Raw genomic sequence first — 57671 nt, forward strand, 5'->3', positions numbered from 1 at the left:
CCAAGGTGTGAGGTCCCCAGTCGCCGAACGCACCGTTTCCATAGTCATACCAGCCTCGCCAATTGCCAGGATCGTATTTGCCGTTGTACGGGTGCTTGGGCGCCGTCCCGGCCCAGACATCCCAGTTCATACCTTGGGGCATTTTCTCCGCGGCTGGAAAGGACTGGATGTCACCCCACGGATGCCAGCGTCGTCCTTTGTTCATGCACGCATCGACACGGCGAACATTCTTGATGATCCCCGCGTCCACCCAGGACTGGAACTGCAATCTTTGATTGCTGGAGTGTCCCTGGTTGCCCATCTGGCACTTGACGTTGTACTTCTGCTCGGCCGCCATCAGCAGTTCGCATTCTTCGAATGTGTGAGCCAGAGGTTTCTCGACATAGACGTTGATTCCCAGGGACATCGCAAGCATCGCGATGGGAAAGTGCGCGTGATCAGGAACGCCGATGGTGCAGACATCGATCTTGCCGGCCATCTTGGTGAACATCTCGCGAAAATCGTCGAAGACAACCGCATCGTCACACTGCCCCTTCATCTTCGCCTTCAGCCCCTCGGCCCGTGAAGGAACGACGTCACACAGGGCGACGCAGTGTGTCAAGCTATTCTTGATCGCTTGTGACCCAATCGCTCCCCCTTGATTCGTGCATCCGATCACCGCCAAGTTCAGTTTCTCAGCAGGAGAGTCCTGTCCGGAGCCGGACCGGGGAAGTACAGCTGCTGCAGAGACGGCTACGGCTGAGGATTGGGCCAAAAACTGGCGACGTTTGATGTTTTTCATTTGGGGGAGTCCAAAAAGGAACTGACTCGATCGATGCCAACGCGTCACGGTCTACTCAATCAACAAGCCGTGATCATAGTCGACCGCCACCCCGTTTTCCACGCTGCAACCGCCCACCTTCGTTTAACGCCAAGCCGCAGGCGACAACGATACCCACGCTCCACGACGTAGAAGCGTCTCTCCGAGACGCTCATCCGAGCGAGCAAAGCGAGCCGTCAAATGAGCAAGCATGCGTGTACGGTCACCAAGGTCTGTTACCTCTCCCGGCGCAGGAGACTGCTGATTTAGTGAGCCGCGAGGCGCTAGCCCGGATTATTCATCAGCCGGTGCGCGATATCGTCCGGTTCCCGTGTATAGGTGTAAGAACCGGACGCTATCGCGTGGCGGCTGATATGCGCAGATTGGACTGCTCAAGGTTTGGTGTTGACATAGTCTTTTCAGTCCATGCATCGCAATCAAAGTGAGCCTCAGGCGCTAGCCGTGGGTTGGCACCACAATCCGCCTCAGGCCCACGGCTAGCGCCTGAGGCTCACTGGGGCCACGAGCTGCGCCGGCAGTAGGGACATAAACTTGCGCAAACCCCAAAAGACACAACATCAATTTTCGTTCCATGCATCGCAATCAAAGTGAGCCTCAGGCGCTAGCCGTGGGTTGGCACCACAATCCGCCTCAGGCCCACGGCTAGCGCCTGAGGCTCACTGGGGCCACGAGCTGCGCCGGCAGTAGGGACATAAACTTGTGCAAACCCCAAAAGACACAACATCAATTTTCGTTCCATGCATCGCAATCAAAGTGAGCCTCAGGCGCTAGCCGTGGGTTGGCACCACAATCCGCCTCAGGCCCACGGCTAGCGCCTGAGGCTCACTGGGGCCACGAGCTGCGCCGGCAGTAGGGACATAAACTTGTGCAAACCCCAAAAGACACAACATCAATTTTCGTTCCATGCATCGCAATCAAAGTGAGCCTCAGGCGCTAGCCGTGGGTTGGCACCACAATCCGCCTCAGGCCCACGGCTAGCGCCTGAGGCTCACTGGGGCCACGAGCTGCGCCGGCAGTAGGGACATAAACTTGTGCAAACCCCAAAAGACACAACATCAATTTTCGTTCCATGCATCGCAATCAAAGTGAGCCTCAGACGCTAGCCGTGGGTTGGCACCACAATCCGCCTCAGGCCCACGGCTAGCGCCTGAGGCTCACTGGGGCCACGAGCTGCGCCGGCAGTAGGGACATAAACTTGCGCAAACCCCAAAAGACACAACATCAATTTTCGTTCCATGCATCGCAATCAAAGTGAGCCTCAGGCGCTAGCCGTGGGTTGGCACCACAATCCGCCTCAGGCCCACGGCTAGCGCCTGAGGCTCACTGGGGCCACGAGCTGCGCCGGCAGTAGGGACATAAACTTGCGCAAACCCCAAAAGACACAACACCAAACTTTGATCAGCCCAGAACCTCGGGTGCAGGTCAAACCGCGTGTTGCGGTTACTCGGCGCTGTCCCAGACTTTGACGTCGTCGACCCATGCGGACTTGTTCACGGCCAGACGGAGGCGGCTTTTGGTCTCGTGGCCGATGCCCGGGGATTGGAACTCGCCGACCGGTTCGCCGTCGACGGACACTCGCATCGTGTCGTCTTTGATTTGCACCTGCAAGTCGTGCCATTGATCGGGCGTCAGGTTCAGCTTGACGTTTTTGGTTTTCGATTTGATCAACGCTTTTTGTGCGGCGGTCAACGAGTTGTTCAAGCGGGCTTCGCGATTCTGGAGATTCATGGGACCGGTTTTCAAGTCCGTCATCTCGAGGCCCGTCAAGCGAACACGCGCTACGCAGATGTGTCCGGCGTGAACCGATTTTTCGTTCATGTCGGCGATATTGATCCCCAAGTCGTCTTTCTCGCCGAGCTTGAATCGCAACTGAATGGTTGCATCGCGGAACGAGACCTCGTGCGTGACCGATACGCCGTGGTCGGCGACCGGGTGTCGCGTGATGTGCATCGCGCCGTCCACCAAGTCGACTTGTTTGTTGCCCTTGGCTCGGGACTTGCTGTTGGTGCCCCAGTCGTTGCCGATTTGCTCCATCGCCGGATCGGCTTCCTCGCGATCAAACGAATCCGACAACAACAGCTTGCCGCCAGAGGGCGGGGCAGCATCAGCGGCGTTGATGGTTGCAGATGGGAGAGCAAACAGGCAGGTTGCCAGCACGCCGACACACGCTGTGCGGTTCCACGATTTCATTGATTTCATGGTGGGGATTTCAACATCAGGGGAGCAGCGGAGGAGAAGATTCAGCCTTCGCCGGAGGACGGTGGTTTGTAGGCGATCTCTTGCCACTTGATGCCTTTGTCCATCGGCTCGATTTGCATCTTGAGAAATCCGTTCTGGTACAGACGCACGGTGCCGGTGGATTGGCTGACGACCACCGCAATGGCTTTCGTTCGGCGGGTGATCGCGGCGGCGGCCCAGTGACGCGAACCGAGGCCCTTGGACATGTTGAGGTCCTCGTGCAGAACCTCCAGCATCTGTCGGCTGCGTTCGATCGTTCCGTCGCTGGCGATGACGAACGCGCCGTCCAGTTGCGAGATTTCTTTGGCGTCTTCGCGGACCCGGGCGTCCATCAGATTACGTTCTTGACGCTTGTATCCGCGAAAGGGATCGACGCCGCTGTTGCTGGCGTGTTTGAGCACGTTGCGTGTGTCGCCGATGACGAACAGGGCACCGACCGGTTTGCCCTCGCGTCCTTCGACGCCAATTTGGACGGCCAAGTCGACGACGGACTTGATGGTTTTCAGCGGCACGCTGCTTTCCAGCGTCTGCAGGTCCCGGCTGGAGAGTCGCCTCATCCGCTCGTCGAGTTTCAGATGGCTGATGGAATCCAGGCGTCCTTGTTGAAATCCGCCGTAGAGCGCGACGACTTCATCGTTGATCTTGATCAATTCATCCGCAGCGGCCTCCAGCAGGGCGTGCTGCAATCGCTCCAACAGGGGCGCTTTTTCTTTGTTGAGAGCCAGCGGTTTCAGCCCGGCTTCCGCGGCACCGTCCAGGTCGTCGGGCGAATCGACGGCGACGACCACGGTCTCCGTGATCTGTTCTTCCTTCGCCATTTCGGCGATCCGCTGCCAATCGGTCGACCCCTCTAACAGAATCAGCAACGCGTCTGCGTCAAGGCTTTTGACCAGCGAAAGCGATGCACGAAGCATCTGTGCGTTGTGTTTGGTCAGTCGCTGGGTTGCCATGCGTGGCGAGGGTCATTCGAGGAGGGACTGCTGAGGAGTTCCTCCTTATCTTATCGGACTTTGGCGAAGTTGGGCAGAGTGGACCGCCCAATTTTCGCTCTCGCCCGGCTTTTTTGGTACGACCGTTTATCGATAGCGATTGGTCGATTGAGGATGCGTGTTGGCTTGTTGGGTGGATCGCCGTGCCGGTTGCGACGTGGGCTGGACCCAGGGTGTTCCCGCCCGGTACAGACGCTGGTGGTACATCGCCAAGGAACGCAACGCATGGCCTTTGGGGCCGATGCTCCAGTCGTGATCCAGGTCCCGATACATGGCGTTGTGCAGGTATCGAACGGAGCGAAGGAGCCGGGGGTCCTGAAGCTCCGAGTCGGGAGTCACGGTGAGCAACCATTCGACGATGTGGCCCGTCGTCTGGATTTTGCGATCCGTTTCACCGTTGTCTGCACGGCCTTCGAACCAATCGGTACTCATCGAACCGTCTCGGTTTTGCAGCGAGTACGCGTACCGGACGAAGTCTTGGGTGAACTTCTCCGCCCGCAACCAATGGCCGGTGATCGGCTTGCCCTCGGCGCGTCGTTTTCTCAGAGCGTGACCAAAACCCATCAAACGGTGTGTGCCACCGCAAGCGGCACCGACGATCGGCTGGCCGAGTTCTTCGTCGATCAATCGCTCGATGCTCCACATCTGGCCATCGGCGGCACGCCAAGTGGCGTCGGTGTCCAGGTAGTGCGAAAGAGAAATCAGCGTGAAGGTGAGTTCCTCTCCGGACTTGCAAGCCTTCTTTTCGGCTTCGACCAAGTCGTTCACGGTGTAGCGACGCTCGCCAGCGTAGAGCGTGTAAGAGCTGGGAACGTTGCACAGGGACATGACCGCCAGGAATTGCCCCTGGTGGCCTTGCAGTCCGACGCCACTTTTGGCTTTGACCCCCGTGTGGTCATTCGTCAACAAACGTTGCCCGCGGCACAGGTTGTTGCCCGCGATCCAAGCGATCGCGTTGTACTTGGTCCGCCCCACTCTGACTTGTGTTTGAGCACCGAACACCATGATCGAGTGCATCATGCCCCAATTGCTGCGTTCAGGAGCGACTTCGGGACGATCGTAAAAGTATTTCAGGATGCGTTCGATGCCGGGCTTGAGTTGGGCGGATTCTTTGGTCAGGCGCAGCTCGGGCATGGGAAACCCGGTGTAATCCAAAGGCGAATGGGAGACGTCTTCGGCGGTGTCCTCCAAACTGAGATCCCCCACGCGAGCTTCAGCGGTACCGCTGGTGTCCATCTCGTTTTCATCCGAGGGGACAAATTCGTTTTCTCTCGGTTCGTTGTCACCAGAGTCAATGTCGTCTCGCTCGCTAGCGTTGGGTTTGCTACGCGAGACCACGTTGTTCTGGATTTCTTTGGCATCCGTGAACGCTGGCAGCGGAGTCGGGTCCAGCTTGCGAGGATCGATCGGTTTGCGTTTTTCAATGCCGGTGCTGGCACGCTCGTTCGGGGCGAGTGGGGCAGCGGTTTCCTTGCGAGGCAGTCGCGCGATCCGATCTGCTTCGTCGTCGAGATCACTCAAAGGTCGCGTGGCTTCGATCGTCGGCAGACGCTTGGGCAACTCCGGTGCTGCTTGATCGAGCAACCGCCGCGCGATCGCTTCGGCTTGCGCGTCCTCCGGCTGGTTTTTGGACGGTTTTGTTGACGGCGTTTCTTGCGTCGGAGCCTTCATGCTCGGCTTCGCGGACCCCAGTTCCAGCGACGGCGGAGGCTGCAATGCGGGAGTATCCAACACCGGTTCCAGTGGTTCCAGCTCGCTCATCGATTCGTCGTCGTCGCTGTGGATGGCAGAGGACTCGGATGGCGTCGGCTCATTGAGATCGAACGAAGGAACGGGGTTCGATCCTGGTAGCTCGGGCAGTTCGTCGGCCAGTTCGGACTCACTCGATGCATCGATATCGGCGTCAGTGCCAGCGTTGGCATCGACCGGCGTCGCAGGACTCGGTTCGATTGCATCGATGGCGCCAGATCGGAAGCTGTTTGATTGGTTTCGGTTCAGCCAGCCGTCAACAGCGGCGGGTTGTTTTGAGGCGGCCGATGGTGTGGTTGATGATTCGGTCGTTGGGGTCAGAGAGGGCGTCGCGGGCGTCGCGGCATTTGGAGATGAATTTGGAACAGCATCTGGCGTGATGTCCCCAACGGTCGCGCCCCCAACGGTCCCGTCGCCGACTTTCGATGGTGCGACAGTTGATGGTGCGACCGGTGTTGTCGCCGGATCGGTCAGTGGTGCGACACGATTGATGGCATCTCTGGCCACCCAGCCGTCACCGACCACGGGGGCGCGAAAACTTGGCAACGGCTGGAGCGTTTCCTTGTTCGCCAGCGGCTGTTTCTCGGTCGGCTTGGGAGCGAAGGGATCGCGACCGGCGAAGCGATTGTTGATGGGAGATGCGGAGCCTGTCTTGGGCAGCTTTGGCAGTTGAGCCGCGGACTCCGCCGAATCATCCAATACGGATGACTTGCGTGGCGTTGCCGGCGCCGACACCGGGCGTGCTTGCCAAGTGCGCTCGGCCGGACGGACGGTGAGAGTCGAATTCAACGGAGCTTGCAATTGCAAGTCGCTCGGTTTGCCGTCGTCCGCAGTCACTGGATTGGCAGTGGTGGCGATCAGCGACCCGACAAGACAGCAACGCAGTAGGTTGCGTTGAAAACGGGCGCGGCGATGTTGAGTGGTACGTTCGGCAAGATGGGTCAGCACGGCGGTCTCTGGTACGACGTCGAGAACGGGAACAAAGTGGGCTCGCTCTGACAGCTATCGGATGCCAGAGCAACTAAGTTCACCGATAAAACGCGCCGAATCCGTACATGCGAACTGCCGTAGACTGGATAAAAGATGACGGCAGCGATTTCAGAACTCGCCTTGAAATGCCAAGAATCGCTCAAGTGGACGGGCGGGGTCTTGGGGGCCGTGAAACATGCCGGTGCAGCATGTTTTTCGGATTGAAATGTGCGGCGCCGGAAGTCTTGGCACCAGAGTCATGGCACCAGAGTCATGGCACCAGAGTCATGGCACCAGAGTCATTGGGCATCCGGGAACATTGCAGGGTAGGTCAGCCTAGTGCATCATCCGGTCTTGATTTTGGGGTTAGCCGTTTTGGCGTTAGCCACGGTTGTGTCTTGATTTTGGGGTTAGCCGTTTTGGCGTTAGCCACGGTTGTGTCTTGATTTTGGGGTTAGCCGTTTTGGCGTTAGCCACGGTTGTGTCACGAAAACCGTGGCTAACGCCAAAACGGCTCATCTACCGAACCCAAGTTCTGAGACTGGACGATGCACTAGAAAGGCTGACGTACGCGGGGACTCAATAGAAGTGCTCGGGGCCGAGGGTGAACGTTTCGCCGAGACATTCGATCACGTCGCCCAACGCCAGTTGCTTTCGCCGACGAGTTTCGACCTCGCCGTTCAGACGCACGTCTCCGGCTTGGATCCAGTACTTGGCCTGCCCCCCGGTTCCCGCCATGCCGCATCGTTTGAGGAAATCATCCAGACGCATGACGGGCAATGGCTGATCAGTGTGTTCACTGTGATTACTCTGCTGGGTTGGCGCAGCTGACTCAGCGAGTAAGCCGTCCGAATCGCTGTCTGGATTACTGTTCAGGTCGCTGGCAGTGTTGTTGTCGTTTGCGGTCATCGGACGTTGAACTTTGCGATCACGGGATAGTGGTCACTCAGGTCGCGGTCGCTGTCGGGTTGCCCCCAATAGTCGTCCCAATGCTGTGATGGAGTATCACGAGCACCACGGATGACCAAGTCTTGGCGAACCGTAATCGAATCGAACACCAAGTCCGGCTTGCCCGGCGTGTCGGTCAACAGCGAAGGGCTGACCAGGATCCTGTCAAAGGATTTGCTCAGCAAGTGCGTGTCGCGTGCCGGCGAACGGATTCGGGAGTGGAGATCGACCAAATCGTCACTCGTTTGCGGCGTGTGAAGACCGCATGCGACACCGAGATCGCTGTCCGGACGCGTCACGTCACCTGTTTCTTCGGTGTTGAAATCACCCAAGACGATGACGTTTTCGCCCGCGGCGACGGCTGAAGCGACCCAGTAGTGAATCAGCTTTGCTTGACGAATCCGCAACGCTTCCGCTTCCGCCTTGGCTCGCAAGTGAACATTCAGCACGATCACCGTTTCGGTTTGCCCGCCAGATGTTTGGTTTCCCAGCGGGACTTCAAAGACGCCGACCAAGTGTTTGGAAAGATTGAAGTACTGCTCGGACGCTTTCATTTGACGTGTCTGCATCCGTTGCGAGATCGATAACACATCCAGCGGCGAGCGGAAGAGGAAACCGACATCCTGTTCGGTGAAGTGGTCGGTGCTCTCGATATTCAGTTCGGTGTATTTCTGTTTGTGCTCGCGATCCAGGGCTCGAGAGAGATACCACAGCACGCGACGGTTCTCGACTTCTTGCAAAGCCACCACGCTGGGGCTGGCCGTCGCGATGCTTTGGGCGATCGCATCACGACGCCAATCCCATTGAGCACGACTGGGCGTCGTCATTTCTTTGGCGAGGTCGCTGAAGTTGTCGCCGTTGAAGTCGTCGTAGAACCATTCCAGGTTCCACGTCATGATCGAGAACGGTTCGGCGTCAGCGGCGGAGGCGACGTTGGCGGGCAGTATCAGAGCGGGCAGTATCAGAGCGGGCAGTATCAGAGCGGGCAGTATCAGAGCGGGCAGTATCAGAGCGGGCAGTACCAGCGTGGGCAATACATAGCCGGGCAGCAGGAAGCAAACGGACGCGGCCAGTCGGCGCAAGTTGAGTGATCGCAAGGCAGGTGATCGCAAGGTGGGGGATCCTGGACGGGATGTCCTGGGCGGGTGTCAAAAACGCGACGCAGGAGTTCGGTTCCCTTGATCGCTGCCCTCAGGGTACCTCGACCGGCTCGATTTGTAGAGTGTCGATCTTGGGGGATGGTGTGAAGGGATTGTTAAAAAACGCGACCCCTATTCCGATCATCCAGTCGTCGGAGTCCCGCCCCTCGGTCGAGACCATGTAGCGTCCAAACCCAGTCAGCCGGACTCCGGGTGTCCACCAAAAATGGGTGCCAACTTCTGGATAAAGGGCGGCAAAGGCACCGGAGAAAACCTCGTCCTGTTCGCGGTATTCATCGATCCGTCCGTCGTCGTCGTTGTCTTTGCCGTCGTCGTCCGCCAAGACTTCCTCGCTGGCAAACCCCGCGTACGCCCCTAGGCCCACGAACGGCGCCAGCCTCGTCGGCGTTTGCAGACGCAGGCCTGTGTCGACCCCGGTGAACCAATCGTCCGAGTTCGCCATGCCCATCAAGGAGGCACGACCGGTCAAATAGCTGGACAGATAGTGTTCGCCGCCGATGTCCAATGCCAGCATGCCTTCGTCATTGTTGGTACGCTGAGTCACACCGCCGGAGACAAACATGCCGCTGGCGTCGGCCATGAACCTTGCGTCCGCGGCTTGTTTCAGTTTCCCCAGCACATCAGACTTTTTCGCACCCTTGGCGTATTTCTCCGCATACTCAGGGTCATCCATGGCCCAGCGAGAGCGGAGGATTCCGGTCGGCAACGCGCAACCGGTCGACAGACACAGCAGCACGACCGACAGCAGCACGACAAACACGGCGTCGCCCACGTGTTTGAAAGCAACAACGAGCCGATTCGCCATGTTGCGTTCTCTCCACGCGTTGAAATGCTGGGGGCACGCCGGTCGAGCGTGGTAAACGATTGCTTGCTAGGCATTAACAAAAAACTCACCGCTGGATCAAGTTCACACGTTCCCATCAAGTTCAGCCCAAAAACGTTCTCGTGGAAAACCGCTTCGCAAACCTCCCCGTCCATTCCGCTCAATATGCGGTGCAAGCGATCGATGCCGTCTTGGCCGATGCGATCACCTCCAAAGCGAGCGATATCCATTTGCAGCCGCGTGCCGATGGCTGGGAAGTGCTGTATCGAATCGATGGCGTGCTGGCTCCGGTCGGCGCGCTTGCCCGGCACAGTGATTGCGATCCCGTCACGCGGTTGATGGTCCTGGCGGGGCTGCCGACTTATCGCGACACCCAGCCGATGGAAGGCCGGTTGAACTGGACATCGTCGACGGTCGCGACCGAAAACGATGGCGATGTGTCGATGCGACTGGGGGTCTTTCCCAGCGTCCACGGACCGCGAGCCGTTGTCCGGCTGTTGCGTCGCAACGACCAGTTCGACTCCATCGAGTCACTGGGATTGCCCGACCGTGTTCGCGAGCAACTGATCACGATGAGCGAGCGAACAAGTGGCGCGGTGCTGTTGGCGGGGCCGGCCGGTAGCGGCAAGACGACGACGATGTACGCGATGTTGCGTCGTATTGCAGGCATGCGTCCTCGACGCAGTGTGGTCACGATCGAAGATCCGGTGGAATCGCTGATCGATTCGATCAGTCAAAGCGAGATCAATCGCGGCGGCGGGATGACGCTGGCAAGCGCATTGCGAAGCGCCGTCAGGCAAGACAGTGAAGTGTTGCTGGTCAGCGAAATCCGCGATCCGGAAACCGCCCAAGCCGTGATGCAAGCGTCCTTGACCGGTCACTTGATTTTTTCATCCATCCACGCGGGCGACATCCCTGCGGCGCTGCGACGTCTGGTGCAGTTCGGTGTTCCCCCGCATGCGATCCGTAGCGGGATCGGCGCGGTCGTCTGTCAACGCTTGCTGAGACGTCTGTGTTCGTCGTGTCACGGCAACGGTTGCGATGCATGCTCGGACACCGGCTATCATGGCCGATTGCCGATCGCCGGCGCGCTGACGCTCGACGGCATCGACCCGATCGGCGACGCGTTGGCCGACAGCTTGGAGCGAGGTGACTCACTGGGTGCGATGCGTCAGTGCATGGTCGATGCGGCCGCCAGCAGCGGGATGGATGATCTGCGATCCTGTGCGGAGTCGTATGTCCAGCAAGGCTGGACGGACGAGAAAGAGGTCTACCGCGTGCTGGGTGGTTAGCCGAGCTAGTGCATCGTCCGGTCTTGATTTTGGGGTTAGCCGTTTTGGCGTTAGCCACGGTTGTGTCACGAAAACCGTGGCTAACGCTAAAACGGCTCATCTACCGAACCCACGTTCTAAGACTGGACGATGCACTAGTGAGCCGACGGGCTAGCGGGCTGTTGATTTAGTGAGCCGCGACGCGTAAGCGGCCGGGCCTACCGCATTGCCCGGTGCCTTACGGACCACGGCTCACCCTTGCGTTCCCAATTTCGATTAAATCAACGGCCCGCTAGCCCGGATGTTTCCTAACCCGACGCGTAAGCGAGGGATTGTGCTGTGTGTCTCTTGCTTATCCCTCGCTTACGCGTCGGGTTGTGAAAAACAATCTGTATTTCCCTCGCATTCGCCTAAACGGCTAGGCCGGATATTGCATCAGCCGCTGCGCGATAGCGTCCGGTTCCCGTGTTTTGTCGTGTGATTCGACTGAAACATGACCCGCTACGACGTGGCGACGGCTTGCTTTTGCTCTTCGGCTTGAATCATCTGGGTCAGGATGTCATGGAGCGAGACGCGGATGTCCCAGTCGGGATAGTCGCGACGAAGTTTTGCGAGGTTGCTGATGTAGCAAATGTGATCGCCTTTGCGATTGTCATCGCCGAGCGCGTAGTTGATTTTGTGTCCGCCGATTTCTTCGATCATCGAGATGCATTCCAGCACGCTGGCTGCGTTGTCGCGTCCGCCGCCGATGTTGTACACCTCGCCCGGTCGTGGATTCTTTGAGAACGCTTCAAAGGCTTTGACCACATCGCTGCATTCGATCTGATCGCGAACCTGTTTTCCTTTGTAGCCAAAGATCGTGTAGGGCTTGCCGGTCACGGCGACGTGAACGAGATAGCTGAGGAATCCGTGAAGTTCGACGCCGCTGTGGCTGGCACCGGTCAAACAGCCGCCGCGGAACACACCGGTCTTGAGTCCAAAGTAGCGACCGTATTCTTGAGCCAACACGTCGGCGGCGGTCTTGCTGGCACCGAACAAAGAGTGCATGGTCTGGTCGATGCGGCACGACTCATCGATCCCGTCATAGTCTTCGTCGCGAGCGTACTCCCATCGCGTGTCGAGTTCTTTCAGCGGCAGTTCGTTGGGCGCGTCACCGTAAACCTTGTTGGTGCTCATGTGACAGAACACGGCGTCAGGTGCGAATTGCCGGGTGGCTTCCAACAAGTTCAGCGTTCCGTTCGCGTTGACTTCGAAGTCCAGGAACGGGATCGCGGCAGCTTTGTCGTGCGACGGTTGCGCCGCGCAGTGAATGATCAGATCGGGTGTTTCGTTCTTGAACAAGTCCAAGATCTTGTCTTTGTCGCGAATGTCGATTGACACGGTGCGAAAATTCTTTGTCTCGGACTCAAGCCGACTTTGATTCCACTTGGTGCTGCCTGCGGCGCCAAAGAAGGTGGCTCGCATGTCGTTGTCGATCCCGATGACTTCGTCGCCCGCGGCATCCCAATGACGCACCGCTGCCGAACCGATCAAACCGCTGGATCCCGTCACAATCACTCGCATGGAACTTCACTTCACCGAATCGAGAGTCAAAAAATATCACCGAACCCCGCGCAACAGACGTTTGGTTGAACGGGCTGCCTGGGACCGCCGCAGGAACGCATCCTTAACAAATGGCGTCGTGGATTTCGCCAGAAATCCTGTGCGAGAGGAATTCTGGCGAATGCCACTACCAAGTGCATCAACGGCCGATCCAGGATCGCCGTCATTGTAATTGAGCAGATTTGCAAAGCGGGATCAGGTGAGGGAAAAGCAGGCAGTGCGATTTCGCGTGCCGTCAAAATCGGCATAAAGCCCAGCGACCGCCCCTTACGCCTCGAGCCACGTGGGAACCTGCCCGAACAGTCGTTACATTGACCACCCCATCATTCACCAACAGGACACGGATCCATTGTCACATTCATCTGAACCTGACGTGACTTCACCCGAAGTCATCATCATCGGCGGCGGTCTCGCCGGGCTGACTTGTGCCAACGCGTTGACTCAAGCCGGCAAGTCGGTGGCGGTTTTGGAAGCGACCGATCGTGTGGGGGGACGCGTCCGCAGCGATGTCGTCGACGGGTTTGTTTTGGACCATGGTTTCCAGGTTTTACTCACCGCTTACCCCGCTTGTCGCCAGTGGTTGGACTATGACGCTTTGAAACTGCGGTCGTTCCAACCGGGGGCGTTGGTGCGTGTCGCCGGTCGATTCGCGACACTTGCCGACCCATGGCGTCGCCCCGCTGCCGCGATCCAGACGGCGCTGAGTCCTGTCGGCAGCCTTGGGGACAAGCTCCGCATTGCAAAACTGCGTCGTGAGAGTCGCCGAGGCGATCTGGAAACGATCTATCAGCGTCCGGGCGTCTCGACGTTGCAGCGATTGCAAGCTGGCGGTTTCTCGGAAACGATGATCGATCGATTCTTTCGCCCGTTCCTCGGTGGAGTATTCTTGGACGAATCGCTGGAAACTTCGTCGCGAATGTTGGAGTTCGTGTTTCGCATGTTCGCCGAAGGAGACGTTGCGGTTCCGGCCGAAGGAATGGGAGCGATCCCAAGACAACTTGCTGAGAAATTGCCCAGGGGTAGCGTGCGATTGCGAACCACTGTGGCGGCTATCCGGGACGGTCAAGTTCACTTGACCGACGAATCGGTGATGAATGCGTCGCACATCGTCGTTGCAACGGAAAGCAACGCAGCGGCGCGGTTGCTCGGCCTGGAGTCGTTGACGACGCCTTGGGCCAGTGCCAGCACGTTTTACTACGCGGCAGATTTGATGCAGGAAAAACGTCCTGTGTTGATGTTGCGTGGGGATGAAAGCGGCCCGGTGCAGACGGCCGTTGTCATGAGTGACGTTGCACCCGAGTATGCACCGACGGGCAAGTCGTTGATTTCGGTGAACGTCGGCGATGAATTCAATTTGGATGATCCGGCCGATTTGGACGTCCAGATACGTCGGCAATTGAACGCTTGGTTTGGCGGCACGACGGAGCGATGGAGATTGCTGTGTCGCTACGACGTGCCGTTCGGATTACCCAAGACATCGCTTGACCCGGTGCTGGCATCGGTGAGTGCAGCGGATTTCGGAGGTCCGTCCAACGTGTACCTGTGCGGCGACCATCGTGAGACGCCCAGTATTCAAGGGGCGATGAACAGCGGGATGCGCGCGGCGAATGCGATCCTGACGCGATAGAGCACTCGGCGAAGCACGTTGCGCTATCAAACGCTCGGTGGTGTCATACGCCCTGAGTTCATGTTTTCGTTCCATGCATCGCAATCAGAGTGAGCCTCAGGCGCTAGCCGTGGGCCGGCACCACAATTCGCCACAGGCCCACGGCTAGCGCCTGAGGCTCACTGTCCTTGTCGCTCGAAACCTATTCGTTTCCACTCAAGCGTTGTCGATCGCCGAGCGCAGCTCGCGTACAAACTGGGCGACTCTTTGGGGGGCTGTCGTTCCGTGTTCTTCGGCGGCGATGCGACGTACGACGGCCGAGCCGACGATCAGTCCGTCGGCCACCGGGGCCAGCTTGGCTGCCGTTTCGGGGCCGCTGATCCCAAAGCCGATGCAGATCGGCAAGTCGGTTTCGCCACGCAGCCAAGTCACGCTGTCGGTCAACTCCGGCGGCAGCTCGGTTCGTTCGCCCGTGATGCCGGTGACCGAAACGTAATACAAGAACCCGGAGGACGAATTGGCGATCCGCACCTGACGCTCACGTGGCGTCGTGGGTGTGACCAATTGGATCAGGCTAAAGTCTTCGCCACGGCAAACCGCGGACAACTCATCTGCTTCCTCGACCAGCAAGTCCGGAACGATCGCGCCGCAGTACCCTGCCGCCTTGGCCTTGGACACGTACTGGGTCAAGCCGACGCGATGGATGATGGCGTAACTGACCATGGTGACCAAAGGCATCGTGATGTCCTTGGTGACTTGATGGCCTAGGTCGATCGCGTGTTGCAGTTTGAAGCCGTTGTCCAGCGCTCGCTGATAGGACGCTTGGATCACCGGTCCGTCGGCGATCGGATCGCTGTAGGGGATGCCGATTTCGCAAAGGTTGGCGCCTGCATCGGGCAGTTCACGCAAGATCGCTGCGGTGGTTTCGACATCGGGATCACCCGCGGTCAAAAAGGGCATCAGCGCTTTCGTGCCAGACGATTTGAGTTGTTTGAAAAGTTTGTCGACGGAGGACATGGAGTCGGGGGGATGGAAGTGGGCGTTGGTTTTCTAAAAGGCAATCAATGCACGAACATATCAGGCTCTGCCGAGGTTTCGGTTCATGTTCTTTTTGTACTGTTCCACACCGGGTTGGCCGTAGGGGTTGATGCCCAGCAAACGGCCTTCGATCACCGTAGCGATCATCAGCATTTGGAACAGTTGCCCCATCACATGCGTGTCGATTCCAGGCAGCACGATGTCGGTGGTCGGTCGACCGTCCGCATGCAACGCGTCGTTGGTTCCTTTGATCGCTGCGGCCATGATGTCGGGCAGCGTCTTGTCGGCGATGTCGTTCAATCCGTCTTGATTGCGATCCGAGTGCCCGACGGGGATCGCGTCGCTGCGGTACGAGTCCACGATCACGTTATTGAATACTTTGTCGTTCGCACCTTGTTGGTGCTGTTGATGTCGGCTGTGCAAATCACGTGTGTTGACCGTGGTCAGCGGGGTGACGCCCAAGCCGTCTTTGCCGTTGGACTCGGCGAGCAGTTGGTCGTACCACATGCCGAGTGACTCGAGAGCTTTGGTCCAAACACTCATCACGCGGATGGTCTTGCCGCGATGCTGGGACAGCAGATGATTGACGGCGACGTATTGCAGCACCACGTTGTCGGCGTACTTGGCGGTTTTGAAGTGATCGTTCATCTCGACCGCACCGGCGAGCAATTTCATGCAATCGAGACCCAACATGGCAGCGGGCATCAATCCGACCGGTGACAGAACGCTGAAGCGTCCGCCGACGCCGTCGGGAACGCTGAAGATTTCTCCGCATCCGATCTCGGTCGCCAGGTCGTGCAGTTTGCCGCTTTCGCCGGTGACCGGAATGACAAGTCGCGACAACCACTGCGGGGCTTCGTCGCCAAGCGAAGATTCCAAGGTTCGCAAGAACTGGCGGAATGCAGCAGCCGTTTCCAGTGTGCCGCCGCTCTTGCTGATCACGACGATCGCCCAGCGTTCTTCGGCCGGGGAGTCACCGTAACCGCCGGCGATCAAGCGGTTCATCAACGCGGCGCTGGCATCGTTGTCGACATTGTTGCCTTCGAAATACATTCGAGGTTTGCTGCCACGAGCGGCGCGGGACAGTTCGTTGTGATAGGGATCGCAACAAGCGTCCATCATGGCGCGGGCGCCCATGTACGATCCGCCGATCCCCAAGACTGCGGCGGCGTCGAGATGATCGTGCAATCCATTGGCGACTTTGAAAATCCGGCCCAGTTCGCTCGATTCGCGGTCGGCCTCGTAGGCCGCCAGTTGTTCTTCGGGCAGCCAGAAAAAACGTGCGTCCAACGGTTGCTTTTCCGCAGGAATATCGCCGCTGTCGTACTGCTCGCGATCCGTCGTCACCATTTCGTCACGCAGTTCACCGAGCCGACCGGCCAAATCATTGATCTGCTGTTGGGTGATCCCGTACTCGGGATGAATGCTGCCGGACGGGTCGAATTGGATCAGGGGCATGGCGGATCTTCTCCAGCGGTTGGACGTCATTGACACAAGCCCCAAGCGTAATGCATCGGAGGCCGGTCATGCAGGTGTGGCAAACAGAACCAAGTCAGCCCAGAGATGACTGCTGCCCGCCTACCGCTGGCCGTCAGTCAAGATGACCGTCAAGGTGACCTTATCGCCCCCAATTTGCCGTGTACTGGCTCGCAAAAGCTGTGACCCTTTTCGTTCGTGCCGTTTCTCGACTAGGATTTCGAGCAAATGAACCCAGTGGACGTCGTCCTGACCTCTCCGTTTCCCTCCCTCCCATCTGAGAATCGATCCTGTGACCGAAGTTCGCCGAAAACCCGTGGTTTTGATTGTTCGAGACGGCTGGGGCGAAAACCCGTTCCCACAATGGGATCACGCCAACGCGATCGTCCAGGCGTCAACCCCCGTCGCCGATGCCCTGACGCAGCAATATCCCCACACCCTGATCCACACGTCCGGCGAGGATGTCGGGTTGCCCGATGGAGTGATGGGCAACAGCGAAGTCGGTCACCAAAACATCGGTGCCGGTCGCATTGTGGACCAGGAGGTCATGCGGATCACGCGAGCGATTCGCGACGGATCGTTCTTTGAAAAGCCGAGTCTGCTGGGGGCGATCAAGCACATTGAGCAGACCGGCGGCAAGCTGCACCTGTTGGGATTGATGTCCGACGGTCGTGTCCACAGCGATTTGGCCCACGCGTTTGCCATGATCGATTTTGCCAAGCAACACGGACTGGGCAAAGATCGGTTTGCGATCCACGTCATTACCGATGGTCGCGACACGACGCCTCAAAGTGGACTCGGGTTTGTTCGACAGTTGGAGCAGCACATCGACAAACAACAGACCGGTCGCATCGCCAGCGTGATCGGACGCTATTACGCGATGGACCGTGATTTCCGATGGGACCGTGTCGAGGAAGCTTACACGTTGCTGACCCAAGGCAGTGACACACGCGCCGAGTCCGCCAGTTCGGCCATTCAAGCCTACTACGACAATCCGACAGAGGCCGGGCGATCGGGTGACGAGTTCGTTCGCGCGACGACGGTCGACGATGGCAGCGGTCCGGTGACGGTGCAACCCGGCGATGCGGTCGTCTTCATGAACTATCGCGGCGACCGACCACGAGAGTTGACCAAAGCATTCGTGTACGACGATGCGGCTTGGGCCGGAATCGAAGGCGGCGGTTTTGATCGCGGCAACAAGATCGACAATCTTTTCTTTGCCACCATGGCTGGCTACGAAACCGGATTGCCGGTGAACGTGATCTTTGACAAACCGGCCAAGATGCCCAATATCCTCGGCGAGTATGTCGAGGGCCTCGGCTTGAATCAGTTCCGCTGTGCCGAGACCGAAAAGTATCCCCACGTCACGTTTTTCTTCAATGACTACCGTGACGAACCGTTCGGGCACGAACACCGGCAAATGGCGCAATCGCCCCGAGACGTCTCGACCTACGACCAAAAGCCTGAGATGTCTGCCGGCGAAGTCGCCGATGCGGTGCTGGCCGACATCGAATCCGGCGAAAGCGAACTGATCATCGTCAACTTTGCCAACGGTGACATGGTCGGACACACCGGGGTCCTGGCAGCGGCCGTCAAAGCGGTTGAGACCGTGGACGCGTGCGTCGGAAAGTTGGTCGAAGCGACGTTGGCCAAGGGTGGCTCACTGGTCGTCACGGCAGACCACGGCAACTGCGAACAAATGATTGACCCCGAAACCGGCGGACCGCACACCGCGCACACCACCTACGACGTTCCCTTGATCGTGGTGGAAGCAGGCGTCGAAGGCAAAACGCTTCGAGCAGGAGGTCGCTTGGCCGACATCGCTCCCACGGTGCTGGCACTGCTCGGTTTGCCCAAACCGGCAGAGATGACCGGCGAAAGTTTGATCGATCTTTCTTGATCGATCGTGGGTGCTTTTGTGTCCTATCACGTCCAGCTAAACTACCGCCATGAATGACCTTTTTCGATTAGACAATGACGTTGCCGTGGTGATCGGCGGAACCGGCGAACTGGGCGGCTTGATGGCCGAGGCACTGGGTGCCTACGGTGCCAAAGTCGCCGTCGTCGGGCGAAACCCTGAACGGGGCAACGCCCGCGCGGCCAAGATCGCCGAGGCCGGTGGCGAAGCCAAGTTTTTTGCCGCAGACGGACTCAGCGGCGATTCGCTCAACGAAGCCCGTGAGGCGATCAAGCAGTGGGCGGGTGCTCCTGCATCGGTGCTGGTTAGCGCCGCGGGCGGCAATCGTCCCGAAGCGACCATCGGACCGGGCGGCGATGTCTGCAAGTTGCCCCTGGACGCTTGGCGCGACGTGTTCGATCTGAACCTTGTCGGCGGTGCGTTGTTGCCCGCGCAAGTCTTCGCGCCCGACATGATCGATGCCGGCGTCGGTAGCATCATCAACATCGCATCGATGAGCGGAATCATTCCGCTCTCCCGCGTCGTCGCTTATTCCGCCGCGAAGGCCGCCGTGATCAACTTGACGCTGTGGCTCTCACGCGAGTGGGCAACCACCGGCGTGCGTGTCAACGCGATCAGCCCCGGTTTCTTTCCGGCTGAACAAAATCGCAAGTTGTTGTTCAACGAAGACGGCAGCTACACCGAGCGTGGCGGCCAAATCATCGGTCACACCCCGATGGGTCGATTCGGCAAACCGGACGAGTTAGCCGGCGCCACCGTATGGCTAGCCAGTCGACAAGCTTCCTCGTTCGTCACCGGTCAAAACATCGCCATCGACGGCGGATTTGCATCGGTCACGATCTGACCTTCCCTTTCCAAACGATCACCCATTCCCCCATACCCAAACAGAAATCTAATGAGCGGATTGAACATTCAAAGCGGCGATACAGAACTCGATTTCCTGGCACTGGGTGCCCTCGTTCACCGCTTGGATCCAGGCGTGATCCCTTTCCGCACTGCAACGTCGTTTGACGTCCACGTCTCAGGCGGCGAGTACAACTGCGCCGCCAATCTTGCGTCCTGTTTCGGTTTGAAAACCGGTGTTGCCACCGCAATGGTCGACAACGGAATCGGTGAATTGATTCAACGCCAAGTCCGTGCGATGGGCGTTCGTCCTTACTACAAAAATTTCAAGCACGACGGCGTGCGTGGCCCAAACATGGCGACCGTTTACAGCGATCGTGGTCAAGGCGTTCGCGCTCCCGTTGTTTTCTACAATCGCGCCAACGAAGCCGGCGCGATGCTCAAACCCGGTGACTTTGACTGGAAAGCGATCTTCGCCGGCGGTTGCAAATGGGTTCACAGCGGAGGCATCTTTGCCGCACTGTCCAGCACCACCGCCGATGTCGTGATCGAAATGTTCAAGGCCGCAGGGGAAGCCGGCGCGGTTCGCTCATTCGACTTGAACTATCGTGCCAAGCTGTGGGACACGATCGGCGGCTTGGCCAAGGGCCAAGAGATGATCGCCAAGATCGTCGAGCATGTGGACGTTTTGATCGGCAACGAAGAAGACCTTCAGAAGGGACTCGGCGTCAAAGGCCCTGATGTCGAAGAAAAATCCGACAGCAAGCTCGATCCACAAAGCTTCTTTGGAATGATCGGAAACGTCACCGAAAAATTCCCGCATGTCAAAGCCGTGGCAACGACGCTGCGTGAAGTCCACTCCACGAACCGACACTCGTGGAGTGCCGTGTTATGGTACGACGGAAAGAACCACGTCGCTCCCACTGCGGAACTTGATGTGATCGATCGCATCGGCGGTGGGGATGGATTCGCAAGCGGTTTGATCTACAGCTTGATTGATGGACGACCGGCTGAGGAAGCTCTCAAGATCGGTTGGGCACACGGTGCACTGCTGACGACATTCCCTGGCGATGTCACCCGTGCCACCCTTGCCGAAGTGGAAGCGTTTGCCGAAGGCGGCAGCGCCCGTGTTCAACGCTAACGACTGACTCGGATCATTCACGCGACTCACTACAGTCTACGCAACACGCTTGCGCGAAACGGCTTGCGTGGATCGGCACGAAAACAGTCTGCGCACATCAGCCGCCACGCGATAGCGCCCGGTTCTCAATCCAATACTTCGGGAACCGGATGCTATCGCGCTGCGGCTGATGAATAATCCGGGCTAGCGCCTAGCGGCTCACTAAATAGGCAAGCTGCAGGCTCGACGGACGGAGCTTCGCAGAACAATACCTGAGAAGCCGAATTCCGAGTCAACACGAACCTTTGAATAGCCCTGGCGTTGAACCGGCAGCGACTCTCGCCAGCATCTTTGGTCTCACTCAAGTGATCTGTTTTGACCGCTATTCTGCCGGGCTTTGCGGCAAAACACCGGGCGTTGCGGTAGCATAAAAGGGCTGCCGTCGTCGTGTTATGGATTAGCAATTCGCAGAAAAAAGACGGCAATACCTAAAAAAAAGCGGTACGAAATTCTGCCGAATTTTTCCCGGACATCGCTGGACAAAGGGGACAAATCAGATTCCCAATCGGCTACCCTTACAGTAATCACGACACTGTCGTGGGCCTATGTCCCTCAGTATGCTGCTATCGCCTGCAGCGGCTGACTATTCAATCCTCGCTTCTATTTCAATGAGGTTCTCATGGCGTTTGTACGTTTCGGCCTTTGGGCGTTGCTTCCACTTTGTCTTTTTGTTGGTTGTGGCGATTCTGGCCCAACTGCCCCCAGTCAGGATGAGTTGACTACTTATGTCAACGAGAATCCTGGTGAACCAGAAGTAGACGGCGGCGACGTGGGCAATGGCGACACCGCGGGCAACTGAGCCGAGTGTCGAGTTCTTTTTCTTTCTTTTTCTAAGAGGTTTTTTATGCGCAAAACGATGAAGAGCGCTGGTTTCACGTTGGTCGAATTGTTGGTGGTCATTGCGATCATCGGCATTCTCGTCGGCCTGCTGTTGCCAGCCGTCCAAGCGGCTCGCGAAGCAGCACGGCGGATGAGCTGTAGCAACAATTTCAAACAGCTCGGATTGGCAATGCAGAATTACCATTCCAATTACAAGAACTTGCCCGCTCACTCGGCAGGCACGACTTACGCCGCCAACTCAGGCACGCCCGATCCACGACTACCGGTGGCCGGTGGTGGTGGTCACAACCGCAACGAACTGAGCTACCTGCCCGGCCTGCTGCCTTTCATGGAGCAACAAGGGTTGTGGGAGCAGATCAGCAACCCGATGGACTACAACGGAGACGGAACGGTTGACTATCAAGCCATGGGACCAGATCCTCGCATGACGCTTGCGCATCACGGAACTGCTCCGTATACGCCGTGGCTGACCGACATTCCGACGCTGCGTTGTCCCAGCGATCCCGGTGTGGGCTTGCCCGCTCAGGGACGTACGAATTATGCGGCATGCCTTGGTGATTCGCCTCACCACATGCACGTCGGTAACGAGCAAGACAACGGGCTTACTCCCAATGCCAACTGGGCTCTTGCAGAAAAGGCTGCTTGCCGCGGTGTGTTTGTGGCCAGCAACGAAACCAAGTTCCGCGATATCCTGGACGGGCTGTCGAATACCATTGCCGCTGGCGAAATTGCGACGAGCCTTGGTGACCGAGATAAGCGAACCCATCCGCCCCAGGCTCCGACGAGCATCATGGCAACCTCCGGAAACCCTCAGGGCCCGGACAATGCGTTGGCATGCCGGGGCATGTTGGATCCCATTCGCCCTCGTTTCTGGGTCGCCGGTGCGCCCTTTGTCCAATCTCCGATTGCCGTTGGTGGGTCTGTTCAAGAATGGACCCGGGGCATGAAGTGGGCGTACGGTCGCCCACTTCAATCAGGCATGAACACGATCTTGCCACCCAACTCGGAGATCTGCATGCAAGGCAACGTTCACAATGAAGGTATCTTGCCGCCCAGCAGTCGCCACCAAGGTGGTGCACACATCTTGATGGCCGACGGTGCGGTCGTCTTCATGAGCGATTCGGTCGAAGCGGGCAACTCAAGTGCTCCGCCCGTTCGCTGGGACTCATGGGCCATCAATCCCGCAGGCTCTCCAAGCCCTTACGGTCTTTGGGGTGCCCTCGGTACACGTGCTTCTTCCGAAGTGGTCGAAGAATCACTGAATCAGTAGTGGCAGCAACGCTGTCATGATCAACACGATGCTTCTCCCGTGGCTCACGGGAGAAGCATTTTTTTGGCGTTGGTGTCGCCGACCCGCTATCGGGTGTTGAATTAGTCGTAGCTTGGCCACTCTTGGCCGACATTCAATACTCAGACGGGCAAGAGTGCCCATCCTACAGTCTTTCAATTCCAAAAACGGACTACATCAACGAACCGCTATCACGCTGCGGCTAACGAAGAATCCGGATTCGAAATCCGTTCGCACCCCGTTACTTCAACTCTCGCTCCCAAAGCTCATCCTGCCCCTGCGTCGCCAGGTATCGCTTGTTCACGGTCACGTTGCTCCAAACCTGAACCTCCCCAGTAGGCCATGTGACCTCAATGCTCTGCAGCATTGCTCCGACGCCCAACCCGAGATCCAGTATCGGTTGGTCCGTCACAAAGTAGCCATCGCCGGCTGTCATCCAAGTCGACAGGCTGCCACGGTTCGTGGTGACCAGCACCTTCGCACCAATCGCGTCGCGTTCACATTGAGTGCCGATCAGTTCCAGTTGAATCCACTGGCCATCGGAACGCGTCTGGTTTCTCAGTAGTGCAACCGGTCGGTCCAGATGGTTGATCACCAGGTCAATGGCCCCGTTGTTGTCAAAGTCAAACTGGGCCATCGCACGCCCAAGCACCGGTTCCGCCCAATAGCCAGACTCATCTTGGATATCTGCCGGTTCGAATCGGTCGTTCCTGCCGTAGAGAAACTGCTAGGACATACGAAACGGCTGTCCTTTGTGGGTCAAATCAAATATATGCCCATTGGTAACGAACAGGTCCTGCCAGCCGTTATGGTCGACATCGATGGCTTTGCACCCGAAACCGACCATGTTCTTGCTCGGCGAGTCCAGCTCGTATCGAATCGCCTGGTCAGAAAAAAATCCATTGTCTACCTGAAGATATAGATTGGCCGGTTCGTTGTAAAAGTTGGTGACGTGCAGGTCCACTCGACCATCGTGATTGAAGTCGCCTGTCGCGATTCCCATGCAGCCATACGACGCGCCACTGAAGGCGTTGGCCACTCCAGCGGAGTCGGCAATGTTTGCCAGCTTGCCGTTGCCGGTATGCTTCAGCAGATGGTTGGGGCGGACATCATTGGCGACGAACACTTCGTTTCGTCCGTCTCCATCGAAATCCGACACCATCACACCGAGAGACGTCGCGGGCTTGGCAGCTTCACGATCGATCACGTGTTCAATGAACGCGCCGTTGGTCTGATTTGCAAACCAACGGTCTGGGCTCGCATAGTGAGTCAGCGGCGATGGTGTCATGACGCCTCCTTCATCATCCAGCGCCGGTGCTGCATACGCGCCTTCGGTCTCGATATAATTGGACTCAAAAAGGTCTGGCAAACGATCGCCGTCTATGTCGGCGATCGCGACGGATGCCGTCACCATGTCGTTGCTGTTCATTCCAACAAGCTCAGTCGCGTCGCGAAACGTGCCGTCCCCATTGTTGATCATCAACCGGTTGGGACCTTGGTTTCCCAGCCACAGATCGGGCCAGCCATCCTGATTGACGTCGCCCGCGGCAATTCCGGCGGAGTAATGATGGTCATCGGTGCCAGCTTGGTGTCCCACGTCGGCAAACGAGTTGCCAACGTTGCGGAATAATTGGTTCGAAAGAGTGGCGGTCTCGTCGGGTGGCTGGCATCCACCTTGGGCAAAGTAAACGTCTGGCGATCCGTCCAAGTCGATATCGATCACGGCGATGCCGCCGCCAAGTGACTCATGCAACGCAATGGAGCTGAGGTCAATCTCGGTGTCCTTGTACCATTGAAAACTCAGTTTCATGTCTGAGGCGACATCCGAGAACACTGGCACCGCCAATGGCTGATCCGAAAACGGGTCTTGGTTATCCGTGGGATCACGCATTCGTTCCAGTTGCTCGAGCGAACCGGCGATTTCGAATGTTTCGGGCTTCAAGCCCAACAAAGCAGCATCCCACGGCATTCTCAAGGCATCGGGATTTGCACGTAGGTCGGCACGACGTTGTGCGATGACCGTTCGAGCGGGCGTCGCGCTTGGCTCCAACGCCAGCAGTGTCCAATGCAACGCTTCAAAGGGACGTTGTAATTGCAGCATGTACTGGGCCATCAATTGTTTCAGCGCCGGATCGCTTGGGTTATCCAGGATGTCGGCCAAGAGTTCCTCGGATTTCGCCAATTGAATTGCACGGTACCGAAATTGCTCCGCCGAATCACGTTGATTTAACGCATCCAACACTTTGGCCAAACGTTGGCAAGACGATCGATCGGTTGGATTGCGACGAACCGCTTCGAGCAACGCTCGGGCACATGCTTCATAGGATTGTTGATCGAAAAGAAAAATTCCCAATGCCGCCCAGTAGTCGCTCAGCTCTTTCGCAGGCTCTGTTGCGTCAGCGAGCCATTGCCGCACTGCCTGATCGTCCTGTAACTCCGCCAAGAGGCGGCCTCGCAACGCGAATGGGGCAGCGTGGAATGCATCAATATCATTCGCTACCGTTTCGTGCTGCTGCAGTATCGCCAGTGCATGACTGAACTCGCCGCGACTGAAGAACCAGCGGGCGGTCTTGGGGGCGTCTTCCTTGGGGGCATCCATCACAGGTGCGGATTCATTGCGACGAATCAGCGAGCAGGTTTCCTCGAACGTGGCGACGCCGGTTTGCACCAACGCATCGACTTGCCGGGCGGCCTCTTCGCAGCGCCCCTGCTGGTTCAGCAGAAACGACAGCCTGCGGCGCAGCTCAATGACTTGTGAGAACCGGCCGCTCGCTTCGGGCACGTTTCGCAATCGTGTCATCGCCTCGGAGAGGCACTCAATGGCTTCGGCGTTTTGATTCGATTGCAGTAAGGATTCCGCGAGTTGTTCAAGAGCATCCAAGCCCCGTTCCGTATCCAAGTCGATCGATTCGCATAATTCGATTGCGGCGGCGTGGTCACCGGATGCAACTGCAACCCGAACTGCGAGCCAGCGAACTTTCTCTGAGCTTGGGTTCAGGACCAAAGCATCCTGAGAAAACTTTGCCGCTGCCTCCAGATCATTGGCGTCCAAAGCGAGTTCCCCTCGCGACAAGAGGCTTCGCAACCGAGACGCGTTTTCGTCACGCGATTTCGTGCCGTCCGTGGCAGCCGACTCCACACCGCCAGCGAACGAACCTGAAGACTGCCCCTGCTTCGATTCGTCCCCATTGCACCCCACGAGTATTCCGACCAAACAAAGCATGGAAATTTGTTTTCGGAACGGCCAACTGTTGTGTGTCAACGAATTTTCCGATCGCTTCGATAAAAACACATTCACTCTGGGGACTTTGATGTATTGGAAAAATTAGCGAGACTCGATCTTTCTTGAACTTCGCGATTCCTTCCATACGACGAATTGCACGGCTGCTGCGAAAAAAGGTAAAATTTGAGAAAGTCGAGTGCCTCTCATTGCGTTGCCTATATTAATGCTGACTTCTATCCAACGTTTTTGCTTTTTGAATTGCGCCGTTTGGATTTTGATCGTAACGGGATGCACTCGTGACCTTAAGCAACAAAAGGAGTGTGACCGGCAACCCGCCGGTTAACATGCCATGGTAAGCGGAGTGTAGTGGCAGACCATGTTACGGTTTGGATGGGTGCTCTCGCTCAACTCCGTGACTCGCTGTTTGCAGAATTTATCCCAGTAGTCACTCTGAAATACCGCCCGCACGTTGAGCATGCTCCGTGCAGCTTCCAGCGTCCAACGCATCCCGCTTCGTTCCATGCGGTCCTTTACCAAGTGCCCGCACGCGCCTTCGATCACACCCGAGGCAATCGGGTAGCCTGCAGCAAGATATTCGTCGTAACGCATCCGATCCTTGTGTTTCTCGAAGTAACCACAGATGCGTCGAAGGTCTTTGAGTTTATCGCCCTTGAGTTTCCCAAGCGAACCCATTCGACGTAGCCCTCGGATCACCCCGTTGACCTCACCACGCAGGATTTTCAGCAATCGCTCCCGCGTAAACGCTGCTCGCTTTTCGCTGGATTTCTCGAACAATGACGAAGCCTCCCACACGTAAGTCGCTACGTGAATGATGTCCAAGATTGGCACCACTAATGGATCGTCGCCTAAGTGTAACTGCGCGACTTCCCAGAGGCTCTGCTGACCGTCCATTAACAGAATGATCACTTGGAGTTTCTTTCGGCGGACACTGACTTGATCTGCGAGCCATGCGATCCCCTCGTGGATACCGCTGATGGGAACCTCCGTATCGTCGTCCACGAAGGTCGCGGGAAAGTGAGCCGATGTATGCTTGTGCTTTGGCCGCGGTCGTTTCTTTTTGCTCTTGCGTGATTGCGTGCCGGGTTCTTTGTCATCACGGAACAAGGCAGCGACAATTTGCTCGGCTGTGCGAACATAGGGATCGACGGTGTAAGCACTCGTGACCGTTGCCATGCGACGGTTTCCGGGCCGTTTCTTTGCTGTCTCAAAAGCAGCCACTTTGGCGGCATCGTCTTTGATCAAGGGAACGCCCTTGCAGTCGGCCGAAGCGACGAGAAGCTCGGCTTCATCCTTCTTTTTGGGCGTCGGCAAGTCGTCCAGAAAGGCATCGGCCTGGACCCCCATTCTCTGGCTGGTCTGTTCGAGCGTGTCGATCGAGAATTTCGCTCCGAAAACGAGTTCGAGATTATCAGCGGCCTGGTTGAATGCGGATTCGACGCAGAACATTTGGGAGAACTCTTGGAGCAGGTACGACCAGCGGTGCTCCGGCAGTTGCATGCGGGCGCTGATCGGATGCAGTTCGATTCTCTTGTTCTTTCCCGGGCTGTAGGTGTACTGTTGAAAGGCGTGTTCACCGAAAATCGACCGAACCACCGTGTCGGTCGGTTTCTCGCTGCGTCGCAGTGTTTTGCCTGATTCGCTGACCGCTTGATCACCAAGGTCCCCCTTGCCTTGGAGTTTGGTGAAGAGCTCCATCGCCAGAAAGCCGGTTTTCAAGACAAGATTCCACACGGCACGCTCGGTTTCATCGAAAGACTGGCCGCATTTAGAAGCATTGACGACGTGTTCTCGGATGGTGTCGCCGCACTGCTGCAGTTTCTCGGCGATTTGCTCGGGCGACTGCGGAAAAGAAGACGAAGTGGGGTTGTCAATATCGCTTGAATGTTCGACGCTCATTTCAGCGGCCTCCTGCCTTTGATACCTGGAAGTTAGAACCCAAATCATGGCAGGTTGGCCGCTTTTTGTTTACCCAGATTCCGCAATGCTCCGCAGAAGCCCCGCGGGTTGCCGGTCACACTCCAACAAAAGGTGGAGCCTGGGAACGACGAATATACGACGAAGCTGGATCAAGCGGAGCGGCTATTGATCGCCGGACAGCTTCAGGAAGTCGAGCCGATTGTAGCAGAGCTGTTGTTGCAGGACGAGAGAAACCCAAGAGCCAACCTGATCGCTGGAATTTTCTTTAAGCTTCAGGGGCGATCTGCCGACGCGAAGTCAATCTTGCGGCCGTTGTCAGAAAGGGATTCGAGCGTGGGTGCCATCGCAAAGTTGCATCTATGTGAAATCCTTTTACGTGGTGGTGAGGTGGGACTTGCTATCGAGACGTTTGAAGCGTTGAAGAATTCCAAATGGACGTCGAACCAGGACCGACATGCTGCGGCGCGGGTGTTGAATGAGCTAGGGTACCGGCATGATGCAAACGAGCAGATAAGAGCTTTGCTAAGGTTCGGGGAAGCGACGCTGGAAGAGTTGAGGTGTTTGGCTGCTCCCGAACGAGCTTATTTCCCTTTTGCGACAAAGCCTGGGGTTGAGTCGATTCCAAAGTTTGGATTGTTGAACGTCGCTAGGTGCCTGCACTCGGAGGGTGACATCCGTGATGCGGTCGAGATCATTCGCGAAAGCGAAGAACTCGCAGATGGGAATCCGGTTGTTGTTGCTTACTGGGGGCAACTTCTACTCGAATCACAGCAGTTTGACTTGCTCGACGAGTGGGTTGCCAGCACGGAAAGTAAATTGCAGCGTTATCCATCGTACTGGCTCGCCGTCGGAGGTTGGGCGATGAGGCGCAAGGATTTCACGAGTGCAGTGCGCTGTTTTGCGGAGGCGATTTGTCGTGAGCCAGCAAGCGTTTCGGCACACGATCAGTTGGCATTGGCGTTCGCGGGACTTGGGGATCTGCAGAACGAGACCCGTTTTCGCAGTCGAGCCACGGAAGTCGAGTCAGCTCTGTTGCAAACTCGAAAGGTCATTGAGAGCCCTGTTGCGAACTGGAGTGATGTTGTTGATCTGACCGTAATGCTTCGTGGTTTGGATCGACCGTTCGAAGCTATCTGTTGGGCAAAACTTGGAGCCCAGCGTTTCGGTCTGTCCGCAGATCATCTGACAAAAATCGAAACAGCACGGCAGAATGAATTGCGAACTGAATCATCAACAAGCTCACTGAAATCTAGACTGTGTGGAATCGAGATCGACCGATACGCATTGAAGATCGACGACGTGATTGCTGCCGAACTTGGAAGCAAGAAATCGAAAGGGGGGATTGAATCGGCGAAGCTTGAAATGAAGTGTTTGCCACCGAAATTCGTCAATGTGGCGGAGCAGACCGGAATTCACTTTCTGTATCGAAACTCTGCTCCTCCGATCCAACGAGCTTTTCGCATTTACGAGGCGTATGGCGCGGGTATCGCCGCAATCGATTATGACCAAGACGGCGCGGTTGACTTTTACCTAGGACAGGGAGCTGCCGATTTGCCTGATGGCCCAGCCTCTGACGCTAATGAGCTTTTTCGCAATCTTAGAGGCAGATTTCAATCGGTCGGTGCGGAAACTGGCAGTAACGATTTTGGGTACACGTTTGGGGTAACATCGGGAGACATTAATCAAGACGGCTTTCCTGATATTGTCGTCGGGAACATGGGCGAAAATACCATTTTGATCAATCAAGGGGATGGGACATTTGTTTCTCATGCCCCTGGGACGGACTCCTGGAGAGAATCTTATTTCACGGCATCCGTTGCGATCGCGGATGTTTCAGGTGACAACGTTCCTGATGTCATCGAAGTCAATTACTTGGACGACAAATCGATCTACGAGAAAGTAAACATCGCCCCCAATGGGGTGATTGCGAACGGGCCCAGGCCATTGCAGTTCATTCCTGCAGTCGACAGAGTATTTGTCTCAGACCGCCAAGGTGATTTCATCTCGCAGAAGCTTGGTGACGGCGGAAGTTCCGACGCTGCGACAGGACTTGGATTAGTCGTCACAGACATTGATGACGACGGCAAGATCGATCTTTATATCGCGAACGACTTGATGCCGAACTTCTACTGGAAACCTACTTTTGAAAAAGACTCGGCAGTAAATTCACTCAAGTTCATCGATCAAGCAGTCGCAAAAGGTGTCGCTATTGGAAACCAGGGAATGCCTCTTGGGTCCATGGGCATTGCCTCCGCTGATTTTGATGGCAACGGCTTGCTCGATCTGCACGTGACAAACTTCTACAACCAATGGTCCAATCACTACATCCAAAGATCAGACAGTGGTTTTAATGACCAAGCCCTGCCGTCACAATTGGATACTGCAACCTACCCCATGGTTGGTTTCGGTGTCGAAGCACTTGACTACGACAACAACTCCACCATCGACCTGGTCATCGGAAATGGACACATCGAGGACATCGGTGATGGAAGTGAGTTTCGTATGCCGACGCAGATTTTTTCTGGGAATGGGACAACCTTCGAGCAAATGAATGTCGATGGCGATCCCTATTGGAATAGGCCGCATCTTGCACGTAGCCTGATCACTTGTGATTGGAATCGCGACGGACGTATCGACGTTGCGGTCTCAGATCTATTAGAGCCGTTTGTTCTCCTGGAGAATCGCACCCAGAGCCAACGCAACAAATGGATTCAACTTCGGCTCGTCGGGACGGAGACTGAACGGGATGCGATTGGCACTCGTGTTCAGGTCTCCTACACCTTGGCAGGTTCCTCTCGTATGTTTACTCAATTTGTAACGACTGGAGACGGCTACATGTGTCGCAATGAGCCGATCCTGTCATTTGGTGGCGAGACGATGCCCGCTGGAGTTGACATTAGTATCCGTTGGACCAGCGGGATGATTCAGGAAATTTCAAATGTTCTCGTTAATCATCGATATCTCATTGTCGAGGGCGATGATGCGGTGTATTTCGATTGATCTACGACTGAGGAGTTCGGATGCATGATCTAACGTCTGGCGTCGACTACAATGCTGTTCCAATGGCCAGACCCAGTGAAGCTGGCCAATGAATCAAATTACCCCAACTCATTCCACGCATGATTGCGTTTGCCTGTCCGAAATGCCAACATCGTTATCGAGTCCCTGTTGCAAACGCGGGACGTGTGGCGGCATGCAAAAAATGTGAGCACAAGTTTCGGATTCCGAAGCCCAAATCGGAGAACGAATCTCAAGAGCAGTCCAGCCCTTCACGAACATCAGGGGCGGTGCCGGCGACTGTACCCCAGGCAAAAAACGAGGGGAAAAGAGCGTCCACCGAACAACCGGCTTCGACTGCTGAAACACTGATGGAGCAGATACGCAAAGAATTTGAGGGCAAGGTTCCCAGGAACCTGTTCAACATCGGTTATCGCATCTCGCTCTTGGCCGTCGCGTTTCTGATGCTGCTCTTGCCCGTGCTTTATCTCAGTGTGATCGCGGGTGCCGGGATCGGGCTCTATTACTATTTCACGGAGGTCATGCCGGGGTTGATGGAGACCCTGCCGCGTGGTCGTGGGGCAGTGTTTGCGATGATGATCTACGTCACACCCATCGTTGGCGGCCTGATCATGATCGTGTTCATGATCAAGCCGGTATTCTTCACGCTGGTCCCCGAGCGTGCACAGCGAAAGCGATCACTCACCAAAGCGTCAGAGCCGGACTTGTTTGAGCTGGTTGACCACATTTGCGGAGTGACGCGGAGTCCCAAGCCGAAGCGGATCGACATCGACTACGACGTGAACGCATCGGCCTCATTGCGAAACGGTTTCTGGAGTTTGTTTCGTCAAGACCTTGTATTGACGATTGGTGCTCCGTTGATAGCAGGGATGAATCTGCGTCAGCTTACGGGCGTTCTTGCTCATGAATTTGGACACTTTGCCCAAGGTGGCGGTATGAAATCCGTCTACGTCATTCGCATGATCAATTCATGGTTTGCACGTGTCGTCTATCAACGCGATCAATTGGATGAGCAGCTCGACAGCGCCATCGAAAATGGTGACTGGCGGATTTCCATGATTTTGCTGGTCGGAAAACTGTTTGTCTATCTCAGCCGGATGATCCTCTGGCTCTTCATGATGATCGCTCACGCAGTCAGTTGCATCATGATGCAACAAATGGAGTACGATGCGGATCGCTATGAAGCGTTTGTGAGTGGCAGCGACTACTTTGCCGAGACTCACAAACGCATTCTGCAGCTTAGTTTGGGTCAGCAAGGGACGATCAAGGCGGTGATAGAAGGCCTGGAAAGTCGGCATTTATTGGGCGACTTGCCGAAGCTGACGTCTTCTTTTGCAGAACAGGTCAGCGCTCGTGACCTGCAAAAAATGGACAAGGCAAACGAGGAAAGCACTGGTTTGTTGTCGACGCACCCGTCACACACCAGCAGGATCAAGGCGGCCAAAAAACTGAATGCGCCAGGTATGTTTCACATCGAGCGTCCGGCTCGCGAAGTGTTTCGTAACTTTGAGGGACTTTGCCAAGGAGCCTCGGTCGATTTCTATCGCAACGAGTTTGGAGTGTTGGTCAAACCCGAGCAGTTGGTTTCGTGGGACGATGAATAACGATGGGGCAGATCGGACTGCGCCGCCGGAGGCTACTCCAAAGGCACGATCTTGAAACGGCCTTTGTTGAAGTCCACGTCGTAGCCTTTCCATGACAGCACCATGATTGGCAACATGAAGCAGGTGGCGGCGATGCCAAAGATTCCCATCAGCAACAACGCCATCGGTGTGTCCGTGATATCGTCTTCGAACACCTGTCCCACGACCAGTTCGCTGATGTCGGGCCTGTCGGGGACGTAGCGAATCGCGACAGAATCACCGAAATGGATGGAGTCATAGAACTCACGGGTGACTTCCACATTGTGCGTTTCCACCGTGCCGTCGGTTCCGGTCACGCTGTAGTGAATTCTGCGTGTTCGACCATTGGGGGCAATCAGCTTGTTCGTCACGGTTCCGGTTCCGGCAACCGCACTGGACGCCATCAACTGATTCGCTTCGTGACGCCAATACGCCTGCAATGGTAGGAAGATTCCTGCCGTCCCCATCAACAGTGTTCCGACTCCTGTGATCAATGCCGTTCGACGTCCCTTCTTTTTGCCCGCGGCGGAGACCGCTCGTTTTTCGCCTGCCGGATTTTCCGTGATCCCAGCCATCCCACGGATTTGACTCAGCATGTCCCCGTGACGTTTGAATACGCCGGTGATTTTGCCAACCGGCTCGTTGTCAGCCCCAGCCAAGGTGATGACCTTTTGCATCATCGTTCCGGGGTTCGTGCTGTCAGCGACGCGAACATCATGGATATGTTGCCAAGGGATGGTCTGAGACGTCTTGCCGATCAATTCGATGCCCTGCGGCCACAGTCGCACTTCCCTGATCGCTTTGTTATTGGACCACGCTCCCATCAGCGAAAACACGCCCCCAATGATCGGCATCGTGGTCGACAGGTGCATCGCCATCTGCCCTCCATTGAGGAACATCAAATGGACGACGAACATGATCAGACCGAATGCCACCAAGACGCATCCCAGAAAGCCCGGTAGCACGACTCCGGTCAGCGGCGTCGTCGATGAAGCGTATGTGAGCGGCCAAGTCACCGGAGCGGAATGGCCTTCCGTGTCGGCCGGCACCTGCAGCGACTTGGGGGCACGATATGGATTGTCAAAATACTGATCGTCACGTTGCGACAAAGGATCGTTGTGCAATGGACCACCCTCCGATTGAGATAGCGTGTTACCTCATCCTACGATTCAGTGTAACCAGATTCGATACTGGAAGGTGCCCCCACGTACGTCAGGCTTTCTAGCCTGACATACCCCGAGGTGTCAGGCTAGAAAGCCTGACGTACGCGCTGAGTGTCAGGCTGGAAAGCCTGACGTACGTGGGCTTTAAAACAGTGTGTCCACGTCGTCGTCGCTGACGCGTTTCATCACGCGGTCGGTCAATTCGGCAAAGAACCAATCGCTGTCACGTCCGCCGTGAACGTAGTCTTCGCTGCCGTCCGCGGTGATGGCTGCGGAAAGCTCATCGATCAAGCTGCCGATTCGTGTCGACACCGCTATGCTGTCGTCCGACCAAACCGACATCAATCGGTCCTCGTCGACTTCGCCCAATGAGTCGGCGATCAACAGGTCTTCGCCATTGCTGCCTTCCAAGCGGTCTTTGCCCGATCCACCCACCAGCACGTCGTTCCCGTCGCTTCCGTGTAGGCGATCGATGCCAACTCCGCCGGACAGGAAGTCATTTGCCTTGCCACCGCGCAGTTTGTCATTTCCGCCACCTCCGTACAAACGCAGCGGAATCGTCAGCTGTCGATCGGCGGCGATGTCATCGTCGCCGTCACCGCCAAAGATATCGATACGGCTGATGTTTTGGTACAAGGTGGTCGTGAACGGTCCTCCCGAACTGTGGCGTAGCTCCACCGAGTTGGGTTCGCCTTTGACCCAAATCAGACGAATGTCGTCGTTCTCGCTGGTGGCTCCGAATACCAAGATCGACATGCCGGGCTGATCCAGGTCGGCGATCAATTGTGCCGCGTCGACAACGATGGGAACCGTTCCCGATCCGATGCCGTTTTCACTATCGGTCGCTGTGACCGTGGCAGTAAAACTGCCCGAATGCGCCGGGGTGAAGCTGAAGGTAGCCCCGATGCCACTGTCGATCACTTGTCCATTGGAGTCGGTGATCTCCCAGATGAAGTTCGGCGTGGCACCCGGTGGCAGGTCGCTGATTGCAGCGGTCAACGTGATCGCTTGGCCGCTCACACCCGTTGCGGCAGTCGGGACATCGACGATTCGTGGAACCAATACCGGCGGATCCACCGGACCTGGATCAACGGGCGATCCGCCGCCGGAATTCCAAGTGGCCGGATCGGCGACTCCGTTGGCCGAGTCGATCAAGAATTGGGTTTCGATCGGCGTGATGTTGTTGAAACGGAACACGCCGATCTCGTCTCGCAAATCATTTCGTGGGAAATCACCGCCGTCGTCAAACAATCGATTGACGCCGCCGTCGGCTCGCAGGCTGTCCCTACCACTGCCACCCATGATCTCGTCGTCGCCGTCGAGTCCACGAATGTTGTCGTCGCCGATCTGCCCCAGCAGTTGATCGTTTCCATCTCCACCGTTGATTCGGTCACCATGCAGCTCCAATCGGATCTCGGCCAACGATGGATCATCGACGTAGTTCTGCAAACTGTCGTCAAAGTAGCCGATCTGATAGCCGCTGCGGTCAAGTGTTACTTGTCTGGGCAAGTCGTCCATCATCATCGGTTGGATGATCGCGCCGTTGTCTCCCAGAACAATGTCATCTCCATCATCGCCATCGATTCGGTCCTCACCGATCTCCCACCGAGCTTCGATCATCCCGATCCGACGTTCTGGCATCAGGGCGTCGGCCACTGTTCCGGTGGGTCGTGCGCGATCCAGTTGAGCCAAATGGTTCGCGTTCACCTCGGCTCGCTTCGCATTGGCAATCTGGTCGAGCAGTTCTTCGACGTGAATGTCCAAGTCTCGCAGTTCGCCGGCATCCGCAGGCGACTGCAGGACCATCGGTGTGACGATGATTCCTCGGTCGCCCAGGATCACGTCGTTGCCAAGTCCGCCGGTGATCTCGTCCAGATCCAACAGCCGATCCAGTGATGGAACAAAGGCGATCCGATTGGCTGGCGGAGCCGCACCGAGTTGCGTCTGCACGGCACCGCTGCGGGAATCTTTGCGAGCCTGCAGATCGGATTCCAAGTTGTTGGTCAACACACGCAGGCTGTCTTCTAAAGCCGCAAGCGGTGCGCCAGAGATTCCCACCGTAACGACTGTGTCCGGCCAATCCGCTTCACTGCCGGTGACCAACGGTGCGATCAAAGTCCCTTCACCACCGATGATGGTGTCGTCACCGGCATCGCCATCAATGTCGTCTTCACCCATGATCAGACGATAGTTGTTGACATAGTCGGCGCTGGCAGCCGTGATGGCTGGCAGACTTGGGCGAGTCGCTCTGGCATCATCAAACATGCGTTGCAGAACAGGCAAGTGTGCCAAATCGACCATGGCTGCAGCGTCCGTGGCCAGGATTTCAAAGCCACTGAGGTAGTGATGCATGGCGGCAGCGTTTTCCTCGACGGTTCCGCCACCGGGCAGCTCTCGGGTCATTGGCATTTCGTAATAACCGTTGTCTCCTACGATCACGTCTTGCCCGTCGCCGCCGCTCAAATCATCGCCGCCGATTTCAATGTCGCGATCCATCACGATGACACCGTCGATCTCATGGTCCACAACGGCTTGGTCCAAGGCTAGTCCCTCCAGCGAATGCATCAGCGTTGCGATGCGTTGCTTGGCTGCCCGCTGAAGTTCCTCCAGGGGTTCGATGTCGGTGTCCAGCTCGCTTTGTGCGATGAAATTGTCACCAAAGATCAAGTCGTCTCCCGCATCGCCTCCGATCGTATCTCCACCGGCCAAATCGTCGGCGTGGCCGATGACGGTCGGCGTCAAGGCAACAGAAGGCGTCAGCAGCAGTCCGTCACCCGTCGCGATCGAATCGTTACCGGCGAGCCAAGACAGTTCGGCATTGACACCTGAAACGCGGTCCCAACGGGGTTCCTGGGCAATCAGTCCGCCCGGTTCGGCGGTCATCTCCGGAATGATGGTTTGGCCGATGCTGGGCAGGTTGGGAACGATGCCCGTCAAGTTGCTGGCACCGGCATCAACGCCGATTAGCCGGATGCCGTCGATCATTTGCGACAGATCGCTTTCATAGGGAACCGTGTTGACACCGTAGTCACCGATCAGTGTGTCGTCGCCCGCGTCACCGTTGATCTGGTCGGCACCACGTTGTCCCAAGATCACGTCATTGCCGTCACCGCCACGCACGATATCGTCGTCGGAATCCACCAACTCGATCAACAAGGCAACCGTTTGCCACTGACCGGACAACGGATCGATCTTGCGTTGCCCGTTTGGCAAGTTCACACCAGCCAAGACGATGCGATCGGCATCCAAGATTTGACGTGCCGCATCAGCGGGCAGACTTGCCAAGCCGTTGGGGTCCAGCGGCAGGATGTTGCTGATCCGGCCTACTTGTTCGGTAACGATGTCGCGGTGCCATGTGCCGTCGGTGTCCAACTGTGGTGTGCCGTCTGCGTTGAAATCTCGCAGGATGAGTCCGGCATCGGCGAGGATGTAGTCGCGTCCGGCACCGCCGTCGATGGTATCGCTGCCCAGGCCGCCAACGATTTCGTCCGAGTCGTCTTCGCCCAGAATCTGGTCATCACCGCGCTGGCCGATCAGGATGTCCTGAGCTTCGCCGCCCATCAGGATGTCGTCGCCACCGATCAAGTCCTGGTCGTCAAACGGCGTGATTTCTCGGATCGCGATCGTATCAAACGGCGCGAGATAGTTTTCCCAGGTGCCAAGCTGCGGCGACAGCAAGGTCCGCGTGATCAAAGCATTATCACCCAAGATCACGTCTTCGTCTTCTTGACCGTCGATCGTGTCATTGCCATCGGCGCCGAAGGGAACATTGTGTCCACCGACGAGGTCGTCTTGTCCCAGACCGCCATGGATGGTGTCGTTTCCTTGGCCGCCGAAGATGAAGTCGTCACCGTCGTTGCCCTGGATCACGTCATTGCCACCCGCATCAGCGAGAGTAATGAAACGACTGATCGCATTGCGATCCACCGGTCGGGTGTAGTCGATTTCACCGTGGTCGCCCAGGATCACGTCATGTTCGCTACCTCCACTGATCGTGTCGTCCGCCGTGCCGCCGAAGATGATGTCGTTGTCTGCGTCACCATTGAGGATGTCGTTTCCGCCAGCGGTTGGATCGGTCACGATGATTTGATCCAAGGTCGCCGCATTGCCGTCACCGATCAGGAAGTCAATTTTTCCGTTGTCCCCCAAGATCGCATCGCGTCCGTTGCCGCCATGGATCGTGTCGCCATCGGCACCACCGAGCAAGATGTCCTCGCCGTCTTCGCCAAAGATCGTATCGCCACCGGCGACCACGGACACACTGGTCAGAATTCGGTCCAGCGATCCCGGCGTCGCCCCCGACCCGACTGGTTCCAGATCGTAATCCAAACGTCCGTCGTCACCCAAGACGATGTCGTTGCCAGCGCCGACGTTGATTTGGTCACCCGCGTAACCACCCAAGACAATATCGTCTCCGCCGCCGGTAGTGATCGTATCACTGCCACCACTGACGAGGTCCGTGGTTTCCAGGGCCAACGCGTTGCCAGCGTCGTCGAACGTCGCGTTGCCGTTGTCACCCACCACGATGTCGCGAGAGACGTCGCCTGTCAGGTCGCTGCCGGCATCAATTTGGTCACCACCTGCTCCACCGAACACGACGTCGGCACCCGCAGCGGTGTTGATCAAGTCACCAGCCCCATCGTCGGGATTGGTCGTGGTGATCAGCGTCAGGACGGAAGCACTGCCTCCGGTAAAGAACACCGCCAAGCCGTTGTCACCGAGCACAATGTCGTCACCGCTGTCGTTGCCGATCGGCGACAAGTCCGCTCGGTTGACATCGATGGCATCGCTGCCAAACCCGCCCAAGACGATGTCGTCACCGTTGCCCACGGTGATGTCGTCATCACCGCCGACTTGAGGAGCCGTTGTCGTTAGGTCGGCGATGATTCCCGCGTTGGAGAAATTCACCAAGCCGTTGTCGCCCAGCACGATGTCGCGAGACGCATCCGTGCCGCCTGCCAAGATCAGATCGTTGCCGACGCCGCCCAGCACGATGTCGTTTCCGTTGTCGACGTTGATCAAATCCCGGTCGCCGTCAGTCACAAAGGTCGTTTGGATCTGAGTCAAAATGGATCCTAGACCTCCGGTATAGAAAACCGCTGAGCCGTTGTCACCCACCACAATGTCGTCACCCGAATCGGTGCCGATCGGTGCCAGGGTGGACCGGTCGACATCGATGGCGTCGGTTCCGATGCCGCCGAAGACGATGTCGTCTCCGTCGCCGACCACGATATCGTCGTCACCGCCGATGGTCGGATCGGTTGTCGAGATATCAGTGATTCGACCGTCGGCCAAGAAGTTCGCAAAGCCGTTGTCGCCGACGACGATGTCGCGAGCAACGTCGGATCCGGCGTCGATGTCATCGCCACCGTCGCCGCCGAAGATCACGTCCGGGCCGGCACCGGTCACGATGATGTCTCGGGCACCTTGATCAGGTGCGTTGGTTGAAATGGTGATCAACACATCGTTGCTGAATGTGGCTTCACCACCGTCACCGACCACGATGTCTCCATCCAAGGACGATCCGCCCGTGATGAAATCACCCGCAACGCCTCCCAGCAACACGTTTCTCGCATTGCCGGCAGTGATCGTATCCGAGTCACCCTTGGTCGGCGTCGTGGTCGCGATTCGCGTCAGTTGACCGGTCGCCGGATCGAACTCCGCGATACCTTCGTCGCCCAGTGCGATGTCCGCCGCATTGTCGCTGCCGGCAAGCAGCGTGTCGGCACCTGCACCACCCAGCATGATCTTGCGTCCGACACCGGCGGTGATGAAATCGCCTGCACCGTCATCAGCTGCGAACGTTTCGGCGGTGATCAAGTAGCCGAAGCCGTCCGTGGTATCAACGTTGCCCACATGACTGAAGACGAGTCGACCGTTGTCACCGACCAGAATGTCATCGCCCGATTCAGGTGTTTGCGGATTGGCCAAACGATCGTAGTTGATGTAATCGACGCCGAATCCACCAAAGATTCGGTCGTTATCGTCACCACCGTCGATCCGGTCACTGCCACCCACGGTCGTGGATTCACTGCTGGCCGTGATCACGGCGCGATTGGTCAGCAACAGCAGATCGGTTGACGCCGCAATGTCGTCGGCAAAGGTTCCCGGATCACCTTCGTCCGCGGGACGAATTACACCCAGTGTGATGCTGCCGTGGTCGCCGAAGATCAAATCGTTGCCGGCGCCGCCGAACAAGTCATCGTCGCCTCCTGTCACAGGATCTTGATTCTTTGGCAACTTGGTCGCCGTCGGTCCATTGACCGGGTTAGGGGCCAGCATTCCTGTTGGAACCACCTCGATCGACAGGACGCTGGTGGCGCGATCAAACCGAGTCGACAGGTTAGCATTCAAGCCGCTGTCCCCGAGGATATGATCGTTCCCGTCGTTTCCTCGAATCGTGTCGTTGCCAGAGCCACCCAGCAGCAGGTCATCGCCGCTGCCGCCGTTGATGATGTCGTCGCCTTGACCCCCGTAGACGGTCACACCTAAGGTCGAGGTGATGTTGAAGACATCGTTTCCAAATCCGTCAAACTCGATCGCGTTGGGGGACCCAAAACCGGATTCACCGCTGTATCGGATGCCGTCTTGGAACGTCTCGCCCAACAGGATCAAAGGAGCGTCCACGTCGTTCTCGATGTCCAGGTCGCCATCGACACCGGCACCGGAAACATTGAATGTATCGTTGCCGCCACCGCCGTGAATGACCGTGATCGCCCCGGGATCGGAACCGGTCACGTTGATCGTGTCGTCACCTTGGCCGAGCATGATCTCGACAATTTCCAGATTGTAGTGGTTGATTCCTGCGGGAACATGGATGCCACCGGTCGCGGTCCCGTCGTCGGTTCCCATCGACAATCCCGAGATGTTTGACGCGTTGACATTGACGACGTCATCACTAACGCTGCTGTCGTTGAATACCAACAGACGGTCCGTCTGTTGCAGTTCATCCGTTGAGTCCGTTTGGTTCGTCGGTGCAACGGGTGCTTCGTAGGGCAGCATGATCGCGGGCGACAGACTTCGAGACTCCGTGCCTTGGCCACCGTCGATCATGATGGGTCCGCCCATTCCACTGAGAATGTGGTCTTGAAGGGCAAAGTAACGCAGCGAGAGATCCGGAGAGGTGGATGCGACAGCCGAAACCGTGACGGTGACGGGCAGATTCCAGTTCGTTGCATCAAAGATGATGTAGGGCTGCGGATTGTCCGCATCCGCCGGCATCACTCTCGGTCCACTGACAGACGTTTGGCTGTCCGGCAATAGACCGATCCGTACCGGCATGGTCGGTCGTCTGGTCAGCCGGACCGTATAATCATCTTCACCGGCAGGCGGAGTCTGGCCAGAGATCACGAGGGTCTTGCCATCGCTTTCTTCGATGAGCACACCGGCCGAGTCGTCGTCGTAAACGCTGACCAGCAGGTCCGTGGTTTTGGCATCAGCCGCATCGTTGAACTTCGGATCGACACTGCTGATGCTGTGCCGGATATTGCTGATGCCCGTATTCTCGACGTCCGTATCATTCACGGCGACGACGATGATCGTTTGCAGTTGATTCCAATCGGCCTTTGCGATCGTGATCTGCGACGTCGTCAGTTCGACGCGGGTCAATGCATCGATTTGGTGATACAACTTGACTTGATCGTCGTGGTCAAAGTGAACCACGACGTCTTCCGCCGGTTGGCTGGTCAATTGGACCGTGTAGCGATCCTCCAATTGCCCGTCAAGGGTCGGATCGGCCGATCCTGTCGTGCCTTCGACGACCACCGTCTCGGCATTCGTCTCACGCAGAATCACGCCGCCTTTGTCATCGTCAAACACGGTGACCTCGATGTCCGGCAGACTGACGCTGTTGAGCCTGGAATCCGTTGACAGCATCGAATGATTGATGCGGACCAAGCGTTCGCCTTCGATCGCATTGTCGCTCTTGGCGCGGACACGCACCGTGATCGGGTCCGACCAAGTCGCATCGCTGCCCGCATCGAACACCAGGACAGCAGCCGACAGCCATGTGTTGCCGCCATCGATCGAGATTTCGACCGTGTCACCCTGATTGCCGTTCTTATCTTTGTTGCCCGTGCTGGCACCGGTTGCTGAGATGGTCAAATAAACCTTGGCTCCGGCATAGAGACTTCGGTCCACGGCCATGCCGATCGTGTAGGTGTCGAAGTCCCCCAGCAGGTCTTCCGTGACAGCCACTTTGCCATCGAGATTGTCGATGACGACGAAACCGGAGTCCACTTGTGCAGAGCTTTCTAGTCCGGCGATGGTGGTTTCGACACCGGGAGTCAGGATGCCATCGTATTCCCCTTCGGTGATCGACCCGTCTGCTTCTGTTTGAGTGCTGGAGGTATTGTGGTTGATGACACCGCTGCGTCCGTCCTGTCTTGCGCTGACGACCGGTTGCGTCACATCGCCACCGATGCTGATCGTGTCGCTACCCAATCCACCGATGATTTGATTCACGACTCCGGGGCGGGTCGACATGATGTAGAAAGTATCATTGCCCTCCAGGCCGTCGACTTCGATCGTTTCTTCGACACCATCGACTTGGATGTTCAAACCGGCGCCAAAGATGCCTTCGTCGGTGATCACAAACACGTCGTCAGCCTCAGAGCCCACCGCGGTGACGCGGTCGTTGCCGTCACCGCCGTTGATGCTGACCGGGGCGTTGATGTTGTATTCGATGTAGTCATTGCCATCACCGCCTTGGACAACGGCCTCGGCTTCGATGATGAATGCTCGAACCAAGAACGTATCGTCACCGGCTTCTCCCTCCATCCGCAATCCGGCTTTGTTGCTGAACACGGTGAACGTGTCGTTGCCTTCGGCTCCGTACAACACCATCGGCATCGACACACCATAGCTCAGGTGGCCGCGAGTGATTGCGTTCGTGCGGATTTCATCCCCGATCAGGACTCCGCTGGCGTAGGCCGTCGCGCCGGGTGCAAGCACTTCGGTGCTCGGATTCGGATCGAGCCCAAAGACTTGCCCGATTTGGAACCGGTCGTCCCCTTCACCGCCGTCCAGCGTGGTGATCACGCTATTGTCATCGCTGACAAAGTAGTCGTCGCCGGCATACGCGTTCACTCGCAAGCGGGCGTTGATGGTTTCGTTGTAGTCGATGCGTTCAAAGGTGTCGGCAAGTTGATCTTCGCCCTCGGGTTCGACGGCAGACTGTAGCAAAGCGACGAAGTACTGGCGAAGCAAGAAGATATCGTCATTGACCGTTCCGTGTACCAGCAAGCGGTCCGCTCCGTCATCCGGATCACCGCTGTCGTTGAAACTGATCCGCTCGGATCCGCTGCCGTCCAACTGCACTTCATAAACATCAGTCGCCCCTCCGCCATCGACGTGATATCGATTGGTATTGAGTCCGACGATGTAGAATACGTCTTCGTCGTCACCGGTAAAGATCCGTGTGACGGGAGCATTGATGTTTTGACGCAGGTTGATCGAGACGCCCGTGCCGACGTCGGCATCGAGCAACTGATCGGCTGGCAGCAACCCGGCAAACTGAGGTGCGTCGGCATGAATCACAAACTCGCCACTGACGGTGACATTGGCACCTGAAAGAATGTCGACGTCGTCACCGACGATGAACTTGACGTTGCCGTCGGCCACATTGATCGAGCTGAGTGAGTCAATCAACAGTGTCTCGTCCGCACCCGCTGTATCGATTTGCGTGATCCTGATGTCGCCGGCCAAGGTCGATGAAAGGGCGCCGACCAACACCGCACCGGAGACTTCGGTGATGTATGCCGATCCCGGCACATTCAGATTCATTCGTCCGTTGGGTGTGGTAGCCGCTGCCGAAGTGTTGATCTCCAGGTCGTTGCTGACCGCTCCGATCGAACCACTGCCGCCCATACCAGCGAACAGATTGATCAGTCGCCCGTTGATATCCGTCAGTGTGTCCGATTGAGCGTCCAGAATGTCGCGTTCCGCCCACAAGGTCACGTCACCGACTCTGGAATCGACAAGGCCGATACGCAGGTCGCCAGCGGATTCTGCTGCCCAGATGGAGAGTCCGGCATCGAGGTTCACAACACCGTTGGCGGACACCGAGGTGTCGAACTCCAGCGGATCGACCTGCTCACCGATGGTGTCACCCGCGGTGATGTTCAAGTTCGTCGCGCGGATATTCTGTAAAGCATCTGGCAGCGAATTGGTTGTGTTTTCACGGTTGTCATAGACACTGCGTGTCGCGGTCAAGTTGACCGTGGCGTTGTTGGCCGTGATCTGACCGACATGAATGTCACCTACGACATCCACCGTCACGGTGCTGCCGCCGGAACGCAGGTCATCAATGTACAAACGCAATTCGTTTTGCAGGAACACGCTGCCGCCGGCGTCGACCGTCAGATCATCCAGCAACTGCATCACGATCGGAAAACCAGCGGCGCCGACGTGGCCGCCCGCAGTCATTGTCGCATCGTCGGTACGGATGTTCCACTGCGTCAGGTCATCGTTGGCATTGTAAATGTTGCCCGAGGCGTTCAGCGTGATCGAGTCGTTGGATTCCAAGCGACCGATGCCCATGTTTCCGGCATCGACGATGATTTCGATATTGCTTTGTGATGACACACGAGACACCTCCAGATCGCTGAACGCTACATTCTGTCCCGCAATGATGTCCGTGCCGCCGAGTTGGCGGACATCGAAATCGCCGATCGAAGCTCCACTGAGTACACCACCGGGTGCGACGCGGATCAGCAAGGGCGTATCGCTCAGTTCGCCTCGCACCACGTCGGCTTCGAGGCTGACATTGCCACCTGACAAGATCGCCGGTCCGGCGTCCAGAACCGCGCCCGGAGCACCAGCGACTTCATCGTTCGTCAGATCGACATCAACGATGTCGCCAGCAGCTTTTAACCTCACGTCGCCCAACGTATTGATGTCGTTGATCCGCATGTCATTCGCGGATTCCAGTGCGATGTTGCCAAAGGCGTCTACGAACAGTTCTCCCGAGGCGAGGAACTCCAGATTCAGATCGTCGGTGACTTGCAAAGTCAGGCTTTCGACAATCGTGGTGTCTGCGATGAGCTGACCGGTCACCAAGTCAACGGTGCGGAAATCCGCCGGATCCGTTTCCGGAGGATCCAACGTGTCGATGGTCTGATGATCGACAGTGATTGGCTGCCAGAGTGAAGTGTTGTCGTACTGCTGAATGGTCAGATCCAGCGAAGCGTTGCCGCCAAGGTATCGGTACCATCCATAGAAATCGCGATTGTGCTGAACCAACACGGTCTCGCCTGTCGCGATCGCAACGGCCGTCGTCAGCCCGCCGGTCTCAAAGTCCGGCGTTACACGAGTCCAGTGTCCATCGCCAAAGTCCACCGACTGCAGATCGACACCCGCAGCATTGGGGCCGGTGTACTGGTATGTGACATAGAACAAACCGAGTACATCATCCACGGTCGCTGATGCGATCAACGCTTGTTCGCTGACCGACAGTCCGTCATACCCGTTCTCCATGTCCAAGGTTTGGATTCGAGACAGGCGTCCGATTCCCGTGATAGGGGCAACGGTGGGTGACGTGTCACCGACGGAGAGATAGATGTCTCCACCGAGAACGTTTGCGATTTCGGTGCTGCCCGTTGTGTTGTCCGTGCGAGCCAGTTCAGGTGTTTCCGGGTACAAGAATCGTCGCAGCGTTCCGGAAATCGGGCTCGCCAAACGCGTCGCGTCGAGGACTCGCTGATCGATGATCGCGTTCTTTTCCGCGGTCGTGTACAGGAACACAAAATCGGGATCGTACGAATTGTTGATTTGATCCGCGGTCAACGAACCCGTGTCATCGGCGGGGTCGATCGGATCCGTGGTGTAATTAAATCGCAGCAGTTTTTGTCCGCTGGTAAATCCACTGTCCAGCGGCACGATCTGTTGTGAGGCCGGATTGGCCGGGGCATGCGGCGGCGCGATGGCTGCATCGTAACGCGACGGTGCCAGTTTGAATTGAGTATTACTGACGCGAATGATGTAGTAGGTGGCGACCGGGCCGACGTACTCATGCAATTGTCCGGCGCTGTCGAAAACGAGGTCACCGTTCTCAATGAAGACTCGATCCGAGGCGGTGAGATTACGCACGTCATAGTCCGCCGTGACGGGCGTCCAACGTGGCGAAACGGCAAAGTTCTCCGCACGCAGATTGACACCAGCCTCGTCGGCGGCACCGAAACGCACGTAGTTTCCGGAGGCGAGCCGAACGATCTGGCCGTACGCCATGTCCACCAACTGGGTAGCTCCGCTGCTGGCTTGGACATGCGACGCGGCGTCTGGCCATGCAGGTCCAGAGATCGTTTCCGTCGCAAGCGTCAGGCCAATATCCAGAGAGATCTCGGCACCTGTTTGCATCCCGTGTGGCGTTGTCGTGGTGATCACGTCGGTTGCTGTATTCACCGATGAGATGATTAACTCCGAGGGAGCATTCGTGCGGGTCGCCTTGCGGAATCGTTGCCAATAATCGTGATAAGCGCGAGTGAAGCTCGATTCATCGTTGATGATCGAAAGCTCGGCTGATTCCGTCGCCTCCGCTCCGAACAACGCCAACTTTGCATTCAGGGCATCGATCTCGGCTTGAGTCGGCGGCAGGAAGACTTCCGTGATTCCGTCGTAAATGTCACCATTGAGCGTTGTGAGATAAATGTCGCCGGTGATCGAGCGAACACCGACGGTTTCATCCACCGTGTCCGTCGGCCCAGTCTTTTGGCTGAATTCTTCTGGCGAAACGATGATCAACTCGCCATCGATCTCGGTGATGAAGATGTCTTTTTCGGCGTGTGCTGCCAAGCCACCGTCACCGTTGGTGTTGCTGTTGATCTTGATCGGGCGTGATGACGTACCGATCGACTCGCGTTTGGTACGGATCTCGATGCGGTTGCCCGTGATGACCGTGCTGTCATCTCGTGCGACGATCCCATCGGCCGCGTTGATGTAGATGGTGCCGCCGGCGGTCACGGTATCGATCGTCAGCAGGCTGCCCGAGCTGATGGTTGCCGCGGGAGCAAAGGCGCCCTTGCTCGCTGCCTTCTTCGCGCCACTGGATGCTGGAGCAGGGACGAGCGTGTTGTTGATCGCATCGATCGTGATGCTGCCACCTGCGACGACGTAGATCGGCTCGTTATTGCCTTCGATGTTGACGTTGACGTCTCCGCCCGTGGTGATGCGAGGCGAGACTCCGTAGAATCCCACCACGTCGGCGCCCATCAGGCTGCCGTCACGAGAACTGAAATCAACCGTGCTGCCTTCGGGGACATCCACGTCACCTTGCAAGATGATATCACGGTAGCTGTCGATATCGATTGACGACACCGTGTCGCCACCGACGAAACTGATGTTGATCGGATAGTCCGCTTTCAACGTGTGCGTGTAGTAGTCCGTCTGGCCGGTGATCGTGGTGACCTCCGTGTGCCGCGTTTTCTTTCGCAACCAACCGCCGCCGGTTGTCCATCGACGGGTCGTCTCTGACTCATTCTTGAAACTGCTCAGGGTCGTGTTGCTGGCAATGATGCCCGTTGTGACGAGTTGCCACTCGTCCGTGTCTTTATAGTTTTCGCGATCCAGAATGGCTTCCCGATTCATCGAACCGATGTATCTGTAGTGTTGGCCAACGCTCACGCCGACATTGATGGGGTCACCGTTCGCGTTCGTTGTCGCCAGCCCCGCGTCGATCTTGACCGTGGTCACACCACTGATCAGATCAACGTCTGCATCCGGAGTGCGGCTGTATTGGATCGTGTAGGCATCCCCATTGGCGTAAGTAGGGACTTCATAGATGGGCGATCCATTCTCTGAGAATCCTGTGGCGACCCCTTCGGTGCCGAGGACTTCTGATTCCAGCAGCGGTCGAGCATCACGGAAGTTAACGGTTTCCCATTTGAAACTTCCGTCCTTGACCAGGTTGTCACCAAAGGAGTTGTCGCCGACGAGGTTGAAACTTCGCTTCTCGTATTTGCGAACGACAATCTGCGTCTTCTCTTGGCCTTCCACCCAGACGTATTGCAGGTTTCCCTGCCCAGAGACAGCTGTCAGTTGATTGGTAACCCCTGGGTGATACTGCATCGACGCGCCGGTCGTGCTCGTCGTTCCTTGTGACACGTATTGAATGGTCGAAACCTCTTCACGTGACACGCCCGCTGGGGGAACCACCAGCGTTCCAACGAAGTGTTCTTCCTGGATTCCGGTGCTGGTGGTGGTGTAGACGGTCTTGATGCCGAGTGACGAATCGATGATCGTGATCTTGCCTTCGCGATCCGTCGTCGTGTCGATTTCGTTGAGCACGAGTTTGTATCGGCTTCGGTTGTCAATCTTGACGTTGGCATGACCGTAGGCGGCGACCAATTGTCCGTTTCCGGTGCTCATGATCTGTCCAGCCAACGTGATATCGCCGCCGGTGGGTTTCAGATCCCGGATGACGATCGATTGATTCGCCACGTCGACGTAACCGTTCACGGGGACATCCACGACGTTGTCCGACGGATTGCCAAAGTTGATCCCAGGCAGCGGCTTGCCATTGGAGCCCAGCAATGACGACCGATTGGTGGGGACATAGAAGTTCTCGGCGACGTTGACGGTGATCGTGTCCACGCCGCTTTGGATTAGACCGTTGATGTTCAAATAGCGGGCTGTGACATTGATCGAGCCTTGCGCGACGATCTCGGACTCATTTTCATTGATGGCTTCGGCAAGTGTCAGCTGCGATCCGGGAATTGGGAGCTTGATCCGAAAATTGCCCCATCGAAACGTTCGGTAGCGTTGGGTTTGGACGTTGGCTGCAGAGCCGAATTCCAACCGGGCTGTGGAACCATCGTAACGGAAGACTTGTGTGCGAAAGAATTGGTAGTCGAGATACTGACGCGGATCACGATTGGTGTGAAACCAGTCTTCGGTGTTCAGATTGAAGTCGCGACCGGAGATGATGCTGACACTCGCCCCGCGAATCTCGCCGCTCACGCTGATGCTGCCCTCGAGATTCTGAATCGCCACCGACCCGTTTTCGTTGACCACGTCGCCGACGATGTACATGTCTTGGGGAGCTTGGATCTCCAGGGGGACTTCATAGCCATCCGCACTCGTCGTCGTGATCTCGTACGCTGCGAGTGAAGACGGCGAATGCAACACCGAGATTTCGGACTGACCGAATCCATCATCGTTGACGCCGCCCGGTTGCTGCTCCCAGTTGATGAACACGTTTCCAGGTGTCAATTGCACCAGTTCTTCGTCGATCACCGTGATGCGGCGGTTATCCCGCACCACGACGTCGTTGACGATCGGCATGAAGGGCGTCGAGTTCTCGACGATGATGCTCGAACCGCTGCGAGCGACGACTTCGCCGTCCAGTGGAGCGTTCTTGTCGGACATCTCGATGAACACCGAACCTGGAGCCGCATAGATGTTCGGCAGGTTGATGAAGATCGCGTCGAGTTCTTCCTTGACGATCGTCTTGGTTTCACCGTTGACGGTTTCGTCTTCGGCAAAACCCAGATCTTTCATCAACCGGTCCACTTCGGCCAGCTGGACTTGATATCGCGCGATCGCTTCCGGATTGTTGCTATGACTCGCCATCCAGGTGAGGATTTCCTCACGCTGAGCCAGCAGCAGGTTGCCCAGATTCTTATAGGACAGCGTCGGTGAATCCAGATCGCTATTCTTGATCACATAGAACTTGCCATCGAGCGCGTCGCGGAAGCCAACGGCGATGTCGCTCTCATAAACGCCGGCACCGCCGGCATCGAACTGGCCTGCGGTGGCGGTGTAGTTGTCTGGATCTGCGAGGAACAAGTTGACCTGAGCCAATTCGCTGGCCGTCAGCGGTGCCCAACGCGTTCGGTTGCTGTAGTCTTCGCTCTCCAAGGCGACGTCAACCGTTGTGACCAGTTGCGGCACGAACTTGTAGAACGCATTTGGGTTGGGATCCGTCACGTCACGAACGACGGTTCCGGTAGAAACGCTGAAGGCCAACTCAGACAGGTTCAGCGGGGCAAAGTGATAGTTGAGGTCACGATCCAGATCGAGCCCGGTCGTCGCCTGGATCCATGCGTAGTCGTCATCGGATGAGATCTTTCCGGGGTCGTTGGCCGTGCCGGCTTGGCCCTCTGGAGCTCCCGCCAAGCGCGCGGTGGTGATGTCGGCGACGCCAGGGACGAGGTCATTGTTTGGTGTGTCATCGATCTTGTCGATCACCGTCGAGCGGATCAGCAACAAAGACTTGTTGTACAGGCCGGCTTCGACACTGGCTCCTGAGGCGACATTGACGGCGCCAGCTCCGCTAATGGACGCTCCATCGGGAACATCATATCCGTAGGGCACAAACGAAAGTGACATCACCATTCCGTCGGTCCTAGCTCGAACCGGAATGCTGTCGCTGCGTTCAGCGATCAAGTTCACATCCTGGTACGCTTTCAATGTCGACGTTCCTGTCACATTGATGGTGTTGTTCCAGTCAGCCGTCGCGTTGGGGGTCCCCACCGCAATCGATGGACCGAGCGACGCGGTCGTGATCTCGACATTGCTAAAGTGGCTGATCAGGTTGGGAACCTGAAATGCATCCCGGCCGGCTTGCAGATTGATGTTGGCACCGCGAAGTTCCGCATTGTTGACCGTGACGATATTGTCCGAATCCGAGTCTGCGTTGGCGTCCGCACCAGCACCGACGTTGGCACCTGCGGCGAACATGTTGCTGCTGGGACGCAGTCCGATGTCACTATGCGTCGCCATGACGATGTCACCGGAACGATTGATCAGTTTGGCACCGTCGATGTTGATCAAAGCATCGGTCACCGAATCGATGTTGGAAATGCCTGTCGTGACGGCGAACCCCGAGATGGCTTCGATCCGCACCACATCGGTGGCTTGAGCAACGGTCTTGGACTGAAGTTGCAGGACGCCTGGCGACTCATTGGTTCCCGCGACGTCGATCACGGCACCTGGGTTGACCTGAATGGATGCGATGAAGGGATTGGAACTGGTTCCCAAGTCTGTGTTGCTGAGCAGGACCGTGGTTCCAACCAATCCGGCGGATCCGCTACGCAGGTTGCTGCCGCCAAAGTCGTGCTCTTTCTCAACATCGTTGGTGGCATTGAAAACGACGTTGGTCGCGTTGACGTGAGTGTTCGCACCGACATCGACGCGAGCTTTGGTGGTGACTACGTTTCGTGTGCCGCCGCCGGCGCCTGTTGCCAAGCCGACGCTGTAGGCATCGGCTGCGGAGTCAGTTTTCTGCAAGTTCGCCCCGGTCATCGCCAAGGCATCGACATCGATCGTCGCACCGGTTCCGATAGACGCCAACGCGGATTGTGTGCTGGTGATCTGTGAGTCGGCCGCACTGACGGAAACGACACCGCCACCCGCTGCGATCGTTTCGGCAACCAGTTCGTCTTCGGAGGATGCTTGGATCGAAAGTGACGACGAAGTGATCGTCGTGTTGTCGCCCACGTGCGCCTTGACTTCGTCGACTCCGTAACCACGGCCTTGGTCGATCGTTGCGGTCATTGCGCCGACGGCGATCGCGCCGAAGGCACCGCCGTCGGCGTCCGCTCGAGCCTTGTTCTTTGCGTCGGCGAATACCGTTACGTTGCCACTGGCCAGAACGCTACCGCCGTCGATGGTGGCATGTGACGAAGTCGAGATTTCCGCAGTCGAGTCGTTCCCGACACCGGCACCGAGCGAAACGGCAACACCAGCGGACTTGGTTTTCTCGATGGTCGCAACCGACTCACTCGTTACGTTCACATCCGTCGCTTCGATATTCGCGTCGCTGACCAACGCGCTCAGTGTGCTGCTGATCGTGTTGTGAACAACGACTGCACCAATCGCGGCACCCAAGCTGATCGAAACCGACACATTGGTCGCGTCGGCTTCCAAGTACGCATCCTCGTGGGCGGCAACAGTGACCGTACCGTCGCTGCGGATCGGCATGTGGCTGCCGATCGACGCGTTCACGCTGTTGTTGATCGTGTTGTAGATACCGATGCCTCCACCACTGAGTCCGACCAATCCGGCAGACACCGATGCCGTCACGGCGGTGATGTCATCGACGCGGGCTTTGGAGCCGTCGGCTGAGATCAGGACTTGATTGCCGGCAAAGACCAAGTCATCTGCGTCTCCGTTGATGTACGCGGAGACGGTGTTCTGAATTGTGTTGTTGATGACGCTGGCAGCGATGCTGGCCGCGCCCAAGCTAACGGACAACGAGGCGCCCACGGCGACGGCTTTGCTGACATGACTCTTTGAATCCGCCACGACTTGAACATCCTGGCCGGCGATGACCGTTGAATTCTCGATCGACGCTTGAATGTCGCTCGCCATCAAGCTGCTGGCTTCGGCCCCGCTGCCTGCCACGGCAATCCCGATACTGGCCGAAATCGCAACGCTACCGGCAGCGGATGTCGCATTGATCGTTTCAGACGATGTTGCTTTGACGTTGACGTCCGTCATCGCCACGACGGTTGAGTCGGTGATCGACGCCAATGTTCCATTGCGAGTGGAATCGTTCGTGTCCGTGCTGCCGATTCGGTTTCTCGCGATCGAAACACCGATGCTGCCGGCGCCGGCGAACACGGCACCACTGACCGCAGCGGAAACCACGATGACCTCGGCATCGATGGACGATGTGTTGTCGGCAGTGACATTCACTGCAATGGGAACCAGGTTTCCGTCGCCGTCCAACGTGAAATCTGGTGCACTGGATTCCACATGACTGCCATAGACGATCGCAATCACACGATTGTCGATATCGTTGATCGCGTCCGCACCGGCACCTGACAGGGCCAAACCGAGCATGCCGAACGCAGCCGACAAGGCAGCAGCACTGGACGATACTTCGATCGTGGCATTCTCAATGGCGGAAACGGTCACGCTGCCATTGGTTGATTTGACGCCGACGTAGGTCAAGTCGATTTCGGGCGTGTTTGGATCATTGATCGCTGCGACGACTTGTGTCTGAGCTCCTTCGATGAAGGCCTCAATTTTGTTGGCAATCTCATTTCGAGCGATCGAAACGCCGATCGCCAGGCTGGCTCCACCGCCGGACGCACCAAAGGAACCCGCCAGTGAAACCGCCGACGCCGTGGCATCGATTGTCGAGTCATCCTGAGCCATGACACGAACCGAGTTTCCGATCACTCCGAAGTCGGCTTCCTTCGGGGCCGCTGCAGCAACGGCGCCGTTGGTGTCGATGTTTGTGAAATCAAAGCTGTCCGCGGTCGGGCTGCCGTCTCCATGAATGGATGCGCGAACGTGGTTCGTGATTCGGTTGTACACACCGACGCCACTGCCCGCGCCGGCGAATCCGACCGAGCTGCCCGCTGCGACCGCGACACTGGCGGCTACGACGACCGCATCAATGGTCGAATCGGCAACGGCATCCACCGTGATGTCGCCGTCTGCGTGAACGGTCGTGTCGGAGATCCATGCCTGCGTTTCACTGGCGCTGGTCTGCAGATCGGCTCGCCGCCAAAGTTCCTGGCGATTGAAGTCCGCGGTCCTGAAGGTTTGCGATGACGATCCGATGAATTCGTAGACGTTACCTGCACCCGGGCCAGCGGTCAGCAACACCGTGTCACCAGGGGCCACGGTGATGGGAGTGGTTCCACCGGTTTGATGAGTGGCAATGCCGCCGAAATTGGACTTGTAACCGATCGTATTACGTGCCAACGCCGCACCGATCGCAGCGCCCACACCCGCGTTTCCACCCGCTCCCACACCGGCCGCGATCGATACCACGCGGGCGTCGATGTCCGAATGGGTCGTGGCATCCAAGTCGACGTTGCCGGCGACACGCAATTCGCTGTTGGACACCCAAGCGTTGGTGCGGGTTGTGATTCGGTTGGTCGCTTCTGCACCCGCACCGGCGATCGCCACTGATGCTTGGCTGCCCACGGCGACGGATACCGAGGCGGCAAAGGCTGCTGCATCGATCGACGCGGATTCGATCGCCGATACCGTCAATGTCTGAGCAATCGGAACCGTCAGAGTTGCCGGAGAATCCGGATCGTCGGCATTGAAGTCCGGATTGGGAATCTCTTTTGTCGTGTTCAGTTCTGAGTTTTGGACGCTGGCCGAGACAGAAGTATCGATCGTGTTGCGAGCCAGACCGACACCGATGGTCAGGCTGACACTGTTGCCAGTCGTCACGGACGCCGCGATGGAAACGGCTCCGGCGACCGTCGAGATGCGTGACACGTCTCGTGCAGTGACGGAAACATCGCCGGTGATCTCGCTCCCTGACACCAAACCAGAAATCAGAGCGACCGCGTCGGCTGCAATCTTGTTGGTTGCGTTGGCCCCCGCGCCACCAAGTCCGACACCCAAGCCACCGCTGGGCGATGCCGCCACAGCGACCGATGCGCTGAAAGCGATGCTGTTGATGGCTTGAGCCGTTGTCGCGCTGACCTCGACATCCCCCTGGATGTCCAGCAATGTGCTGGAGACGGTGGCGGTGGACGATGCCGCATCACGTCCCCCGCTCGTGTTGAAACCGACAAAGTTCTCCGTCAGGGCGACACCGATGGCGGCAGCACCGGATGCACCTGCCGTTCCGATCCCGGCTCCGATGGACGCCGCCACGACTGTGGCCGTGATTCCCTTGCTATTGGATGCAGTCACTTGCAAATCGCTGCCAGCGACCGTCGTGTGGACTTCGCTTGCGTCGATCGTGGCGCTCGTTTTCGTCGTCACAACGTTTTCAGAACTCGCGCCGGCGCCGGAAAGCGAGATCGCTTTGTCGGAGACGGACGCCGCCACGCTAGCAGCTGCGGCAACGGCCGAGATATTGTTCTTTTGAACAATCAAGGCGTTCCCACGCAGGGTGATCGTGTACACGTCGCCTTGCTTTTGATCCACCACCATCCATTCACGGCCAGCAGCGTTCTGAGAGATCCGCCAACTGTCGGAAAGGATCGGACCGAGTCCCAAATCAAAGTTGTTTCTCAGTCGGGCGGCCAACGCTGTGTCCAACGTTTCCTCCGTCGCCAAGCGATCCAAGTCCGCAGCCGAAATCGCATTGGCGCCGCTGGAGTCCAGCGTCAAGAAGTCCTCCTGCTGGCTCGATGCGTTGACCGTGACGCTGCCCGCACTGTGAATGATCGCGTGTTCGATATTTGCATCGACGGTGTTGCCGATTTCGTTGTTGGCAACGGACGCCCCCAAGGCGAGACTGTACCCGCTACCCGCGGGTGCCGACGCGATGCCGATGCTGGCGCCGATCGCGTAGGCCTTGATGATCGTTTGGTCTAGTGCCGAGAGAGTGACATCCGCGCCACCGGTCAAGTCCAACTTGGCGCTGCTTTGACCAACGAGCTGTGCCCCAATCGTTCGATGAATGTCATTCAAGGCGACTGTCGCATTGCCGGCGCCTGCGGCTGAATTGCCGGCCGGGCTGGCAGCGAAAGCGACCGCGCCGGCCAAGGCCAATGCGTCAATGCGAGCTTGGCTGTACGCCGTGATCGTGACCGCATCATCTGCGTTGATACTGGTCGTATTGGAAACGTTCGCTTGAGTCATTCCACCAATGTCATTGACGGATACCGCCGCACCGAACGCACCCGAGACGCTGGTCGGAGAAACCGGCAGCCCGTTGGCTTGGATCCCCAACGCGACCGCACCGGCGTCGCTACGGATCTCGCCGTCGTCGATCGCCGAAACCGTGAACATTCCGCCCGATCGGACAACGCCACCGTCGATGCTGGCGACGGCATCCAGCGTGAGATTGTTGATTCCGACGGTGCCAGCCAATCCGAACTGTCCGAGTCCCAGCGACATCCCGATTCCGTGGATACGTGGCGTGCTGTGACTGGAGACAACGATGTTGCCATCGGCGTCCAGCGTTGCTGCTCCCATCGCTTTTGCATTGGTCCGACTGGTGATTTCATTCAAACCGACTGCGGCTCCGACGCCCAACTGCCCACCCCAAGTGACACCGGCACCTCCACCGATGGCGAGCAAATCCGAATCATCATGAGCCGTGATGCTGAGGTTCCCGGCGGCGTCGAAATGTGAGGAATCGGCGATCGCGTCCGTGTTCGTCGTGATCGTGTTCCAACTGAAATTGCCCGCGATCGCGCCGCCTTTGGCTTTCAAAGCTCGGCCTTCTGGCGTCACCACCGCTGCCGCCACGCTGGCGCTGAATGCCAACAGGTCGCCCGAGCGATCCGCGTGAATCAATACGTCATTTGCCCCATTGACGTCAGCGCCGGTCACTTGAGCCGTGGTCGTCATGTCGATTTCGTTGCGACTAAACGAGCCAGACAAACCGAACGCATTGCCGGCAGCGATCGAGATGGCAACGGCACCGGAGACAGACAGAACGGTCGTGCTATCCGTCGCCTGAACACCGAAATCACCACCCGTCAGGTCGATGGTGCCGGTCGTGTCCACGATCGCTTGGGTGACATTCGTGATGTCGTTCCAAGTCGTATCGCCAGCGATGCCGACGGCGGATTTGGTGAGGTCTCCGACGCCCACACTGCCGCCAGCGGCCGACTGAGCATTCTGTACTTTTTTGTTGGTATTCGATGCAAAGGCACCAGCGATTCCGAATGTGTAAACGCCTCCACGATTGTCCGCGTGAATGTCGACGCTCGTCACATCAACGTCCATCTGCGTCGCACTGCTGCCGGTGCCATCAGGCGCGGCCCCCAAGATCGCCTGGGTGTTGCGATCGATGGTTTGCAGTCCCACCGAGACGCCGGCGCCGACCGTCTTGGCTCGCTGCACGCCACCGGTCACACCGACATGCAGTTGCTTGGAGTCGCCGACGATCCTTAACTGCCCGGCGTCGATGATCACACCATCATGGATATGTGCGATGGTTTCGCTATCGCCGTCAAACTGCGTCAAGCTGCCGGACAGCCCCAGTCCGCCTGATTTGCCGCCGGCTGTGGCGATGTTGATGTTCAAGACGTCTTCGTTGGCATACACATGCAGCTTGCGATCGGATCCGGTGCGCACCCGAGCCCCCGCCTCGATCGTTGCTTTGGTGACATTGGTGATCGACTGAACGATAAACGAACCACCGATGCCAACGTCTCCTGCCTGGGTGCTGCTGCCAAAGGTCTTCACGACGTCCGGCGAAGGCTTTATTTCCAAGCGTCCTGCAGCATTGATCAATCGCATTTGTGTGATGGCATTGACCAACACTTCTTGGGTGTCCGCCCTGAAGCCCGCCTTTTGATTGATCAGCGCCCCGGTCCCGATCGTTGCAACCGATTGATTGTCGTACTCGGAGTACACCAGTCCACCAGTGACCGCAAATCGTGCCGCGCCGTTCTTGCTCAGTGAGTCACCGGTTGCCGCTGTCGTTGCATTTCCGGCGAACAAGTTGGGCAGACCCGCAATCAGGATCAATATCTGCCCCATGGTGTCGACGAACGCATCATTGCTGTCGAACGTGTCTGCAATGTTGGAAAGATCCACTTCTCGCAAGAAAAACGGATAGGTGACGTCGGAGACCAAATCCAGGCTTCCTGATGCGTCGACCTGCGCACCCGATTGGATCACCGCTTCGGCCGTGTTCTCATAGATCCCGATGGAGATCGCTACGCCTGCGGAGAACTTTTTCTGCGGCCTTGGCTTTCCGGGGATACCGCTATCGGTTTCCGTGGTGCCGACCGCTCGAGTGGTGACTTTATCACGAATCTTTGCCGAGATGATCGCGTCACCGGACGTTGTCAGTTCGGCATCACCGGTAATGGTCGTGTGAACGTCGTGTGTCACCAAGTTGACCGCGAGACCGGCCGAAACACTGAACATGTCGTTGGACTGTCTGGTGCCCCGTAATCGATCTTTGTTTGCTCCAAGCGCGCTAATGTTGCTCGTCTGGGCAATCTTTTGAGAGCGTGCGCCCGAGCGTCCCGCGAGCAGTCCGGCAACAAGCGGTTCGCCGCCCAGGGCACTTTTGCCGACCGCCTTGTTGAAGGCCCTCAGCTTGCTGCCGACGCTAATTCCAGTCGG

General features: G+C 57.3%; 23 protein-coding genes (2 of these 23 only partly in view). 8 read left to right on the forward strand and 15 right to left on the reverse strand.

Annotation, left to right across the window (positions count from 1 at the left end; all coding sequences use genetic code 11):
* The 7 genes from Pla52nx_RS23895 to Pla52nx_RS23925 form a co-directional block, all read right to left on the reverse strand.
* A protein-coding gene (locus tag Pla52nx_RS23895) for a Gfo/Idh/MocA family protein (RefSeq protein WP_146518603.1) crosses the window boundary here: on the reverse strand, positions 1-781 show its 5' portion. The gene continues 587 nt to the left of window position 1, outside the view; only the first 781 of its 1368 coding nucleotides appear in the window; the start codon lies at positions 779-781; its stop codon lies beyond the left edge, outside the window.
* Positions 782-2260: 1479 nt separating this feature from the next.
* Positions 2261-3019 (reverse strand): family 16 glycoside hydrolase, encoded by a 759-nt coding sequence (locus Pla52nx_RS23900; protein ID WP_197454989.1) that lies wholly within the window; start codon positions 3017-3019, stop codon positions 2261-2263.
* A 41-nt stretch (positions 3020-3060) separates the two neighbouring features.
* A complete protein-coding gene (locus Pla52nx_RS23905) occupies positions 3061-4008 on the reverse strand; it encodes a DNA integrity scanning protein DisA nucleotide-binding domain protein (RefSeq protein ID WP_146522711.1) in 948 nt (315 codons plus the stop codon).
* 126 nt (positions 4009-4134) lie between these two features.
* Positions 4135-6744, reverse strand: coding sequence for a hypothetical protein (locus Pla52nx_RS23910; protein ID WP_146522712.1), 2610 nt, complete (start codon positions 6742-6744; stop codon positions 4135-4137).
* 600 nt (positions 6745-7344) lie between these two features.
* Positions 7345-7674 carry an RNA-binding S4 domain-containing protein gene (locus Pla52nx_RS23915; protein ID WP_197454990.1) on the reverse strand — a complete coding sequence of 110 codons (330 nt, stop codon included), beginning with the start codon at positions 7672-7674 and terminating at the stop codon, positions 7345-7347.
* The gene (locus Pla52nx_RS23920; protein ID WP_231742508.1) at positions 7671-8825 is read right to left on the reverse strand and encodes an endonuclease/exonuclease/phosphatase family protein; all 1155 of its coding nucleotides are present in this window, start codon (positions 8823-8825) and stop codon (positions 7671-7673) included. The genes Pla52nx_RS23915 and Pla52nx_RS23920 overlap by 4 nt, the downstream gene beginning before the upstream one ends.
* Positions 8826-8904: 79 nt before the next feature.
* Entirely contained in the window at positions 8905-9678 is a 774-nt protein-coding gene (locus tag Pla52nx_RS23925) for a hypothetical protein (RefSeq protein WP_231742512.1), read from the reverse strand.
* A gap of 140 nt (positions 9679-9818) precedes the next feature.
* Between Pla52nx_RS23925 and Pla52nx_RS23930 the strand changes: the two genes are divergently transcribed.
* A complete protein-coding gene (locus Pla52nx_RS23930) occupies positions 9819-10988 on the forward strand; it encodes a GspE/PulE family protein (RefSeq protein WP_146522715.1) in 1170 nt (389 codons plus the stop codon).
* A gap of 480 nt (positions 10989-11468) precedes the next feature.
* On the opposite strand, the gene Pla52nx_RS23935 is transcribed toward Pla52nx_RS23930, so the two are convergent.
* On the reverse strand, positions 11469-12530 hold the full coding sequence (locus Pla52nx_RS23935; RefSeq protein ID WP_146522716.1) for an NAD-dependent epimerase/dehydratase family protein: 1062 nt from the start codon (positions 12528-12530) through the stop codon (positions 11469-11471).
* Between the two features lie 388 nt (positions 12531-12918).
* Here Pla52nx_RS23935 and Pla52nx_RS23940 point away from each other — a divergent pair, with 388 nt between their 5' ends.
* A complete protein-coding gene (locus Pla52nx_RS23940; protein WP_146522717.1) occupies positions 12919-14196 on the forward strand; it encodes an NAD(P)/FAD-dependent oxidoreductase in 1278 nt (425 codons plus the stop codon).
* 195 nt (positions 14197-14391) lie between these two features.
* Here the strand turns inward: Pla52nx_RS23940 and trpA are convergent, their stop codons facing one another.
* Both trpA and Pla52nx_RS23950 read right to left on the reverse strand, forming a co-directional pair.
* Complete coding sequence (trpA, locus tag Pla52nx_RS23945) at positions 14392-15192, reverse strand: tryptophan synthase subunit alpha (RefSeq protein WP_146522718.1); 801 nt, start codon at positions 15190-15192, stop codon at positions 14392-14394.
* Positions 15193-15252: 60 nt separating this feature from the next.
* Positions 15253-16671: a glucose-6-phosphate isomerase gene (locus Pla52nx_RS23950; protein WP_146522719.1), complete on the reverse strand. Its 1419-nt coding sequence runs from the start codon at positions 16669-16671 to the stop codon at positions 15253-15255.
* A 310-nt stretch (positions 16672-16981) separates the two neighbouring features.
* On the opposite strand from Pla52nx_RS23950, the gene gpmI reads away from it, so the two are divergent.
* From gpmI to Pla52nx_RS23970, 4 genes are all read left to right on the forward strand, one after another.
* Positions 16982-18589, forward strand: coding sequence for a 2,3-bisphosphoglycerate-independent phosphoglycerate mutase (gene gpmI / locus Pla52nx_RS23955; protein ID WP_231742517.1), 1608 nt, complete (start codon positions 16982-16984; stop codon positions 18587-18589).
* A gap of 49 nt (positions 18590-18638) precedes the next feature.
* Positions 18639-19451: an SDR family oxidoreductase gene (locus Pla52nx_RS23960; RefSeq protein ID WP_146522721.1), complete on the forward strand. Its 813-nt coding sequence runs from the start codon at positions 18639-18641 to the stop codon at positions 19449-19451.
* A gap of 51 nt (positions 19452-19502) precedes the next feature.
* Entirely contained in the window at positions 19503-20591 is a 1089-nt protein-coding gene (locus Pla52nx_RS23965) for a sugar kinase (RefSeq protein WP_146522722.1), read from the forward strand.
* A gap of 883 nt (positions 20592-21474) precedes the next feature.
* Positions 21475-22740 (forward strand): DUF1559 domain-containing protein, encoded by a 1266-nt coding sequence (locus Pla52nx_RS23970; RefSeq protein WP_146522724.1) that lies wholly within the window; start codon positions 21475-21477, stop codon positions 22738-22740.
* Between the two features lie 259 nt (positions 22741-22999).
* Here the strand turns inward: Pla52nx_RS23970 and Pla52nx_RS23975 are convergent, their stop codons facing one another.
* The 3 genes from Pla52nx_RS23975 to Pla52nx_RS23985 form a co-directional block, all read right to left on the reverse strand.
* Complete coding sequence (locus Pla52nx_RS23975; RefSeq protein ID WP_146522725.1) at positions 23000-23395, reverse strand: ASPIC/UnbV domain-containing protein; 396 nt, start codon at positions 23393-23395, stop codon at positions 23000-23002.
* A gap of 90 nt (positions 23396-23485) precedes the next feature.
* Entirely contained in the window at positions 23486-25981 is a 2496-nt protein-coding gene (locus tag Pla52nx_RS23980) for an FG-GAP-like repeat-containing protein (RefSeq protein ID WP_146522726.1), read from the reverse strand.
* 339 nt (positions 25982-26320) lie between these two features.
* Positions 26321-27898: an ISKra4 family transposase gene (locus Pla52nx_RS23985; RefSeq protein WP_197455184.1), complete on the reverse strand. Its 1578-nt coding sequence runs from the start codon at positions 27896-27898 to the stop codon at positions 26321-26323.
* Positions 27899-28006: 108 nt separating this feature from the next.
* On the opposite strand from Pla52nx_RS23985, the gene Pla52nx_RS23990 reads away from it, so the two are divergent.
* Both Pla52nx_RS23990 and Pla52nx_RS23995 read left to right on the forward strand, forming a co-directional pair.
* Positions 28007-30919 carry an FG-GAP-like repeat-containing protein gene (locus tag Pla52nx_RS23990; RefSeq protein ID WP_146522907.1) on the forward strand — a complete coding sequence of 971 codons (2913 nt, stop codon included), beginning with the start codon at positions 28007-28009 and terminating at the stop codon, positions 30917-30919.
* A 368-nt stretch (positions 30920-31287) separates the two neighbouring features.
* Entirely contained in the window at positions 31288-32541 is a 1254-nt protein-coding gene (locus Pla52nx_RS23995; protein ID WP_231742600.1) for a M48 family metalloprotease, read from the forward strand.
* Positions 32542-32573: 32 nt separating this feature from the next.
* Here Pla52nx_RS23995 and Pla52nx_RS24000 read toward each other — a convergent pair whose 3' ends face one another.
* Together Pla52nx_RS24000 and Pla52nx_RS24005 are read right to left on the reverse strand one after the other, a co-directional pair.
* On the reverse strand, positions 32574-33683 hold the full coding sequence (locus Pla52nx_RS24000) for a hypothetical protein (RefSeq protein ID WP_146522905.1): 1110 nt from the start codon (positions 33681-33683) through the stop codon (positions 32574-32576).
* A gap of 183 nt (positions 33684-33866) precedes the next feature.
* Positions 33867-57671, reverse strand: partial view of a hypothetical protein gene (locus Pla52nx_RS24005; RefSeq protein WP_197455016.1) — the 3' portion only. Its footprint extends 3888 nt past the window's final position; 23805 of the gene's 27693 nt are visible here — the last part of the coding sequence; its start codon lies beyond the right edge, outside the window; it ends in the stop codon at positions 33867-33869.

Origin of the sequence: Stieleria varia, from assembly GCF_038443385.1 — a bacterium.
GTDB classification, from domain to species: domain Bacteria; phylum Planctomycetota; class Planctomycetia; order Pirellulales; family Pirellulaceae; genus Stieleria; species Stieleria varia.

Coding starts and splice junctions, on each gene's coding strand:
- Pla52nx_RS23900 (WP_197454989.1), bottom strand. CDS start 3,019: ATGAAATCAATGAAATCGTGGAACCGCACAGCGTGTGTCGGCGTGCTG.
- Pla52nx_RS23905 (WP_146522711.1), bottom strand. CDS start 4,008: ATGGCAACCCAGCGACTGACCAAACACAACGCACAGATGCTTCGTGCA.
- Pla52nx_RS23915 (WP_197454990.1), bottom strand. CDS start 7,674: ATGACCGCAAACGACAACAACACTGCCAGCGACCTGAACAGTAATCCA.
- Pla52nx_RS23925 (WP_231742512.1), bottom strand. CDS start 9,678: ATGGCGAATCGGCTCGTTGTTGCTTTCAAACACGTGGGCGACGCCGTG.
- Pla52nx_RS23935 (WP_146522716.1), bottom strand. CDS start 12,530: ATGCGAGTGATTGTGACGGGATCCAGCGGTTTGATCGGTTCGGCAGCG.
- trpA (WP_146522718.1), bottom strand. CDS start 15,192: ATGTCCTCCGTCGACAAACTTTTCAAACAACTCAAATCGTCTGGCACG.
- Pla52nx_RS23950 (WP_146522719.1), bottom strand. CDS start 16,671: ATGCCCCTGATCCAATTCGACCCGTCCGGCAGCATTCATCCCGAGTAC.
- Pla52nx_RS23960 (WP_146522721.1), top strand. CDS start 18,639: ATGAATGACCTTTTTCGATTAGACAATGACGTTGCCGTGGTGATCGGC.
- Pla52nx_RS23965 (WP_146522722.1), top strand. CDS start 19,503: ATGAGCGGATTGAACATTCAAAGCGGCGATACAGAACTCGATTTCCTG.
- Pla52nx_RS23970 (WP_146522724.1), top strand. CDS start 21,475: ATGCGCAAAACGATGAAGAGCGCTGGTTTCACGTTGGTCGAATTGTTG.
- Pla52nx_RS23975 (WP_146522725.1), bottom strand. CDS start 23,395: ATGGCCCAGTTTGACTTTGACAACAACGGGGCCATTGACCTGGTGATC.
- Pla52nx_RS23980 (WP_146522726.1), bottom strand. CDS start 25,981: ATGCTTTGTTTGGTCGGAATACTCGTGGGGTGCAATGGGGACGAATCG.
- Pla52nx_RS23985 (WP_197455184.1), bottom strand. CDS start 27,898: ATGAGCGTCGAACATTCAAGCGATATTGACAACCCCACTTCGTCTTCT.
- Pla52nx_RS23995 (WP_231742600.1), top strand. CDS start 31,288: ATGGAGCAGATACGCAAAGAATTTGAGGGCAAGGTTCCCAGGAACCTG.